Source organism: Achromobacter arsenitoxydans SY8, from assembly GCF_000236785.1.
GTDB lineage: Bacteria > Pseudomonadota > Gammaproteobacteria > Burkholderiales > Burkholderiaceae_B > Achromobacter > Achromobacter arsenitoxydans.
This window is the reverse complement of record NZ_AGUF01000082.1, coordinates 1-57,322: the sequence shown is the minus strand read 5'-3', so window position 1 is coordinate 57,322 and position 57,322 is coordinate 1. Positions and strand designations below refer to the sequence as shown.

50 protein-coding genes, 2 tRNA genes and 1 pseudogene (1 of these 53 cut by a window edge) are annotated in these 57,322 nt (G+C 64.8%); 29 read left to right on the top strand and 24 right to left on the bottom strand.

Annotated elements, in window-relative coordinates:
* The 5 genes and pseudogenes from KYC_RS25370 to KYC_RS30165 form a co-directional block, all read left to right on the top strand.
* Positions 1-1,296, top strand: the end of a protein-coding gene (locus KYC_RS25370; RefSeq protein WP_008167870.1) for a DUF499 domain-containing protein. It extends 1,836 nt beyond the left edge of the window; only the last 1,296 of its 3,132 coding nucleotides appear in the window; the start codon falls outside the window, past its left edge; it ends in the stop codon at positions 1,294-1,296.
* Positions 1,296-1,913 (top strand): DUF3780 domain-containing protein, encoded by a 618-nt coding sequence (locus KYC_RS25365; protein ID WP_008167869.1) that lies wholly within the window; start codon positions 1,296-1,298, stop codon positions 1,911-1,913. Before KYC_RS25370 ends, KYC_RS25365 begins: the two co-directional genes overlap by 1 nt.
* Before the next feature lie 10 nt (positions 1,914-1,923).
* Positions 1,924-4,938, top strand: coding sequence for an anti-phage-associated DUF1156 domain-containing protein (locus tag KYC_RS29090; protein ID WP_043519236.1), 3,015 nt, complete (start codon positions 1,924-1,926; stop codon positions 4,936-4,938).
* A 2-nt stretch (positions 4,939-4,940) separates the two neighbouring features.
* Positions 4,941-7,727 carry a phospholipase D-like domain-containing anti-phage protein gene (locus tag KYC_RS29085; RefSeq protein WP_043519235.1) on the top strand — a complete coding sequence of 929 codons (2,787 nt, stop codon included), beginning with the start codon at positions 4,941-4,943 and terminating at the stop codon, positions 7,725-7,727.
* A 3-nt stretch (positions 7,728-7,730) separates the two neighbouring features.
* Positions 7,731-8,084, top strand: a pseudogene (locus KYC_RS30165) (transposase); the annotation flags it as partial.
* Between the two features lie 248 nt (positions 8,085-8,332).
* Here the strand turns inward: KYC_RS30165 and KYC_RS25345 are convergent.
* Positions 8,333-8,417, bottom strand: a tRNA-Leu gene (locus KYC_RS25345).
* 166 nt (positions 8,418-8,583) lie between these two features.
* On the bottom strand, positions 8,584-9,975 hold the full coding sequence (locus tag KYC_RS25340) for a uracil-xanthine permease family protein (RefSeq protein ID WP_008167855.1): 1,392 nt from the start codon (positions 9,973-9,975) through the stop codon (positions 8,584-8,586).
* Between the two features lie 202 nt (positions 9,976-10,177).
* On the opposite strand from KYC_RS25340, the gene htpG reads away from it, so the two are divergent.
* The 4 genes from htpG to KYC_RS25320 all read left to right on the top strand — a co-directional run bounded on the left by htpG (position 10,178) and on the right by KYC_RS25320 (position 15,232).
* Positions 10,178-12,076 (top strand): molecular chaperone HtpG, encoded by a 1,899-nt coding sequence (gene htpG / locus KYC_RS25335; protein ID WP_008167853.1) that lies wholly within the window; start codon positions 10,178-10,180, stop codon positions 12,074-12,076.
* 251 nt (positions 12,077-12,327) lie between these two features.
* A complete protein-coding gene (locus tag KYC_RS25330; RefSeq protein WP_008167850.1) occupies positions 12,328-12,579 on the top strand; it encodes a helix-turn-helix transcriptional regulator in 252 nt (83 codons plus the stop codon).
* The gene (locus KYC_RS25325) at positions 12,576-13,841 is read left to right on the top strand and encodes a type II toxin-antitoxin system HipA family toxin (RefSeq protein WP_008167849.1); all 1,266 of its coding nucleotides are present in this window, start codon (positions 12,576-12,578) and stop codon (positions 13,839-13,841) included. Before KYC_RS25330 ends, KYC_RS25325 begins: the two co-directional genes overlap by 4 nt.
* A 191-nt stretch (positions 13,842-14,032) precedes the next feature.
* Positions 14,033-15,232 carry an MFS transporter gene (locus tag KYC_RS25320; protein ID WP_008167848.1) on the top strand — a complete coding sequence of 400 codons (1,200 nt, stop codon included), beginning with the start codon at positions 14,033-14,035 and terminating at the stop codon, positions 15,230-15,232.
* Between the two features lie 85 nt (positions 15,233-15,317).
* On the opposite strand, the gene KYC_RS25315 is transcribed toward KYC_RS25320, so the two are convergent.
* Positions 15,318-15,998 carry a GntR family transcriptional regulator gene (locus tag KYC_RS25315; RefSeq protein WP_008167847.1) on the bottom strand — a complete coding sequence of 227 codons (681 nt, stop codon included), beginning with the start codon at positions 15,996-15,998 and terminating at the stop codon, positions 15,318-15,320.
* 315 nt (positions 15,999-16,313) lie between these two features.
* Here KYC_RS25315 and hydA point away from each other — a divergent pair, with 315 nt between their 5' ends.
* The 6 genes from hydA to KYC_RS25285 all read left to right on the top strand — a co-directional run bounded on the left by hydA (position 16,314) and on the right by KYC_RS25285 (position 24,430).
* Positions 16,314-17,762 carry a dihydropyrimidinase gene (gene hydA / locus KYC_RS25310; RefSeq protein WP_043519248.1) on the top strand — a complete coding sequence of 483 codons (1,449 nt, stop codon included), beginning with the start codon at positions 16,314-16,316 and terminating at the stop codon, positions 17,760-17,762.
* Positions 17,763-17,804: 42 nt separating this feature from the next.
* Positions 17,805-19,247: an amidohydrolase family protein gene (locus tag KYC_RS25305; protein ID WP_008167842.1), complete on the top strand. Its 1,443-nt coding sequence runs from the start codon at positions 17,805-17,807 to the stop codon at positions 19,245-19,247.
* Between the two features lie 69 nt (positions 19,248-19,316).
* On the top strand, positions 19,317-20,921 hold the full coding sequence (locus tag KYC_RS25300; RefSeq protein ID WP_008167840.1) for an ABC transporter substrate-binding protein: 1,605 nt from the start codon (positions 19,317-19,319) through the stop codon (positions 20,919-20,921).
* A gap of 6 nt (positions 20,922-20,927) precedes the next feature.
* Positions 20,928-21,869, top strand: coding sequence for an ABC transporter permease (locus KYC_RS25295; RefSeq protein ID WP_008167838.1), 942 nt, complete (start codon positions 20,928-20,930; stop codon positions 21,867-21,869).
* Between the two features lie 10 nt (positions 21,870-21,879).
* Positions 21,880-22,776, top strand: coding sequence for an ABC transporter permease (locus KYC_RS25290; RefSeq protein ID WP_008167837.1), 897 nt, complete (start codon positions 21,880-21,882; stop codon positions 22,774-22,776).
* A 1-nt stretch (position 22,777) separates the two neighbouring features.
* The gene (locus tag KYC_RS25285; RefSeq protein ID WP_043519234.1) at positions 22,778-24,430 is read left to right on the top strand and encodes an ABC transporter ATP-binding protein; all 1,653 of its coding nucleotides are present in this window, start codon (positions 22,778-22,780) and stop codon (positions 24,428-24,430) included.
* 20 nt (positions 24,431-24,450) lie between these two features.
* On the opposite strand, the gene KYC_RS25280 is transcribed toward KYC_RS25285, so the two are convergent.
* The 6 genes from KYC_RS25280 to KYC_RS25255 form a co-directional block, all read right to left on the bottom strand.
* Positions 24,451-24,759: a helix-turn-helix domain-containing transcriptional regulator gene (locus KYC_RS25280; RefSeq protein WP_043519233.1), complete on the bottom strand. Its 309-nt coding sequence runs from the start codon at positions 24,757-24,759 to the stop codon at positions 24,451-24,453.
* A complete protein-coding gene (locus KYC_RS25275) occupies positions 24,756-25,079 on the bottom strand; it encodes a type II toxin-antitoxin system RelE/ParE family toxin (RefSeq protein WP_008167834.1) in 324 nt (107 codons plus the stop codon). The genes KYC_RS25280 and KYC_RS25275 overlap by 4 nt, the downstream gene beginning before the upstream one ends.
* Before the next feature lie 303 nt (positions 25,080-25,382).
* A complete protein-coding gene (locus KYC_RS25270) occupies positions 25,383-26,693 on the bottom strand; it encodes an MFS transporter (RefSeq protein WP_008167833.1) in 1,311 nt (436 codons plus the stop codon).
* Between the two features lie 26 nt (positions 26,694-26,719).
* The gene (gene dgoD / locus KYC_RS25265) at positions 26,720-27,868 is read right to left on the bottom strand and encodes a galactonate dehydratase (RefSeq protein WP_008167832.1); all 1,149 of its coding nucleotides are present in this window, start codon (positions 27,866-27,868) and stop codon (positions 26,720-26,722) included.
* Positions 27,865-28,518 (bottom strand): 2-dehydro-3-deoxy-6-phosphogalactonate aldolase, encoded by a 654-nt coding sequence (locus KYC_RS25260; RefSeq protein ID WP_008167831.1) that lies wholly within the window; start codon positions 28,516-28,518, stop codon positions 27,865-27,867. Before KYC_RS25260 ends, dgoD begins: the two co-directional genes overlap by 4 nt.
* A gap of 9 nt (positions 28,519-28,527) precedes the next feature.
* Positions 28,528-29,535 (bottom strand): 2-dehydro-3-deoxygalactonokinase, encoded by a 1,008-nt coding sequence (locus tag KYC_RS25255; protein WP_008167828.1) that lies wholly within the window; start codon positions 29,533-29,535, stop codon positions 28,528-28,530.
* A gap of 326 nt (positions 29,536-29,861) precedes the next feature.
* Here KYC_RS25255 and KYC_RS25250 point away from each other — a divergent pair, with 326 nt between their 5' ends.
* Complete coding sequence (locus tag KYC_RS25250) at positions 29,862-30,683, top strand: IclR family transcriptional regulator (protein WP_050814944.1); 822 nt, start codon at positions 29,862-29,864, stop codon at positions 30,681-30,683.
* A 27-nt stretch (positions 30,684-30,710) separates the two neighbouring features.
* On the opposite strand, the gene KYC_RS25245 is transcribed toward KYC_RS25250, so the two are convergent.
* The gene (locus KYC_RS25245; protein WP_008167824.1) at positions 30,711-31,661 is read right to left on the bottom strand and encodes a LysR family transcriptional regulator; all 951 of its coding nucleotides are present in this window, start codon (positions 31,659-31,661) and stop codon (positions 30,711-30,713) included.
* 93 nt (positions 31,662-31,754) lie between these two features.
* Between KYC_RS25245 and KYC_RS25240 the strand changes: the two genes are divergently transcribed.
* The 9 genes from KYC_RS25240 (at position 31,755) to KYC_RS25200 (ending at position 41,618) form a co-directional block, all read left to right on the top strand.
* Positions 31,755-33,230, top strand: coding sequence for an aldehyde dehydrogenase (locus KYC_RS25240; protein ID WP_008167822.1), 1,476 nt, complete (start codon positions 31,755-31,757; stop codon positions 33,228-33,230).
* A 6-nt stretch (positions 33,231-33,236) separates the two neighbouring features.
* Positions 33,237-34,259 (top strand): NAD-dependent epimerase/dehydratase family protein, encoded by a 1,023-nt coding sequence (locus tag KYC_RS25235; RefSeq protein ID WP_008167819.1) that lies wholly within the window; start codon positions 33,237-33,239, stop codon positions 34,257-34,259.
* A 131-nt stretch (positions 34,260-34,390) separates the two neighbouring features.
* Complete coding sequence (locus tag KYC_RS25230) at positions 34,391-35,356, top strand: Bug family tripartite tricarboxylate transporter substrate binding protein (protein ID WP_008167815.1); 966 nt, start codon at positions 34,391-34,393, stop codon at positions 35,354-35,356.
* A 46-nt stretch (positions 35,357-35,402) separates the two neighbouring features.
* The gene (locus KYC_RS25225; RefSeq protein ID WP_008167812.1) at positions 35,403-36,494 is read left to right on the top strand and encodes an Ldh family oxidoreductase; all 1,092 of its coding nucleotides are present in this window, start codon (positions 35,403-35,405) and stop codon (positions 36,492-36,494) included.
* A gap of 32 nt (positions 36,495-36,526) precedes the next feature.
* On the top strand, positions 36,527-37,501 hold the full coding sequence (locus tag KYC_RS25220) for a tripartite tricarboxylate transporter substrate binding protein (protein ID WP_008167811.1): 975 nt from the start codon (positions 36,527-36,529) through the stop codon (positions 37,499-37,501).
* Positions 37,502-37,539: 38 nt separating this feature from the next.
* On the top strand, positions 37,540-38,217 hold the full coding sequence (locus tag KYC_RS25215) for an RraA family protein (protein ID WP_008167809.1): 678 nt from the start codon (positions 37,540-37,542) through the stop codon (positions 38,215-38,217).
* Positions 38,214-39,179 (top strand): 2-hydroxyacid dehydrogenase, encoded by a 966-nt coding sequence (locus KYC_RS25210; RefSeq protein ID WP_008167807.1) that lies wholly within the window; start codon positions 38,214-38,216, stop codon positions 39,177-39,179. Before KYC_RS25215 ends, KYC_RS25210 begins: the two co-directional genes overlap by 4 nt.
* A complete protein-coding gene (locus KYC_RS25205; protein ID WP_008167805.1) occupies positions 39,176-40,597 on the top strand; it encodes an FAD-binding oxidoreductase in 1,422 nt (473 codons plus the stop codon). The genes KYC_RS25210 and KYC_RS25205 overlap by 4 nt, the downstream gene beginning before the upstream one ends.
* Before the next feature lie 61 nt (positions 40,598-40,658).
* Positions 40,659-41,618 carry a tripartite tricarboxylate transporter substrate binding protein gene (locus KYC_RS25200; protein WP_008167802.1) on the top strand — a complete coding sequence of 320 codons (960 nt, stop codon included), beginning with the start codon at positions 40,659-40,661 and terminating at the stop codon, positions 41,616-41,618.
* A 9-nt stretch (positions 41,619-41,627) separates the two neighbouring features.
* Here KYC_RS25200 and KYC_RS25195 read toward each other — a convergent pair whose 3' ends face one another.
* The 4 genes from KYC_RS25195 to KYC_RS25180 all read right to left on the bottom strand — a co-directional run bounded on the left by KYC_RS25195 (position 41,628) and on the right by KYC_RS25180 (position 44,066).
* Positions 41,628-42,251, bottom strand: a complete 624-nt coding sequence (locus KYC_RS25195) for a glutathione S-transferase family protein (RefSeq protein ID WP_008167799.1) — start codon at positions 42,249-42,251, stop codon at positions 41,628-41,630.
* 18 nt (positions 42,252-42,269) lie between these two features.
* Positions 42,270-42,848 (bottom strand): 1,6-anhydro-N-acetylmuramyl-L-alanine amidase AmpD, encoded by a 579-nt coding sequence (gene ampD / locus KYC_RS25190; RefSeq protein ID WP_008167797.1) that lies wholly within the window; start codon positions 42,846-42,848, stop codon positions 42,270-42,272.
* A gap of 110 nt (positions 42,849-42,958) precedes the next feature.
* Positions 42,959-43,222, bottom strand: a complete 264-nt coding sequence (locus KYC_RS25185; RefSeq protein WP_008167796.1) for a PP0621 family protein — start codon at positions 43,220-43,222, stop codon at positions 42,959-42,961.
* A gap of 1 nt (position 43,223) precedes the next feature.
* Positions 43,224-44,066 (bottom strand): cytochrome C assembly family protein, encoded by an 843-nt coding sequence (locus KYC_RS25180; RefSeq protein WP_043519231.1) that lies wholly within the window; start codon positions 44,064-44,066, stop codon positions 43,224-43,226.
* A gap of 106 nt (positions 44,067-44,172) precedes the next feature.
* Here KYC_RS25180 and ffh point away from each other — a divergent pair, with 106 nt between their 5' ends.
* Positions 44,173-45,579 (top strand): signal recognition particle protein, encoded by a 1,407-nt coding sequence (gene ffh / locus KYC_RS25175; RefSeq protein WP_008167791.1) that lies wholly within the window; start codon positions 44,173-44,175, stop codon positions 45,577-45,579.
* Between the two features lie 116 nt (positions 45,580-45,695).
* Here ffh and lysM read toward each other — a convergent pair whose 3' ends face one another.
* From lysM to trmB, 5 genes are all read right to left on the bottom strand, one after another.
* Positions 45,696-46,142, bottom strand: a complete 447-nt coding sequence (gene lysM / locus KYC_RS25170; RefSeq protein ID WP_008167789.1) for a peptidoglycan-binding protein LysM — start codon at positions 46,140-46,142, stop codon at positions 45,696-45,698.
* 43 nt (positions 46,143-46,185) lie between these two features.
* The gene (locus tag KYC_RS25165) at positions 46,186-46,503 is read right to left on the bottom strand and encodes a hypothetical protein (protein WP_008167787.1); all 318 of its coding nucleotides are present in this window, start codon (positions 46,501-46,503) and stop codon (positions 46,186-46,188) included.
* A 294-nt stretch (positions 46,504-46,797) separates the two neighbouring features.
* On the bottom strand, positions 46,798-46,998 hold the full coding sequence (gene thiS, locus KYC_RS25160) for a sulfur carrier protein ThiS (protein ID WP_008167785.1): 201 nt from the start codon (positions 46,996-46,998) through the stop codon (positions 46,798-46,800).
* A gap of 11 nt (positions 46,999-47,009) precedes the next feature.
* A complete protein-coding gene (pip, locus tag KYC_RS25155; RefSeq protein ID WP_008167783.1) occupies positions 47,010-47,951 on the bottom strand; it encodes a prolyl aminopeptidase in 942 nt (313 codons plus the stop codon).
* Positions 47,951-48,763 (bottom strand): tRNA (guanosine(46)-N7)-methyltransferase TrmB, encoded by an 813-nt coding sequence (gene trmB, locus KYC_RS25150; RefSeq protein WP_008167782.1) that lies wholly within the window; start codon positions 48,761-48,763, stop codon positions 47,951-47,953. Before trmB ends, pip begins: the two co-directional genes overlap by 1 nt.
* 295 nt (positions 48,764-49,058) lie before the next feature.
* Here trmB and KYC_RS25145 point away from each other — a divergent pair.
* A tRNA-Gly gene (locus KYC_RS25145) sits at positions 49,059-49,132 on the top strand.
* A 122-nt stretch (positions 49,133-49,254) separates the two neighbouring features.
* On the opposite strand, the gene KYC_RS25140 is transcribed toward KYC_RS25145, so the two are convergent.
* The 5 genes from KYC_RS25140 to KYC_RS25125 form a co-directional block, all read right to left on the bottom strand.
* A complete protein-coding gene (locus tag KYC_RS25140; RefSeq protein WP_008167780.1) occupies positions 49,255-50,526 on the bottom strand; it encodes a type II toxin-antitoxin system HipA family toxin in 1,272 nt (423 codons plus the stop codon).
* Positions 50,523-51,074, bottom strand: a complete 552-nt coding sequence (locus tag KYC_RS29080; protein ID WP_008167777.1) for a helix-turn-helix domain-containing protein — start codon at positions 51,072-51,074, stop codon at positions 50,523-50,525. The genes KYC_RS25140 and KYC_RS29080 overlap by 4 nt, the downstream gene beginning before the upstream one ends.
* A gap of 218 nt (positions 51,075-51,292) precedes the next feature.
* Complete coding sequence (locus KYC_RS25135) at positions 51,293-51,478, bottom strand: hypothetical protein (protein WP_008167775.1); 186 nt, start codon at positions 51,476-51,478, stop codon at positions 51,293-51,295.
* A 19-nt stretch (positions 51,479-51,497) separates the two neighbouring features.
* Positions 51,498-53,336 carry an ABC transporter ATP-binding protein gene (locus tag KYC_RS25130; RefSeq protein ID WP_008167773.1) on the bottom strand — a complete coding sequence of 613 codons (1,839 nt, stop codon included), beginning with the start codon at positions 53,334-53,336 and terminating at the stop codon, positions 51,498-51,500.
* A 137-nt stretch (positions 53,337-53,473) separates the two neighbouring features.
* On the bottom strand, positions 53,474-54,382 hold the full coding sequence (locus KYC_RS25125; protein ID WP_008167771.1) for a LysR substrate-binding domain-containing protein: 909 nt from the start codon (positions 54,380-54,382) through the stop codon (positions 53,474-53,476).
* 143 nt (positions 54,383-54,525) lie between these two features.
* On the opposite strand from KYC_RS25125, the gene KYC_RS25120 reads away from it, so the two are divergent.
* On the top strand, positions 54,526-55,512 hold the full coding sequence (locus KYC_RS25120) for a Bug family tripartite tricarboxylate transporter substrate binding protein (protein WP_043519230.1): 987 nt from the start codon (positions 54,526-54,528) through the stop codon (positions 55,510-55,512).
* Between the two features lie 28 nt (positions 55,513-55,540).
* Positions 55,541-56,950: an amidase family protein gene (locus KYC_RS25115; protein ID WP_008167768.1), complete on the top strand. Its 1,410-nt coding sequence runs from the start codon at positions 55,541-55,543 to the stop codon at positions 56,948-56,950.
* Positions 56,951-57,322: the final 372 nt, after the last annotated feature.

Genomic DNA, 57,322 nt, shown 5'->3' with positions numbered 1-57,322 from the left:
GATGATCCTCAATGGCGTGTCTTGGATGGTCTGCGTGATCGGGTTGCCCTGCAATTCAACTCGGCCTTGAAAGAAGCTTTCGATCAGATCGTCTATCCGTCGATCAACAACTCCTTGCGCGCTAGCGGGATCGATTTGGCTTTTGCTGGCAACCAGAACGGTGAAAGCTCAATCCGCAAGACGCTGGAAGGTGCTCAGAAGTTTACGACCAAGACTGATGATGACGCCTTCCGCACCAAGGCCGAAGCACGGCTGTTCGGTTCTTCGGACACCAAGGTTGTGCTGTGGAATGACTTTAAACGCGCCGCTGCAGTGAACACCAACTGGCCTTTGCATCGCCCGTCAGCGTTGGACGAACTCAAGGCAGAATGCCTGCGTCGCGATTTGTGGCGAGAAGAGGGCAATCACGTACGTCGTGGCCCGTTTCCGCCGCCCGAGCCGGATGTGGCTATTCGTGAACTCGCTGTCGACGACGAGAACGATGGGCGCACCTATCTCAAGATCGAGCCATTGCACGCGCCATCTGTGGTGTACGAAACCGGGGATTCAGAGCCTACACATGCGTCCAGTCCTGTGCCGACGCCGTCGCGCTTTGAAGCCACCGGCTTGCATTACAACTTCCGTGCTGTTGATCCGGAAGATTTTGCTCGCGTCAGTGGCGTGCGTGTATGGAAAGCGCGGCTACGGCTGAAGTACCAGTTGCACCAGCGCGATGATCACTACGAGCTCGAACTCAAGGTCTTGCCAAAGGCCAACGGAATTCAGATCCGCTATACCACGGACGGCAGCTCGCCGACCAGTGCAGGCCATGCTATTTACGACGGCCCGATCCGCGTACCGAACAATTGTCGTGTGGTTTGTGCCATGGCAGTCGCTGATGCCTATGACCTTAACTCTGAGCAGATCAGGGTCCAGATCCCGCAGAAGGGTGAGGAAACACGCACGGTTGATCCGCATATTCCGGCGAAACTCAAATTTCAACAGAAGTTCGACGACACCGGTGCCGTGTGGAATTTCATCGAGCAGTTAGGCAAGACTTCGGGCGTGACTGTCAACGACATTAGTCTGACGGCCGAAAGTGCCAACGGCCAGCAGCACGTTGAGTTCATGGGGGCTGCGGATGCCGGCTACGACGCAGGCGCACTGAAGTCGCTGGCCGACCGGCTGGTCGAGACAGCGGGTGAGGGCGCGCTGCGCATGCAGGTTTCAATCTTCAACTTTGCGACAGGTCAGGACTTGCTTGACTGGTTGCGGGCCAACAAGCTGCCGTTCGAGCAACATCGAGTAACGCAGTAATGAGTACCACAAAGAGAATCCCACCACGAAAGGCGCTAGGGCTTGGCTTCCTTCCGGAGGAAGCTCGGCACGGTTTTGTCATCGACATGAGTCGGACTGGCAAGTGCGCCTCGGTGTACATCGCCGAGTTGCGTGGTCAAGACCTTGAGCGATGGGAAACGGTGGGTGGCATAGAGTCCACAAGCCCCGCACTCCGGGTCGTGATCACGCGTGAACGTTGGCTGGAGCTGGCGCCCGCCTTCTGGGAGGAGGCCAATCGCCGGTTGCGAGCCAACGGTTTGCCGGCGCACAGATTCCAGAAAAGTTCTGCAAAGCTAGTGCCGGTCCATGCGTCGCTCGGCAAGGAGTTGTGCATCCTGTGCTGGGCGGTGGAAGACGCGCCATTAGATGATATTCCGAATGCCATCCGCAACTGGGAAGCGCTGGCGCCTGAAGAGCGCTGGTGGCTGTTCACCATGACCGTGGCTACCACCGGCCAGGCTGCTCAGCGTGGCTTGGGTTGGCGCAAGGCGCTGCGCGCAGCGCTGGCCGACAACCCCTTCGTCAAGGGTGAGGGTCTGTCGCCTCGCGCCCGTCGTGAGCTGCTGGGGCATTCCCAACTCACTCTTTCTCTCTGATTTCCGCTACATGACGACGTCCTTCATCGAAACCCAATTCCCAATCGCCCGACTCTCTGCAGAGTCGTATAAGGAGCGAAAGGCTAATAATGGTCAAACGCTTACGCGCCTCGGGAAATGGTGGGGACGTAAACCACTGATTTTGGTGCGGGCCTCCATTCTCGGCATGCTGATGCCGGCCTCGAATGCCCCCAAGAAGGATCGTGAGATTTTTCTAAAGATCCTGACTATGGATGACGACGGTGTATGGGACCGATGTCTAGGTAGCGTTCCCGCCAGCGATTGGCGCGACGCGGCATCGGCCGAAATCAGCGATGAGTACTTCGGAACTCGCGGGTTCGTGCAGGGGCTGTCGGATGAAGAGAAGGACGAGGTGCGCCAGCGCATCTGGGAATCACTATCGCCCGAGCAGCAGCGGGAGCTGGATGCCAAGAAACGGCGGCCGATTCCGGATCGTGCAGAGTTCGACGCGCTGCCCTACGCTGAGCGCATTCAGCATTGCGACAGACCGGAGAATGTTGCGGGCCCCACGGCAGCTGCATGGGAAGAAATAAACCAGTACATGGGTACTACTGCGTCGAGCTTGTCGGAACTTGTCGATCAACTGGGGCAACGCCGTTTCGGTCACCGTCCGCGTGTGGGCGACAGCTTTTGTGGAGGCGGGTCTATCCCTTTCGAGGCGGCGCGCATTGGTTGCGAAGCCTACGCCTCAGATCTTAATCCGGTAGCCGGACTGCTGACTTGGGCCAGTCTGAACTTGTTGGGTGGCGGTCGCGCTGTACACGAAGAGGCAATGCGTGTGCAGAACCGTGTGTTTGCTGAGGCGGATCATCAGATCACTGAGTGGCGCATTGAACATAATGATGATGGCGAGCGCGCTGATGCTTATCTGTACTGTGTTGAGGTCAAGCCAGAAGGCTGTGAATACTACATTCCGCTTGCCCCAACCTGGGGGGTAGCTGAAAAGTCCCTCGTGGTTGTCGATTGGTATAGGCCTCAAGGTTCGGATCGCCTTCAACCGACTACGCGCAATGTCACAGCTAGCGAGTTTGCTGAGTACAAGGCGGGAAAGGGTGCCACGTTGGTCGATGGACGGATAGTGGATCCGTTGGACCGTGAGCGTAGTTGGTCGCTTGAGTCGCTGCGTGGTCCTGATGGACTTCGGCTCTGGACCAATGACGATGTCTTGCCGCGAACGAGCGATGTTTTTCAAGAGCGTATTTATTGCATCCGCTGGGTAAAAAAAGTTCGCAGGAACGGAAAACTCAAGGACGTTAGACGTTACGCCGTGCCGGATGAGGCAGATCTGCGGCGCGAAATGCGAGTGCTGGAGTTGCTTCGTGAACGATTCTTTGACTGGCAGAAGGAAGGATTCATTCCATCTACTCCAATCAAATCAGGTGATGAGACTGATCGGTTGGCACGTGAGCGTGGTTGGACTCATTGGCATCAGCTATTTACTCCCAGGCAATTGCTGACAATCGGTCTGGTTGCCAAGATAGCCTCAGAAATTGCATCCAGCGCAACCGCAACAGTTGCTTGCATGCTGGGTATCGGACGAATGGCCGATTGGAACTCTAGGCTAAGCGCATGGATGTTTCATAAAGGGAATGAAAAAGGGAATCAGGTTTTTTACAATCAGGCCTTGAATACGCATAGTAGCTATGCGGCTAGACCTCTTCATAAGTTGTTCGATACGTTCGCAGTGCTGTCGGGTAAAGAAGGAATAAGTACAGGTTCGGGGACCTCTAGTCTTCTCGCGCGGGATGCTCGTGATTTGACTTGCTCCTGCGATCTATGGGTAACAGATCCTCCCTATGCCGATGCAGTCAATTACCACGAGTTGGCCGATTTCTTTCTTGCATGGTACGAACACAAGATTGCGATGTCGTTTCCAGCTTGGATACCGGATTCGCGAGCTGAGTTGGCTGTCCGAGGTGATGGCGACGACTTCCGGCGCTCAATGGTTGACATCTATCGCAACCTCGCCCGGCACATGCCGGACAACGGGCTGCAGATGGTGATGTTCACCCATCAGAACCCAGCGGTGTGGGCTGACCTCGGCATGATTCTTTGGGCGGCCGGATTGAAAGCAACCGCCGCGTGGACAATTAGCACGGAAACGGAAGCGGCTGGGATCAAGAAGGGCAATTACGTACAGGGTACGGTATGTCTTGTTCTGCGCAAGCGTCCCGGCAACGAAGCAGGCTTCCTGGATGAAATCTTCCCGATGGTGGAAGACGAGGTGCATCGCCAGATCGACTCCATGCGTGCTTTGGACGAAGGTGACGAACCCAATTTCAATGATGCCGACTACCAGTTGGCCGCCTACGCTGCGGCACTCAAGGTGCTCACCCAGTACGGCAATATTGATGGTCGCGACGTCGAACATGAAGTCTTTGCCGTCCGTGCCCGAAATGAGGTTAGTGACTTTCAGAAGGTTATCGAGCGCGCCATCACCATTGCCTGCGATTATCTGATCCCGCGTGGTCTGGATCCAGTCTGGCGCGATCTGGACTTGTCCGAGCGTTACTACTTGCGCGCGTTGGACATCGAGTCCCGTGGCGAGCGCCGCAAGGGTATGTATGAGGAACTGGCGCGAGGGTTCAACCTGACCGACATCCGCCCGCTGCTGCTGTCGGACAAGGCCAATGGCGCGCGTATGCTGACCCCGACCGGGTTTTCCAGCACGACTCTTGCCGTTGCTGGCGAAGATAACTCGGTCATCCTGTCGGCCCGGCGTGGTCGTGCGGTTGCGTCGGGTCCGCATCCCTTTGCGACAACGGCGCTGCGCCACGTGCTGTTCGCAGTGCGTGAGACAGCACGTAACGATGTTGACCCAGAGCCTGGTCGCCAGTACCTGCGTGACACGTTCGGGCAGGGTTATTGGCGCCTACGCGAACGCTTTGTTTACTTGCTCGATTGGCTGGCTGCTCTTGGCAATACCGAAGAAATGGGCGAGTGGGCTGGGGATTCCGAGGCGGCCCGTATCCTGGCCGGACGTCTCCGCAACGATCACGCCTGATCATGTTGCAACGACACTCCAGCCGTCGGACACGCCTTGACCAGTCGGTGCTCAACCGGCGGCTGGAGGGTGCGGTGTCCTATGACCGCATCGCGGGCTATTTCCGCTCCAGCCTGTTCGAAGTAGCAGGTGAGGCACTGTCCAAGGTCACCGGTCCGATCCGAATTATCTGCAATTCGGATATCGATCCGCAAGACATGGCCACGGCAGCTGCTGCGCAGGCAGCGCTGCGTCGAAGCTGGTGCGCTGGCGATCCCGAATCTGCGCCTCCGCCGGCTTTGCCACGTTACCAGTCGCTATACGACGCACTGATCAATAAAAGGATCGAAGTTCGTGTATTACCCGATGCGGCATTTGGCCTGATTCATGGCAAAGCTGGCGTAGTCCGGCACGCTGATGGTTCGGCGACAGCTTTCCTTGGTAGCGTCAATGAAAGTGCTTCTGCCTGGCGAATCAACTATGAACTTCTTTGGGAAGACTCGGCGCCCGAAACGGTGGTGTGGGTGCAGGAAGAGTTCGATGCTCTGTGGAATGATCCGCGCGCGGTTGATCTCTCCGTTTGCCCATTCATTCCCCAGGATTTGCAGCGAATCATCAAACGTCGTGTCATCGAACCGAAGGAGCTGGATTCGCAGGATCCCGACAAGGCTGCCGCCGCAGCGGCGGTAGAAACACCGGTCTACCGTCGGGAACAGGGCTTGTGGCCGCACCAGAAATATTTCGCCAGCCTGGCGTTAGAGCGTCATCGCTTCGGAGGTGCCCGTTTGGTACTGGCTGACCAGGTTGGCCTCGGCAAGACGGTGCAACTCGCCATGGCGGCCATGCTGATGGCGCTGGATGAGCCGGATGGTGGTCCGATCTTGGTGCTTGCTCCAAAGCCGCTGCTGGAACAGTGGCAGGACGAGCTGATGGAGTTGCTGCATCTGCCTTCAGCGCGTTGGAATGGCCGGACCTGGGTGGATGAGAACGATGTCGAGCATCCTGGAGATGGGGCCCGCTCTCTTGGACAATGCCCGCGCCGTATCGGTCTGCTCTCACAAGGGCTGGTAGTGCGCGGAAACAGCGAAGTGATCCGCCAGTTGCTGGCGATCAACTATACCTGTGTGATCGTGGATGAGGCGCACCGAGCTCGACGTCGCAATATTCCTAAGGTAGAGGCCAGCGATGACGAAATCGACGAACGTGCAGAGCCTGGCAAGCTGATGAACTTTCTACACCGGATTGGTCCGAAGACCAAGAGTATGTTGCTGGCAACAGCCACGCCGGTGCAGTTGCATCCCGTGGAGGCCTGGGATTTGTTGCGCATCCTTTCCCAAGGCAATGACGGTGTACTGGGCGGTTGGACCCATAGCAGCCCTTGGTTCAAGCCCAGCCGTTGTTTGAGCGTAGCGACGGGAGAATTGACGGTGCCTACAGAATCTGCCGATGGTTGGTGGTACGCCAGTGACCCGCTACCCTCGCGTCATGAGTCTAGCGAAGCGTCAGCGATTCGCAATCGTCTGAACGCTCCAGATACCAAGTGGCAATTTCGTCCTGAGGATTTGGATAATCTGCCTGTCGTGCAGCGTCGCGTGCAATTTGAAAATGGCTTGCTCCCGAACTACGGCGAGAAGTTCAACCCTTTGCTTCGCTGCATAGTCCGCAGGACACGTGCCTACCTAGAGCAACAGATCAACCCCGCTACTGGCGAATACTACTTGCCTCGCGTTGCGGTGAAGCTGTTTGGCGAGAATGACAACGAAGCCTTGACGCTCAATGGCTATCTCCGCGAGGCATATCAGGAAGCCGAAAGCTTTTGTCAGTTGCTACAGCAGCGCGTGCGTGGCGCTGGTTTCTTCAAGACACTGTTGTTGCGACGACTTGGTAGTTCAATGGAGGCGGGCCGGCGGACTATCGTTAAGCTGCTCGGCGCTGACTACGATAGTGTCGATGAGGAAGAAGACGATATTGAAGATGATGAGCAAGCGGGACCTGGCCGCCCGCCAACGGCATTGAGCGACATGAAGAATTTTACGAGCGATGAAATTGCGTCGCTTGAGCGTTGCTTGCAGTTATTGAAAGAGGGCGGTAATCGCGATCCCAAGCTGGAAGCGCTGATTGGCTACCTGCTCGGCATCCGTCGGGATGCGGATGAGCGCTGGGTCGATCTGGGTTGCGTTCTGTTCTCACAGTACTACGACACGGTGAAATGGGTGGGAGATCAGTTGGCAACTCGACCGGAGTTTGCTGGCATGGACATCGGCCTTTATGCCGGTAGCAACCGTTCGGGCTTCTGGCGTGAAGGACGTTTCCAACGGTGTGACCGTGAAACACTAAAAAAACGCGTTCGCAGCGGTGACCTCAAACTCATTCTCGGAACCGATGCGGCATCGGAAGGCCTGAATCTTCAAAGGCTCGGTACGCTCATCAATATCGACTTGCCCTGGAACCCAACTCGCCTGGAGCAGCGCAAAGGTCGAATCCAGCGTATAGGCCAAGCCAGAAACGAGGTGTGGATCGCGAATCTGCGGTATCGCGATTCCGTAGAAGATCGCGTCCACAACGTCCTGGCCAGTCGGCTGGAGGCCATTCACGAATTGTTTGGCCAGATTCCGGACACTCTGGAAGATGTATGGGTCAAGATTGCCCTGAACGATGAAGCTGCCGCCAACCTGATGATCGACCGGGCTGCGGCTACCCGGAATCCATTCGATGTGAAGTACAGCAGGGTTGATGACGCGAACTGGGAGGCGTCATCTTCTGTGCTGAATCCTATTTCCGTGCGGGAGATTCTTGAGAAGCGTTGGTAGTTTCGTGACCGGGACGATAGCTTCGCGCCGCTGCTCATCCCGAAGCACGAACGACGATTCACGAGCTTTGACGATTCGATCGTCGTCATGTATGCCCGAGGCATGACGGTGCGCAAGATCCAGGGACTTCTGCTAGGGCAATACGCCACCCAAGTCTCGCTCGATTTCTTCAGCTCGGTTACCGATGGTGTCATGGCCGAGATCACTGCCCGGTGGTCCCCGCCCCTGAAACCCATCCACTCGGTCGTGTTCTTTGACGCGTTACGGGTCAAGATCTGCGAGGATACAGACGTGCGCCACAAGGTTATCTACCTAGCGCTGAGCATGTTGCCCGATGGATCATGCGACATTCTAGGCCAAAGCTAGCCAGCGCGCTGTAGCCGCGACAAATGTCGGTAAGTAGCGAAAGTCTGTGCGTGATGAGGTCTTGGCCGTGGGCGGCCAACCTGTCTTACGAATGAGGGCTTTGCAAGGCACTCCGTATGAGGCATACCGTTTCATCACTGTACCGAAACTGTACCTGACCACAATTTTTGGAAAGTCCCCGGGGCGGGGCTTGTACTGCGAAATCTTCTAACGGTTTGAATTAGCAGAAGATTTAGAGATGGTGCCCGGGGCCGGAATCGAACCGGCACGCCTTGCGGCGGGGGATTTTGAGTCCCCTGCGTCTACCAATTTCACCACCCGGGCTAGGGGGTCGCGAGCACGTCCAGATGACGGCTGCGGGAGATGCGAAGACCGCGATTATATGCGGACTTTCCTGTCTTGTCAGGCGACCCGCTGGCGGGCCGCCTGAAGCAGGGGCTGGCCCGGGCCGCGCAACCATGCGCGTCCAGGGCCAAATCCCCTCAGTTCCTCACTTCTTTTCAGGCAGGAACCAGTTCATGACCAGCGCGCAAATGCCGCCGGTCGCCACGCCCGATTCCAGAACGCTCTTCACGGCATGCGGCAGGTGCGACAGGATTTCCGGCACTTGCGACACGCCCAGGCCCAGGGCCAGGGACACGGCGATGATCAGCAGGGCGCGGCGGTCCAGGTGGATGCCGGCCAGGATGTTGATGCCGGACGCGGCGACGGCGCCGAACATGACCATGGCGGCGCCGCCCAGGACGGGTTCGGGCACGGCCTGCAGGACGCCGGCGACGACGGGGAAGAGGCCCAGCAGGATGAGCATGCCGGCGATCCAGACGCCGACGTGGCGGCTGGCGATGCCGGTGAGCTGGATGACGCCGTTGTTTTGTGCGAAGACGGAGCTGGGGAAGGTGTTGAAGACGCCGGCCAGGAGCGAGTTGGCGCCGTTGACCAGCACGCCGCCCTTGATGCGCTGCATCCACAGGGGGCCTTCGACGGGCTGCTTGGACACTTTGCTGGTGGCGGTGACGTCGCCGATGGCTTCCAGGGACGTGACCAGGTAGATGATCAGCATCGGCACGAACAGGGCCCACGAGAAGCCCAGGCCGAAGTGCAGGGGAACCGGAACCTGGAACAGGGCGGCTTCGCGGGCGCCGGTGAAGTCCAGGCGGCCCATGTAGGCGGCGGCGATGTAGCCGACGGCCAGGGCCAGGACCAGGGCGGTGCTGCGGATCCAGACGACCGGCACGCGGTTGAGCAGGATGATGGTGCCCAGGACGAGGCCGGACAGGGTCAGGTTTTCGGCGCTGGCGAAGGTGCCGTTGGCCATGGCGCCGAAACCGCCGCCCATGCTGATGAGGCCGACCTTGATGAGGGTCAGGCCGATGAGCAGCACGACGATGCCGGTGACGAGCGGGGTGATGAGGCGCTTGACGAAGGGCAGGATGCGGCTGATGCCCATTTCGACGAAGGATCCGGCGATGACGACGCCGAAGATGGCGGCCATGACGGCCTCGACCGGGGTGCCTTGCTTGACCATGACCGAGCCGCCGGCGATCAGCGGGCCGACGAAGTTGAAGCTGGTGCCCTGCACGATGAGCAGGCCGGCGCCCAGGGGGCCGAAGCGCTTGCACTGGACGTAGGTGGCGATGCCGGAGATGACCAGCGACATGGACACGATCAGGGTGGTGTCGCGGCTGCTGACGCCCAGGGCCTGGCAGATGAGCAGGCCGGGGGTGACGATGGGGACCAGGATGGCCAGCAGGTGCTGCAGGGCGGCGATGAAGGCGACGGGAGGCGCGGGGCGGTCGTCGGGGCCGTAGACCAGGTCGTGGCTGGGTTCTGCGTCTTGGGGCGCGCCGCTGGGGGCGGGTTGGGCTAGGGAGGCGGGTTGCATGGCGGAGTGCCGGCCAGGGGGGTAGGGTAGAAAAGTGCGGGATTTTACCGAGGACAGGCGGATGTCAGGTTGCTATGCCGCCACCCGGCCTTGAAAAGTTCCCATTGGCCCCCACATCAGTAGGGTTTCCCGGGGACTGCGCGGGCGCATCGCCCCAGTTGCCGGATATTCCGTCCCTAATTTTTTAAAGCCACGTAGAACTATGAGCCAAACCGCCACGACTTCCGCGTCCGAAACCCTGGGCTTCCAGGCCGAGGTGAAGCAGCTGCTGCACCTGATGATCCATTCGCTGTACAGCAACAAGGAAATTTTCCTGCGTGAGCTGGTGTCGAACGCATCGGACGCCTGCGACAAGCTGCGCTTCGAGGCCATCGACCAGCCGGATCTGCTGGAAGGCAATGGTGAACTCGCGATCACGGTCAGCTATGACAAGGCTGCCCGCACGATCACGATCTCGGACAACGGCATCGGCCTGTCGCGCGAAGAAGCGGTGGCGAACCTGGGCACGATCGCCCGCTCGGGCACGCGCGAGTTCTTCTCGCAACTGACGGGCGACAAGCAGAAGGATGCGCAGCTGATCGGCCAATTCGGCGTGGGCTTTTATTCGTCGTTCATCGTGGCGGACAAGGTCACGGTGGTGAGCCGCCGCGCCGGTTCGTCGGATGCGATCCAGTGGGAATCCGACGGCCAGGGCGAGTTCACGATTGCCGCCGCTGAAAAGTCGGGCCGCGGCACGGATGTGACGCTGCACCTGCGCGCCGATGAAGATGAACTGCTGAATGGCTGGAAGCTGCGCGAGATCCTGCGCCGCTACTCCGACCATATCTCGCTGCCGATCCGCATGGCGAAGGAAGAGTGGGATCAAGAGAAGGGCGAGCAGGTCAAGACCGAAGAACTGGAAACGGTGAACCAGGCGAATGCGCTGTGGGCCCGCAGCAAGTCGGACGTGACCGAAGAGCAGTACCGCGAGTTCTACAAGACGGTGTCGCACGACTACGACGACCCGCTGGCCTGGACGCACAACCGCGTGGAAGGCCGCAGCGAATACACGCAGCTCTTGTACGTGCCCAAGCATGCGCCCATGGACATGTGGGACCGCGATGGCCGCCATGGCGTGAAGCTGTACGTGAAGCGCGTGTTCATCATGGACGACGCCGACCAGCTGCTGCCGTCGTACCTGCGCTTTGTGCGCGGCGTGATCGACTCGGCGGACCTGCCGCTGAATGTGTCGCGCGAGATCCTGCAGGAAAGCCGCGACGTGCGCGCCATTCGTGAAGGCTCGGCTAAGCGCATCCTGTCGCTCCTGGAAGACATGGCCGAGAACAAGCCGGAAGACTACGCCACGTTCTGGTCGGAGTTTGGCCAGGTGCTGAAGGAAGGCGCGGGCGAGGATTCGGCCAACCTGGAACGCATCGCCAAGCTGATGCGCTTTGCGTCGACGAATTCCGGCGACCAGGCGCAGACGGTGTCGTTCGCCGACTACGTGTCGCGCATGAAGGAAGGCCAGGACAAGATCTACTACGTGACGGCGGATACGTTCGCCGCGGCCAGCAACAGCCCGCATCTGGAAATTTTCCGCAAGAAGGGCATTGAAGTCCTGCTGCTGTCGGACCGCGTGGACGAGTGGATGCTGTCGTACCTGCGTGAATTCGACGGCAAGTCGCTGGTGTCCGTGGCCAAGGGCGGCCTGGACCTGGCGGAACTGGCCGACGAGGAAGAAAAGAAGCATCAGGCCGAAGTGGCCGAGGACTTCAAGCCGCTGGTCGAGCGCCTGCAGAAGACGCTGGAAGAGCAGGTCAAGGAAGTGCGCGTGACGCTGCGCCTGGTGGATTCGCCGGCGTGCGTGGTGGTGGGCCAGAATGAACTCAGCCCGCACCTGTTGCGCATGCTGAAGGCCGCGGGCCAGGAAGCGCCGAACGTGAAGCCGGTGCTGGAAATCAACCCGGAACACCCGCTGCTGGCCCGTATTCGCGCGGCCGACGACGGTGAATTCGACCAGTGGGCGCGCCTGCTGCTGGATCAGGCGCTGCTGGCCGAAGGGGCGCAAATCGCGGACCCGGCGGCGTTCGTGAAGCGGTTGAATGCCTTGCTGCTGAAGTAAGCGGCGCGGGGTATCGGCTAGGGAAGGGCGTCCGAGAGGACGCCCTTTTTGCGTGGGTGGTGTTCTTAGAGGAAAGCACCGATCGGTAATTTTTAGAGATTGCCGTCGATTGCAGACTCAAAATATTACCGATCGGTAATTTAATCTGGAAAACTACCAGAAATCCCATAAATATTACCGATCGGTAATTAATATGGCTGTGGCAAGGGGAAAAGCGCTAATATTCCCGTACGGTAATTAAGGGGCAAGCCATGAATTCCGACGTAGACGCTTTTCCGGTTGCAATTCACTCCTCGGCCGAGCTGGGCGAACTGGTGAGGGCCGTCCGGCGCTCGCAGGGTTTGCTGCAAGCGGATCTGGCCGGCCTGTCTGGGACGGGCAATCGTTTTGTCGTGGATCTGGAACGGGGCAAGCCCACGCTGCAATTGCAGAAGGTGCTGGACATGTTGGATCTGCTGGGCCTGGAAGTCCAGGTGGCGCCCAAGCCCGCGAGGCTGCCATGACCGCTGTCGACGCGCTCGACCTCTACCAACAAGGCCGGAAGGTCGGCCGTCTGTTCGACGAAAGGCCGCTGCGCTTTGTCTATGACGACGCCTGGCTTGACCGCCCGGATGCGCGCCCGCTTTCTCCGTCGGTGCCGCTTCAGCGCGGCGATCATACGGGCGACGCCGTTCATGCCTACTTTGAAAACCTGTTGCCCGAAGGTCATGTGCGCCAGGTCCTGCAAGTCAGCCGTCATGCGACGACTGTGTTTGGCCTGCTGCGCAGTGTGGGGGGCGATACCGCGAGCGGGCTGACGATGCTGCCGCAAGGGGAGTCGCCCGCGCCCGCGCACTACCGGCCTACGACGTGGCCGGAAGTCGCGGCGCGCCTGGAGCGTGCGGGCGTGCCGGCGCTGGTGGCCGAGAATGCCGAGGGGGCGCGGATTTCGCTGGCGGGCGCGCAGGACAAGCTTCTGCTGACTGTCATGCCGGACGGCACGCCCTGGCTGCCGGAGGGCGCTGCGCCTTCGTCGCACATCCTCAAGCCGGACATCCGCGGCCTGGATGGCGTGTGGGCGTCGGCGCTCAATGAGACCTTGGTGATGCAGCTTGCGGCCCGCTTGGGACTGGGCGTGGCGCAGGCCAGCTACCAGCCGGACACGCGCGCGTGCCTGATCGAGCGCTACGATCGGGTGCCGGACGGTCAGGGCGGATTGCTGCGCCTGCATCAACTGGACCTGTGTCAGTTGGCGGGCAAGCCGTCGGACGTGAAGTACGAATCAGATGGTGGTCCGACGCTGGCTGATTGCCGCAAGCTGTTGGCGGCGATGGGCGTGGGCGGAGCGGACGTAAAGCGGTTCCTGCAGTGGGTGCTTTTCAATCTGCTGGCAGGCAACAACGACAGCCATGCGAAGAATCTGTCGGTGGTCCTGGATGGCGGCGGGCGCTACCGGCTTGCGCCGTTCTACGACCTGATGTGCACGGCGATGTACCCGGGGTTGAGCGCGCGCTTCGCATTTGCCATCGGCGGGGAAGACAAGCCGGGCGCCATGGGCAAGGAACACCTTGAGGCGATGGCCCGCGACCTGGGCTTTGGCGCCCGCTATGTCGCCACGGTGGCGCAATCCTTGATCGCGGAGTTGCCTGGCGTATTGGCGCAGGTCCAGGCCGCATTGATGGCGCAGGCTAGCGCAGGAACCGAGCGGACACTGGTGGAACGGCTGGGGCAGTGGATCACGACGAACGTCCGCAAGCACGCCAGACGCTGGGGCTTGAACGCCTGACGGCTGGCAGTCACGGGGCGGACATCTCCTCGATTAGTGATCCCAAGTCAAAAGTGTTTGCCCGAAAGACGGCTTTTTCTGCAAGGATCTGGCCGTCATACTGCACGCCTGTCTTTCCGATGCGCCGGCCTTTTCGGGCCGGCCGCGCCCCAGGAACGTCCTGCCGGCGCCGTCGAAACCAAGGAACTTGCATGAACCCCCAAGATACCCAGCCGGTCAAGGCCGGCCCGCCTCTGTTGGCGCTTGCCGTCGGCGCTTTTGGCATCGGCGTGACCGAGTTTTCGCCCATGGGCCTGCTGCCCGTCATCGCCGATGGCGTGAATGTGTCCATTCCTAGCGCGGGCATGCTGGTCAGCGCCTACGCCATCGGCGTGATGGTCGGCGCGCCGCTGATGACGCTGGCGTTTTCGCGCTGGTCGCGCCGCAAGGCGCTGATCCTGCTGATGGCGATTTTCACCATCGGCAACGTGCTGTCGGCGCTGTCGCCCAATTACACGACGCTGCTGCTGGCTCGTCTGGTGACCAGCCTGAACCATGGCGCGTTCTTCGGGCTGGGCTCTCTGGTGGCCGCCAGCGTGGTGCCGCGCCACAAGCAGGCCAGCGCGGTGGCGACGATGTTCATGGGCTTGACCATCGCCAATGTGGGCGGAGTGCCGGCCGCGACATGGCTGGGGCAGGCGATCGGCTGGCGGATGTCGTTTGCCGCGACGGCCGTGCTGGGGCTGATTGCGATGCTGTCGCTGTGGCTGGCGCTGCCGGCGGGCGAAGCTGGCCGCCGTCCCAATGTGCGCCATGAATTGGCGGTGCTCAAGAGCCCCGCGGTGCTGCTGGCGCTGTTGACCACGGTGCTGGGCGCCGGCGCGATGTTCACGCTGTACACCTATATTGCGCCGACGCTGGCGGAAATTACCGGCGCGTCGCCGGCTTTCGTGACGGGCATGCTGGTGCTGATCGGCCTGGGCTTCACGCTGGGCAACGGCGTGGGCGGGCGCATGGCCGACCGGTCGCTGGACGGCACGCTGATTTTCTTCCTGGTGCTGGTCATTGCGGATCTGCTGGCGTTTCCGTGGCTGGCCTCGACGCCGGTGGGCGCGGCGATTTCGCTGCTGATCTTCGGCGTGGCGACGTTCGCGGTGGTGCCGCCGCTTCAGATGCGCGTGATGCGCGCCGCCACGGATGCGCCGGGCTTGGCGTCGTCGATGAACGTGGGCGCGTTCAACCTGGGCAATGCCGTGGGCGCGGCGGCCGGGGGCGCGGTGATCTCGGCGGGGCTGGGCTATGCGGCGGTGCCGATCTCTGGCGCGGTCATCGCCACGGCGGGCCTGGCGCTGGTGCTGCTGCAGCGCGCCAGCAATGTCCGCCGCCGCAAGCTGGCGATGCAGGGCTGCTGAAATCCGGCCTGCGGGCCGCGTCATGAGCGCACCGAGAACCCCGGCGGGATGCCTTTCCGCCGGGGTTTTTTCCTGTACAGCAGATTCAGAACTTGAAGACGTCTTCCAGGTCGACCGACTCTTCCACCGATTCCAGCTTCACGCTCTGTTCGATGTGTTCCAGGTGGTGCAGCGTCAGTTCCTCGGCGCGCTGGGCGTCGCGGGCGGCGATGGCCTCGGTGATGAGTTCGTGCTCGTCGTCGCGGCAGCTGGTGGCCGTGGGCAAGTTGTACAGGAAGATAACCAGACAGGTCAGCGTGGACAGTTCGCGCATGGTGCGCGCCAGTTCGCCGTTGCCCGCCAGTTCGCTTAGCAAGATGTGGAATTCGCCGGCCAGCCGGATGATGGCGCGCTTGTCGTCGCGCTTGCGGGCGTCGTGTTCCAGGACGACGTGCTCGCGCAGGCGCGCCAGCTTTTCAGGCGTGAGGTTCTGCGTCAGGCGCCGCACGACGGCGGGCTCGATGAGCCGGCGCGCCTCGAAGACGTCGCGCGCCTTTTCGATGGACGGCTTGGCGACGTAGGCGCCGCGCTGGGGGAACAGTTCGACGATCTGTTCGTGGGCCAGGCGCGCCAGGACCTCGCGGATGCGCGGCCGGCTGACTTCGAAGATTTCGGCCAGACGCTCTTCGACCAGCTTGGTGCCGGGCTTGAGACGGTTGTCCAGGATGGCGCGGTAGATGCGCTCGTAGATGCCGGTGACCGAAGTTTCGCGTTTGTCTGATGCCATGGGCTCGTTCTTGGTTTGCGCGTGGGCCAGGGCGGGATCGCCGCCGTGGGTAATGAGCGGTTCTTTGCCGCTTGTAGACGTCGTGTTGTCTGCAACCTGACGGGTGAACGTGAAGATACCCGATCGGGCGCCGTCGTTGTGAACCTGGGTCAGGCGCAGTCAAAAATAATGTTAACAATTTGGACTTGAAATGTATATTTCAGGGTTATCACTAGAGTAATCATTTTTGTATTCGGCCTAGAATCCGCTCACAACATGTCCATCGGCCCGCGCTTTCGCGAGCCGGAAACGGGCGGATCAGACGGGCTGACGCATATGACGAAGCAGGGTTTTGATCTGGTGCTGCGCGACGCGGTGCTGGCGACCGCCGGCGATACCTGCCGCGCGGATCTGGGGATTTCGGACGGCCGCATCGTGCAGATCGGGCGGGGCCTTGCGCCCGGCCTGTGCGAAATCGACGTGGCCGGACGCGTGGTGACGCCGGGCGGGGTCGACGCGCATTGCCACCTGGACCAGCCGATGGCGCCGCCCGTGAAGTTGGCGGACGACTTTTTCACAGGCACGCGGTCGGCCGCCTGCGGCGGGACGACGACCGTGATCCCATTCGCCGCGCAGCGCAAGGGCGGCACCGTGCAGGCCGCCATCGACGACTACCACCAGCGCGCCGAAGGCCGCGCGTGCGTGGACTATGCCTTCCACCTGATCCTGACCGACCCGACGCCCGCCGTGCTGAACGAGGAACTGCCGCGCCTGATCGAGGCTGGCTACACCTCGTTCAAGCTGTACATGACCTACGACGCGCTCAAGCTGTCCGACGGCCAGATCCTGGACGTGCTGGACGTGGCGCGCACGCATGGAGGGATGGCGATGATCCATGCCGAGAACTCCGATTGCATCGCCTGGCTGACGCGCCGCCTGGAATCGTCGGGCCGCACCGCGCCGCGCTTTCATGCGGTGTCGCGGCCGACGCTGGTGGAACGCGAAGGCGCGCATCGCGCCATCGCGCTGTCAGAGCTGATCGACGTGCCCATCCTGCTGGTGCACATTTCGGGCGGCGAGGCGGTTGCACAGATCCGCGAGGCGCGCGCCAAGGGCCTGAACGTTTACGCCGAAACCTGCCCGCAATACATCCTGCTGACCGCGGCTGACCTGGGCACGGACGACAGCTATTTCGGCGCGCGCTGTGTGTGCAGCCCGCCGCCGCGCGACAAGTCCAGCCAGGAAGACATCTGGCAGGGGCTGGCGGACGGGCTGTTCACGGTGTTCTCGTCAGACCACTCTCCCTTCAACCTGACCGGCGACGACGGCAAGACGCCCGGCGGCGTAGAGGTGGCGTTCCGCCACATCCCCAACGGCATTCCCGGCATCGAAACCCGCATGCCGCTGCTGTATTCGGAGGGGGTGCTGGGCGGGCGCATCAGCCTGAACCGCTTCGTGGAACTGACCGCGACCCAACCAGCGCGCGCCTACGGCCTGTACCCGCAGAAGGGCACGCTGGCCATCGGCAGCGACGCGGACCTGGTGATCTGGGAAGAGCGCGATTTCACGCTTTCCAACGACCACCTGCACCACGCGGTGGACTACACGCCGTATGCAGGCATGTCGTTGCGGGCATGGCCTGCGATGACGCTGCTGCGCGGACAGATCGTCTGGGACGGCGCGCGCTTCGCTGGCGCAGCGGGCCAGGGAAAGTTTTTGCCGCGCGGGCTGCCCAGCCTGGCGCCCATCAGCGCCCGCAAAGGGGCGCAACCCGCCTGGCGCTAGCGCGCCGCACGAATACCGCTATTCATTTCGGAGGATATTGCGTTGAACACTACCCTGATCAAGAACGCCGAGGTTGTGGTTGCCTGGGATGAGGCGCGCCAGCGGCACGTGTACATGAAGAACGCCGATGTGGCGTTCGCGGACGGGCGTATCACGCACGTCGGCCCGGGCGCGCAGGCGGCGGCGCCGGATGCGGAGATCGTCAGCGGCAGCGGCATGATGGTGATGCCGGGCCTGGTGGACATCCACAGCCACCTGGTGCACGAGCCCATCAACAAGGGCTACACGGACGAGACCGGGTCAGCGGGTCTGTACAACTCTAATCTGTACGAGTACATGCCTACGATGGAAGGCGACGACGAGGCCGCGCCCGCCCAACTGACACTGGCGGCCGCGGAACTGCTGATGTCCGGCGTGACGACGGTTGTGGATATGTCGGTGGCGCACGAGCACTGGATCGACATCATGGTGCAGAGCGGCCTGCGCGCCTACATCGCGCCGATGTTCCGCTCGGCGCGCTGGTATACGCGCAATGGCCACGTCGTGGAGTACGACTGGAACGAGAAGGCCGGCGAGGCCGGCATGGAGCGCGCGCTGGCGCTGATCGACAAGGCCGAGGCCCATGAATGTGGCCGGCTGACAGGCATGCTGGTGCCGGCGCAGATCGACACCTGCACGCCCGAGCTGCTGAAGGCCAGCCATCAGGAGGCCAAGCGCCGCGGGATCGGCTGGCAGACGCACGCCGCGCAGTCCCTGCCGGAGTTCCACGAGATCACGCGCCGTCACGGTTTGACGCCCGTGCAGTGGCTGCACAGTCTGGGCGTGCTGGACCCGGGCAGCATCGTCGGCCACGGCATCTTTGTGGACGACCATCCCAACACGCACTGGAGCACGGCCACCGACCTGACCATCCTGTCCGAGACGGGCGCCAGCGTGGCGCACTGTCCCACGGTGTTCATGCGCCGGGGCATGGCGCTGCGCGACTTCGGGCGGTATCGCCGCGCGGGCATCAACCTGGGCATTGGCACGGACACCTATCCGCACAACATGATCGAGGAAATGCGCCACGTGGGCTACCTGGCCCGCCTGATGGCGCAGACGCCGCGCGCCGTCACCACGGGCGAAGTGTTCCACGCCGCGACCGTCGGGGGCGCAAAGGCGCTGGGCCGCGAGGACCTGGGCCGGATCGCGGTGGGCGCGCGCGCCGACCTGGTGATGGTGGACATGACGCATCACCTGATGCGCCCGTCGCGCGACCCGGTGCGCAGCCTGGTGTATGCCGCGGCGGACCGCGCCGTGCACACCGTGTACATCGACGGCCGTCGCGTGGTGCATGAAGGGCAGGTGAATTCGCTGGACTACCGCAAGGCCGCGGAACAGGTGGACGAGGCCCAGCGACGCGCCGAGGCGCTGGTGCCGTCGCGCGACCTGGTGGCCGGCCGCAGCGCCGAACAGATGTCGCCGCTGTCGTTCGACATCGTCTGAGCTGATCGCAGTTCAACCCGAGGGGCCGGCAACAGGCCCCGTTCATCCATAAAAACTCAAGGGAATGAAATGGCTTATCTGAACGCTGAAAAACTGGAAACCCGCTACGGCCTCACCCGCATCGGCGCCGCGCTGGCTTGCGCCGCCGCCCTGGCCTGGGCGCCCGCGCAGGCGGAGACGCTGACCGTGGTGATGGCCAGCAAGCTGACGGTGCTGGACCCCGTGCTGACCGCATCGCATCAGACGCGCAATCACGCCTACATGATTTACGACACGCTGCTGGCGACGGATGCCGACAACAAGATCCAGCCGCAGATGGCGGACAAGTGGGAGATCTCGCCCGATGGCAAGACTTACACGTTCACGCTGCGCGACGGCCTGAAGTGGCACGACGGCACGCCCGTGAAGGCCGAGGATTGCGTGGCGTCCATTCAGCGCTGGGCGCAGTCCGACAAGACCGGCCGCCAGCTCATGCCGCTGGTGGCGTCGATGGACGTCGTCGACGACAAGACCTTCAAGATCGTGCTGAACGCGCCGGCGGACGTGCTGTCGGCGTTGGGCAAGCCCAGCGGCCTGCCCAGCTTCATGATGCCTAAACGCGTTGCGCAGACCCCGGTCGCGCAGGCGATCACCGACTACACCGGCTCGGGCCCCTTCAAGTTCGTACAGAAAGAGTTTCAGCCGGGCGTGAAGACGGTGTATGAGAAAAACACCGACTACGTACCGCGCAAGGAAGCGCCCAGCTGGACGGCGGGCGGCAAGGTGGTCAACGTGGATCGCGTGGAGTGGGTGGCGATGGCCGATCCGATGACGACCGTGAACGCCTTGCTGGGCGGCGAGGTCGATTACATCGAAACCGTGCCGTTCGACCTGGTGCCGATGGTGAAGAGTTCGCCCGACCTGACGCTGCGCATTCTGGACAAGATGGGCTATCAACCCATGTACCGCTTCAACCAGCTCAATGCGCCGTTTGACAACAAGCTGGTGCGTCAGGCCGCCATGTACGCGGTCGGCCAGGACGACATCCTGAAGGCGCAGGTGGGCGATCCGGAATTCTTCAAAACTTGCGGGGCGGTGTTCGGCTGCGGCCTGCCGTACTCCAGCAATACCCGCGCCGACATGATCGTGCCGTCCAACATCGAGAAGGCCAAGGCGCTGCTGAAGGAAGCCAAGTATGACGGCGCGCCGGTGGTGATCCTGCACGCCACCGACATCGCGATGGCCTCCGCCATTCCGGTGGTGATGGCGCAGCAACTGCGACAGGCCGGCTTCAACGTGCAGTTGCAGGCCATGGACTTCATGACCATGCTGTCGCGCCGCGCCAACCGCGACGTGCCGGCCAAGGGCGGCTGGAGCATTTTCGTGACGACGTGGCACGTCAGCGAGATCATGGATCCGCTGCGCAACTACGGCGTGTCGGCCAACGGCGAGAAGGCCTGGTTCGGCTGGCCGACCGTGCCGCAGGTGGAAGCGCTGCGCGACAAGTTCCTGGTGGCGGCGACAGAGCCGGAGCGCAAGCAGATCGCTGAGCAGCTGCAGGACGTGATGCTGGACGAAGGCGTGGCCATCACGCTGGGCCAGATCGAGACCGCCGCGGCCTACAGCAAGAAGCTGTCCGGCGTGCTGGATTCGCCGGCGCCAGTGTTCTGGAACATCAAGAAAGCCAGCAGGTAATCCCGTATGTTCAGCTACATCCTCAGACGCGTCCTGGCCACGGTTCCCGTGGTGTTGACGGTGGCCGTGCTGGTGTTCTGCCTGTTGCGGCTGACGCCGGGCGATCCGGCGCTGATCCTGGCGGGCGATGCAGCCACCGAGACGCAGCTGGCGCAGATCCGCGAGCACATGGGGCTGGACCGGTCGCTGGCCACCCAGTTCATGCTGTGGGGCGGCCAGGTGCTGCAGGGCGATCTGGGCACGTCGCTGCATTCGGGCACGCCGGTCACGGCGATGATCGGCAGCCGCGTGGGGCCGTCGCTGGCCCTGGCGCTGTCGACCATCCTGCTGTCCACGCTGATCGCGGTGCCGCTGGGCGTGTTCTCGGCCTGGCGGCGCGGCACCCGCGCGGACCGGGCGGTGATGGCGTTTTCGGTGCTGGGATTTTCGGTGCCGATTTTCGTCACCGGCTATGCGCTGATCCTGCTGTTCGCCATGAAGCTGGGCTGGCTGCCGGTGCAGGGCTACAAGTCGCCGTCGGCGGGCCTTGTGGCCTTCGGCATGCATCTGCTGCTGCCTACCATTGCGCTCAGCACGGGATTTGTGGCGCTGATTGCGCGCATTGCCCGCAGCAGCGTGCTGGAGGTGATGGGCGAGGACTTCATCCGCACCGCCCGCGCCAAGGGCATTACTGAGCGCGCCGTCATGATGGCGCACGCGCTGCGCAACGCGGCCGTGCCCATCATCACGGTGATCGGCGTCAGTATCGCGCTGCTGATCAGCGGCGTGGTCGTCACGGAGTCGGTGTTCAACCTGCCCGGCCTGGGCCGGCTGGTGGTCGAGTCCGTGCTGGCCCGCGACTATCCGCTGATCCAGGGGCTGATCCTGCTGTTCTCACTGGTCTACATCGGCGTGAACCTGACCATCGACGTCCTGTATTCGGTCTTCGATCCGCGCATCCGTTATTGAAGGAATCCGCATGTCCACTTCCATACACTCGATCGCGGGTGGGGCCGGCGTCGCGCCCGCAATCCGCAAGCGGCCCCGGTCGGCGCTGGTCCGAACGCTGTCTACCTGGCCGGTGATGACCGCGTTGACGCTGCTGGCGATCATCGTGCTGGCCGCGATATCGGCCAATCTGCTGGGGCTGGCCGATCCTATGGCCATCAACCCCATGCAGCGCCTGAAGGGCTTTTCCGCCGAGCACTGGTTCGGCACGGACGCCTACGGCCGCGACGTGCTGTCGCGAGTAGTCCACGGGGCGCGCATTTCGCTGATGATCGGCGCGGGAACCGCCGTCGCGGCGCTGATCCCGGGGCTGGTGCTGGGCGTGATTGCCGGGTACTTCCGCGCAGCGGACATGGTAATCATGCGGATCATGGACGGCATCATGTCCGTGCCCAGCATCCTGCTGGCCATTGCGCTGGTCGCCGTCACCGGCGCCAGCATGCTGACGGTGCTGATCGCCATTGCGGTGCCGGAGTTTCCGCGGGTGGTGCGGCTGGTGCGCGGCCTGATTCTGAGCCTGCGCGACGAGCCCTATGTGGAGGCTGCGATTTCGCTGGGTACGCCCACGCGCGTCCTGATGATGCGCCATCTGGTGCCCAACACGATGGCGCCGCTGATCGTGCAGGGCACCTTTATCTTCGCGTCCGCCATGCTGTCGGAAGCTGTCATGAGCTTTCTGGGCGTGGGCATGCCGCCTGAATTTCCGTCCTGGGGCAACGTCATCGCCGAAGGCCGCATGTACTTCCAGGTCAGGCCCGAGCTGATCCTGCTGCCGGGCCTGTTCCTGGCGCTGACGGTGCTCAGCGTGAACATGCTGGGCGACGCGATGCGCGACGCCCTCGATCCCAAGATGGCGCGGAGGGTCTGACATGAACGATTCCACAATGCCCGTACTGCAAGTGCAGAACCTGTCCGTGGCGCTGGTGGGCGCGCCGGACGATGAGCCGCGCCACGTGGTCGAAGGCATCAGCTTCGACATCCGCGCGGGCGAAACCCTGTGCGTGGTCGGCGAGTCCGGATCGGGCAAGTCCGTCACGTCGTTTTCCGTGATGGGACTGCTGGCGCCCGACGCACTGCGGCCCAGCGCCGGACGCATCCTGCTCGACGGCGAAGACGTGCTGGCCTGCACCCCGGAGCGCCTGCGCGAACTGCGCGCTACCCGCATGTCCATGGTGTTCCAGGAACCCATGACGGCGCTCAATCCCGTGCGCACCGTGGGATGGCAGATTGACGAGGTGCTGCGCGCCCACAGCGGCATGGACGCCGTCGCGCGCAAGCGCAAGATCCTGGACATGCTGGAATCGGTTCGCCTGCCCGACGTGGAACGCATCTACCAGTCGTATCCGCACCAGCTGTCCGGCGGGCAGCGCCAGCGCATCGTCATCTGCATGGCGCTGATCCTGAATCCCAAGCTGCTCATTGCCGACGAACCGACCACCGCGCTGGACGTAACGACGCAGAAGCAGATCCTGGCACTGATCCAGGAGCTGCAGCGCTCGCACAGCACGGCGGTGCTGTTCATCACGCACGATTTTGGCGTGGTGGCGGAGATAGCCGACCGCATCGCCGTCATGAACCGCGGAAGGCTGGTGGAAGTGGGAACGCGCGACGAGATTCTGGCGCGCCCGAAAGAGGCCTATACCCGCATGCTGGTGTCGTCGGTGCCCGGCCTGGCGCCGGCGGCGCGGCAGGCGCCCGAGGGCGAACCCGTGCTGGTGGTGAACGGGCTGCAAAAGACCTACGCTGAACGCGGCTTTTTCAAGGCAAAGCGCACGGTCCACGCCGTGCGCGACGTCAGCTTCACGCTGCGCAAGAAGGAGATCGTCGGTATTGTGGGTGAGTCCGGCTCGGGCAAGTCCACCCTGGCCCGCTGTATCGCGCGTCTGATCGACCCCAGCGCCGGCAGTGTGCGCCTGGATGGCACGGAGATCGCCACCGCCACCAAGCGGGAGTTTCATCCGGTGCGCAAGCGCATCCAGGTGGTGTTCCAGGACCCGTACCGATCGCTGAATGCGCGCATCCGGGTTGGCGATTCGATCATCGAAGGCATGCGCAATTTCGGCGTGCCGGAAGACGAGGCCCGTTCTCGAGCCATCGAGCTACTCGACATTGTCGGCCTGAGCGCGGACACCATGGACCGCTACCCGCACCAGTTCTCGGGTGGCCAGCGTCAGCGCATCTGCATCGCGCGGGCCCTGGCCTTGCGGCCCGACATCCTGATTGCCGACGAGGCCGTGTCGGCGCTGGACGTGTCGGTGCAGGCGCAGGTGCTGGAGCTGATCGAAGACATCCGCGCCCGCACTGATACGGCGGTGCTGTTCATCACCCACGACCTGCGCGTGGCGGCGCAGATCTGCAATTCCATCGTGGTGATGAAGTCGGGTCAGATCGTCGAGGCGGGAGAGGCCGCCGAGGTGCTGACCCGGCCACGGGATGGCTACACGCGGCAGTTGCTGGAGGCGGCGCCTGGCAGGCATTGGGATTTCAAGCGGTTCCGGCCGGCGGAGGCCGTGTTGCAGTAGCGGGCGATAGCACTGCAGGACTAACCTGCATGCGAGCGGTCCAGCGGCTGCACGGCCAGCCGCAATCCCATCGCCTTCAGGATTGCCGTCAGGCTGCTGAGGGCAGGGTTGCCGCTGGGCGACAGCGTGCGATAGATCTGCGTCGGATTCAGGCGTGCCTGGATGGCTACCGATTGCACGCCGCCGAACGCCATCGTGAGCTGGCGCAGCGCGATCAGCAATTCGGGCTGATCGCCGTCTTCCAGCACGCTGTTGATCAGCTCCGCGGCCAGCGCCGGGTCGTTGCGGTACAGCTCCGCCATCGCTTCGTCGTGAGGTCTGCTTTTCATGGTCTCTGTTCCCAGTCTTGGCGGTAGCGCACGGCCCTTTCAATGTCCAAGTCCTGCGTATGCTTGTCACCGCCGCATAGCAGCAGCACGACTCGCCGCCCTGACATGCAGTAATACACACGGAAGCCGGAGCCTATATTGATCCGCAGCTCCGATATGCCATCGCGGCAATATCGGTGGTCGCCGAAGTTGCCCAGTTCAATTCGCGAAATACGCCGAATGATTGCGACTTTGATCCGGTTGTCGCGCAGGCCTCTCAGCCAATCAAGATAGGGATTCGTGCAGCCATCGGGGGCGAGGTAGTGCTCGATTTCGTACATGCATATTCGTTTATTGACGAAATTCTGTCAAGCCGCTGACCGCCTGGAAGCCGGCGGTCATCCTAGGTCGTTTCGTCCCCGACGCTGGTGCGGCGCGTGGAGAGATATTCCAGGCAATGGAGGGGCGGAAGCAACCGCCAGAGTGACCTTCTTGGCACGGTTCGAGACGGCCGGATGAATGCGGAAGACGTCTGCACAAGCGTCTCTTCAGGCTTCGTTGCTATGCCACTATCGACGCTGTCCAGAAAACCCAAGGGCGTCCATCCGGACGCCCTTGCCTTCACCTGCGGGAACCGCGGATCGTCAAGCCTCGATCCGCTCCACCTTCCCGACCAGCAGGATGTACGACAGCGCGCCCAGCAGGGCCAGCGACGACACGTACACGATGGCCGGCGCGAAGTTGTCCTTGGACACCAGGTAGCCAATCACGATGGGCGTGCAGATCGACGACAGGTTGCCGACGAAGTTGAACACGCCGCCGGTCAGGCCCAGCAGGCGCACCGGCGCCAGCGTCGACACCAGCGACCACGTGATCGACGCCAGCCCGTTGCCAAAGAACGCCACGGCAAGGAAGAAGATGACCCAAGGCGTGGAGTCCGTGAAGTTCGCGCCGATCATGGACGTGGAGATCAAGAGGCCCAGGATGATGGGCAGCTTGCGCGCCATGCCGACGGTCGCGCCGCGGCGGATCAGGAAGTCGGACAGCACGCCCGAGCACAGCACGCCGATGAAGGCGGCCAGGAAGGGCACGGACGCCAGGAAGCCGGACTTGATGAAGTCCATGCCGCGGTACTTGACCAGATAGGTGGGGAACCAGGTCAGGAAGAACCACAGCGTGGAGGTCAGGCAGAACTGGCCGAGGTATACGCCCCACAGCTTGCGCTTGCTCATGACCAGGCCCAGGTCGTTCCAGTTGAAGGGGGCCTTTTTTTCGCGCACGCGCGTGTCCAGGTCGACCACGCCGCCGCCTTGCTGGATGAGCTCGATTTCCGCCGCGTTGGCGCCCTTGAACTGGCGCGGCTCGCGGTAGATCATGAACCACAGCACGCCCCAGACGATGCCCAGCAGACCGGTGCTGACGAACACCATGTGCCAGCCGTAGTGGTGCTGCAGCCACACCAACACGGGCGTCAGGAACGCCAGGCCGACAAACTGGCCGGACGTGTAGAAGCCGATGGCGGTGGCGCGTTCGCGTTCCGGGAACCAGGTGGTGACGACGCGGTTGTTGATGGGGTAGGCCGGGGCTTCCAGCGCGCCCACGGCCAGGCGCAGGACGAACAGGAGGACGAAGCTGCCGGCAAAACCCATGAAGAACGTGGCCGCGGACCACAGGATCAGCGCGGCGGCGTACAGCACGCGGGGGGACACGCGGTCCACCAGCCAGCCGCCGGGGATCTGCATGGCCGCGTAGGTCCAGCCGAAGGCCGATAGGATCAGACCTTCATGCCAGGGGTCCAGGCCGAATTCGTCCCTGAGCGAGGGCGCGGCGATGGACAGGTTGCTGCGGTCCAGGTAGTTGATGACGACGGTGATGAACAGCATCACCATGATGATGTAGCGGCTGCGGGTGGGGCGCTGAGCGCCCTGCAGGCCGGCGTGTGCGGCGGTGGTCAAGGGGGTCTCCTCTCTCTTTTATCTGCTTACCATTCGGCGAAGCTGCCGTCGGCGTGGCGCCAGATAGGGTTGCGCCAGCGGTGGCCGACCGCGGCGCGTTCCTTGACGTACTCTTCGTTGACCTCGATGCCCAGGCCGGGACCTTGCGGAATCGCGACCATGCCGTCTTCGTAGGCGAAGACCTCGCGGTTGCTGACGTAGTCCAGCAGGTCGTTGGCGGCGTTGTAGTGGATGCCCAGGCTCTGTTCCTGGATGAAGGCGTTGTAGCAGCCGGCGTCGATCTGCAGGCAGGTGGCCAGCGCGATGGGGCCCAGCGGGCAGTGCAGCGCCAGCGCCACGTCATAGGCTTCGGCCATGGCGGCGATCTTGCGGGTTTCGGTGATGCCGCCGGCGTGCGACGGATCGGGCTGGATGATGTCCACGTAACCTTCGGACAGCACGCGCTTGAAGTCCCAGCGCGAGAACAGGCGCTCGCCCAGCGCGATGGGCGTGGACGTCAGCGGGGCCAGTTCCTTCAGCGCTTCGTAGTGTTCGCTCAGCACGGGCTCTTCAATGAACATGAGCTTGAACGGATCCAGCTCTTTCATCAGCACCTTGGCCATGGGCTTGTGGACGCGGCCGTGGAAGTCCACGCCGATGCCCACGTTCGGGCCGACGGCGTCGCGCACGGCGGCCACGTTCTCCAGGCACTTTTCGACCTTGTCGAACGAGTCGATGTATTGCAGTTCTTCGGTGCCGTTCATTTTGACGGCGGTGAAGCCGCGCTCGACGGCGTTCTTGGCGGCCGCGGCGGTGTCGGCGGGACGGTCGCCGCCGATCCACGAGTACACGCGGATGCGGTCGCGCACGTTGCCGCCCAGCAGTTGCGACACGGGCACGCCCAGGTGCTTGCCCTTGATGTCCCACAGGGCCTGGTCGATGCCGGCCAGGGCGCTCATGTGGATGGCGCCGCCGCGGTAGAAGCCGCCGCGGTACAGGACCGTCCAATGGTCTTCGATGTTGCGGGGGTCTTTGCCGATCAGGTAGTCGGACAGTTCTTCGACGGCGGCGGCGACCGAGTGCGCGCGGCCTTCGACGACGGGTTCGCCCCAGCCGACGATGCCTTCGTCCGTTTCAATCTTCAGGAAGCACCACCGGGGCGGCACGATGTAGGTGGTGAGCTTGGTGATCTTCATGCTTGTGTCTCCTGGGCGGAATAAGCGCTTTGCCAGGCGGCGACGAAAGCGCGCGCGTTCTGGCCGACGTCGGCGGCCGAGAGGCCGGGTTTGTACAAGGCGGAGCCCAGGCCGAAGCCGCTGGCGCCCGCCCGGGCGTAAGTGGAAAGGTTGTCGGGCGTGATGCCGCCCACGGGAACCAGCGCGATCGGCGGGCGCATTACGGCGCGCCAGGCCTTGAGCACGACCGGGCCCAGCTGTTCGGCCGGGAACATCTTCAGCACGTCGGCGCCGGCGGCCAGCGCGGCGAAGGCTTCGGTGGGCGTGGCCACACCGGGGCAGGACGCCATGCCGAGCTTCTTGGCCGCGCGGATCACGGCCGCGTCGCTGTGCGGCATGACGATGAGTTCGCCGCCCGCCTGCTGGACGCGGGCGCAGTCGTCGGGATTCAGGACGGTGCCGGCGCCGATGAGGCAATCGGTGGGCAGCGCGGCGCGCATGGCGCGGATGCTGTCCAGCGGATCGGGCGAGTTCAGCGGCACTTCGATCAGGCGAAAGCCGGCGTCGTACAGCGCCTGGCCGACGGCTTCGGCTTCAGCGGGGGTTATGCCGCGCAGGATGGCGATCAGGCCGCAGTGGGCCATGGCGGTTTGCAGACCGGGATGGTTCATTGAATGTTCCTAGGCGGAGATCGGGGTGGAGGCGGAGACGAGCCCGCCGCTGACGGCCAGGTGCCACAGGCCGCGCTCGGTGGCGTTCTGCGCCTGTTCGGGCGCGCCCAGGCCGTAATGCCGCATGGCCAGCATGTAGCGCTGGCACAGCGCGGGTTCGCCGCACAGCACGATGCGGGGTTGTTCGCCCTGCTGGCGCAGCATGTCGGCCAGCGCCGAGATTTCGTGGCCGATCAGCAGGCCCGACAGATAGTCGGCCTGCGATTCGGGCGCGAGTTCGCCGGTCAGGCCCAGCGCGCGCGTACTGAAGATGGTGGACAGCACGCCCGCGCGTCCGGCGGGGGCGCCGGCCACTTTGACGCCGCGCTCGAAGGCGGCCATGTCGGCGCTGGCGGCGTCGGCCATGGTGCGGCCCAGGATGGTGTGGCCGCGCAGCGCGGCGTAGACCTCGCCGGTCATGAAGGTGTCGAAGTGGGTGACGCGGCCGCGGCGGGCGTTCACCCACTTGGAATGCGTGCCGGGCAGGCCGATCAGCACACTGTCGGCGTTGCCGCCGGCCTGGTCGTACATCACGCCGAAGACCTGGGTCTCTTCGCCGCGCATCACATTGGGCAGGCCGTGGCGCTGGATCAGGCCGGGCACGATGTGGACCGGCGTGGCGCCCTGGCGGTCCACGACAGTCAGCAGCGTGCCGATGCGGTCCAGGTCCACGGGCACGTCCAGGTAGGCGGCTTCTTTCCAGCCCTGGGCGCTGCCGACCATGCCGCAGGCGATCACGGGCAGGCCGGGTTCGGCGCGCAGCCAGTCGCCGCAGGCCTGATCAAAGGCCAGCTCGAAGCCGGACAGCGCGGTGGTGGCGGCGCCGTCCTGCAGCGGCTGGGGCAGGCGCATGATGCCCCAGGGCAGATGGCGCGTGTCGAGCGTGCGGCCGGTGGCGTCCAGGCGATACGCGCGCAGCGAAGAAGTGCCCCAGTCCAGCGCGATAAGAGCCGCACGGGCGGGCGATCCGGTAGTCATCAGAGTCTGTCTCGTCTCTGGCCGCGTATCCGGTTGCGCCGCGACACGCCAGGAGGGGCGCGGCGCGGGCGGATGCCGCGGTCGTTGTTGTCTGAAGCCCGCGAGCCGCGTGAAGGCACGCGGGCGGGCGATGCGAAAAATTCTAGATCAGCGCTTGAAAAATCTCAAAATATAGAATTAAATCCCACATACAGGGAATCCAATCGGGCCAGCAAGTCGGCGGACATACGCCGCAGCGGCCTGGAAATTCCCGCTTTTCCGGGCATTCCGGCCCTCGGGGCCGGGTATGCTTGGGCCTGAATCCTGCCGCCTACCGCTTCATCTTCATGACCGCCACCTTCCTGACTCCCGATCAACCGCCCACCCTGGATCCCGATTCCGCCGCGCCCGCCGGCACGCAGACGCTGATGCGCGGCTTGGCCGTGGTGCAGGCCGTGGCCGACGGCGCGCGCGACCTGAAGGAGATCTGCGCGCGCATCGGCGTGGCGCGCAGCACCACGCACCGGCTGGCAAGTTGCCTGGTGCAGGAACGCTATCTGCGCGCCTTGCCCGGTGTGGGCTATGTGCTGGGCCCCAAGCTGATCGAACTGGGTTTCCAGGCGCGCGAGGCCTTCCCCATGGCGACGCTGGCGCGCCCCTATCTGGACAGCCTGGCGGAACTGACGGGAGACACCATCCACCTGGCCGTGCGCGACAACAACGAAGTGCTCTACCTGGAAAAAATTCCGGGCAAGAAGGGACTGGAGATGCGCTCGCGCGTGGGCCACCGCATGCCGCTGGCCGCCACGGGCGTGGGCAAGGCGCTGCTGCTGGATGCCGAAGAGCCGCAATGGAAGTCGCTGCATCGCGTCGGCGCGCCGGTGTCGTCGCGCGCGCTGGGCGGCCAGCAGGGCTGGGAGGCTTTCCGCGACCGCATGCGCGACTATGCCGCGCAGGGCTATGCGTTCGACCTGGAAGACAACGAGCCTTCGATCCGCTGCGTGGCCGCGCCGGTGCGAGATGCGTCCAGCGGCATCGTCGCCGCCATCAGCGTGTCCAGCACCGTGCCCTACATGTCGCTGGACCGCATGCGCGAGATGGTTCCCGTCGTGCAGGGCGCGGCGGCCGGAATTTCCGCCGAACTGGGCTGGAAGGTCGAGCGCGGCTGATCGGCCGCGCCCGATGCCCGCGCGCGGTCAGTCCGCGGGCGTCATTGGGGGCAAGGGCAGCAGCCGCGGCTGAATCTCTGCCATGGCGATTTCCAATTGCGCGACCAGGGCCTGCGCGGCCGGCGACAGCGAGCGGTCGCGCCGGTGCAATAGGCCGATGTAGCGGCGCGCCGATGCGTCGCCCAGCGGCGTGCAGCGCAGCCCGGACAGGTTCAGTTCCGGCAGCGCCAGCCGGGGCAGCACGCTGACGCCCAAACCCTGCCGCACCATGCCCGCGGCCGTTCCCATGTTGGTCACGTCGTAGCGCAGCGCGGTGGCGGGCGCGTCGGCTTCGTCGCGTACCGCGCGGTCGAACTGCTGGCGTGCATTCGAGCCCTGCGACAGCAGGATCAGGTCGTAGCGCAGCACATCGCGCCAATGCAGCATGCCGGGTTCATCGCCCAGCGGGTGGCCGGCGGGATAGACCGCGCAGAAGCAGTCTTCGCCCAGCGGCGTGAACGTCAGGTCGGAGGCCGGTTCGGCCTGCGCGGCCACCGCGAATTCGATCTGGTTGGTGCGCAGCAGGGCCACCAGTTCGTCGTTGTGCGCCTCCACGACCCGCACTTTCAGGGCCGGGTGCGCCTGGCGCAGCGTGCCGGTCGCGACGGGCAGCAGGCTCAGCGCGGTGGAGGGCAGGGCGCCCAGGGCCACGTTGCCGCGACGCACCGCTGCCAGATCGGCCAGGCTGCGATAGGCCTCTTCCAGGTCGGCGATAGGGCGCTGTACGCGGGCGTAGAAGTCCTGGCCCGCCGACGTTAGGCTGATGCTGCGGGTGGTGCGCTCGAACAGGCGCAGGCCCAGCACTTCTTCCAGGTCTTGGATCAGCGCCGTGAATGACGGCTGCGTCACGCCCAGCTGATTGGCCGCGTGCGTGAATGAGCCGGTGTCCACGGCCAGCAGGAAGGCCTTGAGCGGGCGATATTTGATATTGATAGCCATGGGCTAAGAATATTGGATAAATATCTATTTGTGTCTAATAATTGACCGGCCGATCATGACGTCTACCGCAGCCCCTCCGGATTCAAAGACGTTATGGACGCATCAAGCCACAAGCCATTCCGGCTGGGCGCCAACTGGCGCCTGAGCCAAGACGGCGACGCCGTCATCACCTCCATCAACCCGGCCGACGGCAGTATTGCCGGCGTTGTCACGCGCGCCCTGCCGCAGGACGTGGACACGGCCGTCGCCATCGCCTGGGACGCCTTTCAGCACAAGCCCTGGCGCAAGCTGCGCCCGGACCAGCGCGCCGCCACGCTGTACGAGATCGGCCGCCGCCTGGCCGCCGAACGCGAGCCGCTGGCCCGCCTGCAGATGCAAGACAGCGGCAAGCCGTGGAAGGAATGCCTGAACATGGTCGACAGCGCGGCCGGGCATTTTCGCTATTACGCCGCGGTGTGCGAGACCTGGCAGAACGAGATGACCTCGCCGCGCGGCGAGTATTTTTCCATGGCCCTGGCCGAGCCCTTCGGCGTCGTCGCCGCCATCACGCCGTGGAACTCGCCCATCATGAACGAGGCGCAGAAGGCCGCGCCCGCGCTGGCGGCGGGCAATGCGGTGCTGATCAAGCCTTCCGAGGAAACGCCGCAACTGGCGCTGGAACTGGCCCGCATCTGCACCGAGGCCGGCCTGCCTGAAGGCCTGTTGATCGTGTTGCCCGGCCACGGCGAAGACGTGGGCGCGGCGCTGGTCAAGCATCCCGGCGTGCGCATGGTGTCGTTCACAGGCGGCACGGAAACCGGCCGCGCCATCGGCGGCATCGCCGGCCAGCGCCTGATTCCGGTGGGGCTGGAACTGGGCGGAAAATCGCCGCACATCGTGTTCGAGGATGCCGATCTGGACCGCGCCGTGGCCGGCGTGGTGTCGGGCATCTTCGGTTCGGCGGGCCAGAGCTGCGTTGCGGGTTCGCGCCTGTTCGTGCAGAAATCCATCTACAAACGCTTCATGGATGCGCTGGTGGAGCGCACGCAGCAAGTGCGCGTCGGCCTGCCCGACGATCCGGCCACGCAGATGGGCCCGCTGGTGTCGCGCGCGCATCGCGACAAGGTTGCGGGCTACGTCGACATCGGCCGCGCCGAGGGCGGCCGCGTGCTGGTGGGGGGCGCGGCGCCCACGCAGGCCGAACTGGCCAATGGCTGGTTCTACATGCCCACCGTGATCGACGGCCTGGGCAACGGTGCGCGGGTCTGCCAGGAAGAGATTTTCGGCCCGGTGCTGGTGGCGCTGCCGTTCGCGGACGAGGACGACGTCGTCCAGCAGGCCAACGACACGGCCTTCGGCCTGGCCGCGGGCATGTGGACGGGCGACTACGCCCGCGCCTGGCGCGTGGCGCGCGAAATCGAAGCCGGCTCCATCTGGATCAATACCTACAAGCAATCGCATATCGCCACGCCCTTCGGCGGCTTCAAGGCCAGCGGCATCGGGCGCGAGAAAGGCCTGCACGGCCTGCGCCTCTACAGCCAGGTCAAGAGCCTGTACTGGGGCATGCACGACAAACCCATGGGACTTTGAATAAATATGACGACTGAAAAGAAAGGCGCGGCGCTGTCCTTGGCCGACTCCCGCATCCTGATCGCCGGCGCGGCCAGCCTGGTGGGCTCCCACACCGCCGACGCCCTGCTGGCGGCCGGCGCGAAGGAGGTGATCCTGCTGGACAACTTTGCGTTCGGCACGCCCGAGGCCATTGCCCACCTGCAGGACAACCCGCGCGTGAAGGTCGTGCGCGGCGACCTGATGCGGCTGCCCGATCTGCTGGCGGCCACCGAAGGCGTGGACGGCGTGCTGCACCTGGCCGCCTACATGACGCTGGGCTTTGCGCAGACGCCGTGGCAGGCGGTGGACGTGAACATCCGCGGCGCGCAAAACATGCTGGAGGCCTGCCGCGCCAACAAGGTGAAGAAGATCGTCTTCGCCTCGTCGAACGCGGTCTATGGCTACGGCACGGGAATCTCCGGCGCGCTGGTCGAGAACGGCCCCTTCCATTCGGTGGGCGCGCCGCCGGCCGCCATCCTGTATGGCGCGTCCAAGATCATGGGCGAACAGCTTTGCCGCCAGTACTACCAGAAGGCCGGGCTGGACTACGTGGTCCTGCGCTATTCCACGGTGTATGGCGAGCGGCAGCATTACCGCGCGGCCAATTCGCTCTACATCATGGAAACCTACGACCGCGTGCGCAAAGGCGAACGCCCCGTGCTGCCCGGCGACGGCACCGACACCAAGCACTTTGTGCACGTGTCCGACGTGGCCCGCGCCAACGTGGCGGCCTTCCAGAGCGCGGCTACCGACGTAGCGGTGAATGTGTCAGGCCCCGCGCCCATCACCACGGGCGAGCTCGTTCGCCTGGTGCTGGACTACTGCAAGAGCGACCTGCAGCCCGAGATCAAGCCGGATCCGCCCGGCACGGTGCGGCTCACGTCGGGCGGCGCGTTCCACATCCCGCATGATCTTGCCGGCCAGCATATTGGCTGGCAGCCCAAGGTGAGCATGGCCGAAGGCGTGACCCGGCTGCTGGCCTGGCGGGAGGCGCAAGAAGCCGGTTAAACCGCAAGTTCTGCCCGCGTGCGGGCAGAAGCCGCCGCACGGCGCCGTAGAGCGCCGGGGCAAGGCAGTGAAAGGCATCAGGGGCCGCACAGCAGAAAGCGGGCCCGATGCGCACACGAGGAGACAAGACCATGAAGATTGCATCCCTGTTGCTGGCTGCGGGTCTGGCGCTGTGCGCGGCCGCGCCGGCCGCTGCCGCAGCCGACTATCCGGCCCGGCCCATCCGCCTGGTGGTTCCCTTTCCGGCGGGCAGCACCACTGACGCCATGGCCCGCTTTTTGGGCGAACGCGTCGCCAAGACCTTGGGCCAGAGCGTGATCGTCGAGAACAAGGCGGGCGCGCAGGGCAGCATTGCCGCGTCCGAGGTCAGCCGGGCCGCGCCCGACGGGTACACGCTGCTGGTGGGCACCAACTCTACCCAGTCGGCCAATGTGCACCTGTTCCACAAACTGTCCTATGACCCCGGCCGCGATTTCGCGGCCATTACGCAATTCACCATGAATCCCCTGGTGCTGGTCGTCCGGCCGGACCTGCCCGTCCAGGACGTGCAGCAGTTGATCGCGTACGCCAAGGCCAATCCCGGCAAGCTCAATTACGGCACCGGCAATAGCGGCAGTCTGGCGGCCGCGCAGATGCTTAAGAGCATGGCCGGTATCCAGGCCATGGACGTGCCTTACGCAGGCACGCCGCAGGCCATCACCGACCTGTTGGCCGGCCGGCTGGACTTCATGATCACGGACATCTCCGTGACCCGCCCCTACATCGAGGCCGGCAAGCTGCGCGCCCTGGCCGTCACGCCGCGCGAGCGCGTCGCGTCCCTGCCCGATACGCCCACGCTGGCGCAGTCCGGCCTGCCCGACTACGAGTTCGTGGCCTGGGGCGGATTGTTCGCGCCGGCGGCGACGCCCGCGCCGGTCATCGACCGCCTGAACCAGGTTTTCGTGCAGGCCCTGCAGAGCGATGAAGCGTCGGCCTTCTTTGCCAAACAGGGCCAGGAAGCCGCGCCGCGCACACCGCAGGCCTTCGACGATTACGTCGCGGCCCAGACCGTGCTGTGGGGCGAGCTGCTGGCGGCGGCCGGGCAGAAGAAGCAATGACGGCGCGCCGGCAGGGCGCGGGCATCAATAGAAGGCGGGAGGCGAAATGAGCGCTATCAATGTGGACGCGGGGCGGGTCAGGCGCCAGATCCTGGGCATCCTGGATGCCTGGGGCATGGCGCCGGACCTGGCGCAGACCGCCGCGGACATCATGGTCGAAACGGACCTTCTGGGCGTGGACTCGCACGGCGTGTCGATGCTGATGATGTACGAGGAGATGCGCGGCTCGGGCATGCTGTCGCTGCAGGCCCGCCCGGCCGTCGTGCGCGACCGGGGCTGCACGGCGCTGCTGGACGGGGGCGCAAGCCTGGGCCATCCCGTGTCGGCCATGGCCATGACGCTGGCGGCCGACAAGGCCCTGGCGCACGGGGTCGGCGTGGTGGGTGTGCGCAATTCGCATCACTTCGGCGCGGCAGGCCTGTATGCGCGCATGGCCAGCGCGCGCGGCCTGGTCGGCCTGGTCACCACCGCCACCCGCGGCATGACGCTGGTGCCGCCGCGCGCGTCAACGCCCGTTCTGGGCACCAATCCGCTGGCGTTTGCCGCGCCTGCGGGACGCAATCCGCCATTCGTGCTGGATATGTCGACGACTACCGTCGCAGCCAACAAGGTCAAGGTCTATCACCTGAACGACAAGCCCATGCCGCCGGGTTGGGTGGTGGATCCGGCCGGCCAGCCGGTGCTCGATCCGCAGGCGGGCATGGATTATGTCTTCAAGCGGCCGGAAGGCGGGCTGACGCCCCTGGGCGGTTCGCTGGACCTGGGCAGCCACAAGGGCTACGGCCTGGCGATGATGGTGCACATCCTGGGCGGCACCCTGACCGGCGGATCGTTCTCGCCGATCCGCAACCGCACCCAAAGGCCGGGCGACCCCGACAACATCGGCCATTTCTTCATGGCCATCGACCCGGACGCATTTCGCGACGAGGGCGAATTCGAAAGCGACCTGGACGCGGTCATCGACACGATGCACGCGACGGCGGCGGCCGATCCCGCCAAGCCGGTGCTGGTGGCCGGCGACCCCGAGACCGCCACGCGCGACCAGCGGCTGCGCGACGGCATCCCGATACCGGCCCGGCTGGACGCGCACATCCGCGAGATCTGCGCGCGCTGCGGGGCCGAATACGTACTTCAGTAGTCACGACAACAACATCCACAGGAGACAGGACAATGAAGAAGCGCAACTGCATTGCCGGCGTATTCATCGCCATGGGACTCGCGCTGGGCGGAGGCGCGGCGCTTGCCGCGGGTTACCCCGACAAGCCCGTGACGCTGGTCGTGCCCTACCCGCCGGGAGGGGCCACGGACGTCATCGCGCGCCTGATCGCGGAAAAGCTGCCGGCCGCATGGGGCCAGCAGGTCATCATCAACAACCGCCCCGGCGCGGGCACCACCGTGGCCGCCGAGGCGGTGGCGCGGGCGCCTGGCGACGGCTACACGCTCTACATGACGACGGCGGCGCACACCATCAGCGCCAGCCTGTACAAGAAGCTGAACTACGACCCCCTGAAGGATTTCGCGCCGCTGACGCTCACCTCCACCATTCCGCTGGTGCTGGTGACGGCGCCTTCGTTGCCGGTCAAGAACCTGGACGAACTGATCGCCTACGCCAAGGCGGCGCCCCAGGGGCTGAGCATGGCCTCCACAGGCAATGGCACGCCGCAGCACCTGACGGGAGAGCTCTTCAAGGCCAAGGCGGGGATCAAGCTGGTCCACGTGCCGTACCGCGGCGATGCGCCGATGCTGACCGACCTGATCGGCGGCCAGGTGCAGATGGCCTTCGTCACGCTGTCGGCGGCGCTGCCGCACATCCAGTCGGGCAAGCTCAACGCGATCGCGCTGGCGCATCCGCGCCGGGTCGACGCCATCGCGCAGGTGCCCACGATGGCCGAAGCGGGCATGAAGAACTTTGACGCGGCCACGTGGTTTGGCCTGTTCGCGCCGTCCAGCATGCCTGCCGAGCTGCGCCAGAAGATCTATCAGGACGTCGCCAAGGTCGTTGCCACGCCAGAAATGACCAAGAAGCTGCAAGACATGGGCGGGGACGTGAACAACAGCTCGCCGCAGCAGTTCCAGGCATTCATCAACGACGAAGCGCAGCGCTGGGCAGAGGGCGTCAAGCTCTCGGGCGCGCAGATCGACTGACCGGCCGCATGGGCCTTTCCGACGGGAGTACACACACGATGAGCAAGAACGATCAAGACCTGCTGGCGCGCTGCGCCGCCATCGGAACCAGCACTTGGGCTGACGCCATGGACACGCTGGGCATCGCGGGCGTGGTGCAGGGCATCGCGCGCCGTGGCGGACAGGGGCGCATCGCCGGCTTTGCCGCCACCGCGCGCCACGTCTGGGGCGGACTGGGCGATTTCGACCGCGCCGACTTTGCCGTGGGCCGGCTGGTCGCCGCCACCGGGCCAGGACGCGTGCTGATGGTGGACGCAGGCGGGACCTGCATTTCCACCTTTGGCGGCATCGCTTCCATGGCGGCTTCCAAGCGGCAGGCCACGGCGGTGGTGATCGACGGCGCCTGCCGCGATGTCGATGAAATCCAGGCGACGGGGCTTTGGCTCGCCAGCCGCCACGTCACGCCCCTGACCGGGAAGACGCGGCTGCGGCTGCAGGCCATGGGGGAACCGGTGACGATAGGCGGCGTGCAGGTGGCCGAAGGCGATCTGGTGGTCGGCGACGATACCGGCCTGGTCGTCGTGCCGCGCGCGCGGCTTCAGGAAGTGCTGGCGGCCGCGCAGGAAGCCCTGGAAGTGGACGAGCGCGTGGAGCGCGGCATCCGCGACGGCCTGTCCTTCGCCGAAGCCGCGGCGGCCGCGAACTACATCCCCGCCAGCGGCGGAGGCCGTGCGTGACTGCCGCCTACGATGTGGTGCAGGTGGCGTCGCTGGGTCCGCAGTTCGATGAGCGGCTGGCGGCCAGCTGCCGGGTTCTGCAGGCGTGGCGCGAGCCACGGGGCCTGGCGGCGTTCAGCGAGGAATTGCGTGGCCTGCGTGTGGCCGTGACCTCAGTCCGCCACGGATTCACGCGATCCATGTTCGATGCGCTGCCCGGTCTGCAGGCCGTGTGCAGTTGGGGCGTGGGCCACGACACGCTGGACCTGCGCGCAGCCGCCGCGCGCGGCATCCGCGTCAGCGTTACGCCCGACGTGCTGGACGATTGCGTCGCCGATCTGGCTTGGGCGCTGCTGTTGTCGGCGGCGCGGCGCACCGCTGTGGGCGACCGCTACGTCAAGACGGGCCAATGGCGCGCCCTGGGGCAATTCCCGGTTGCCACCAGGGTGTCGGGCAAGCGGCTGGGCGTCCTGGGGCTGGGGCGCATCGGAGAAGCCATTGCCCGGCGCGGCGCGGGCTTCGATATGGAGGTGCGCTATCACAACCGCAGTCCCAGGCCTCAGTCGCCCTATGGGTATGAGGCTTCGCTGACGGACCTGGCCGCGTGGGCCGATTTCCTGGTCGTCGCCTGCGTGGGCGGCGCCGCCACGCGGCACCTGGTCGATGCGCAGGTCATCCGCGCGCTGGGGCCGCAAGGCATCCTGGTCAATATCGCGCGCGGCAGTGTGGTGGACCAGGCTGCCGCGTTGGCGGCGTTGCGGTCCGGCGAGCTGGGCGGCGCGGGACTGGACGTGCTTGAGCAGGAACCCACCGACGCCGCCGAGTTCGCGGAACTGGATCAGGTGTCCCTGATGCCCCACGTGGGCAGCGCCACGCGGGAGACGCGCGCCGCCATGGCGGAACTGGTCTACGACAACGTGACGGAGTTCCTGCGGACCGGCAGGCTGCTTACGCCGGTGCCCGACCGGGAGATGCAGGCATGACGCGGGCCGCGCTGCTGGCGGATCTGATCGCCTGCCTGGGCGAGTCGAATGTGTTGACGGGCGAAGACGCAGCGCCGTACCTGACCGACTGGCGCCGGACCGTCACCGGCCGGGCCTTGGCCGTGCTGCGGCCGGGCGATAGCGGCGAGGTCGCGCGGGTGGTGCGCCTGTGCGCGGCCGCCGGCGTGCCGGTGGTGCCGCAGGGCGGAAACACCGGCCAGGTCGCCGCCGCCACGCCCGACGCCAGCGCGTCGGCCGTCGTGCTATCGCTGGCGCGCATGAATCGCGTGCGCGCCGTGGATCTGGACAACGACACCATTACCGTCGAGGCCGGCTGTGTGCTGCAGGCGGTGCAGGAGGCCGCGCGCCAGGCCGGCCGGCTGTTCCCGCTGTCCCTGGGAGCGCAGGGCAGCTGCACCATCGGCGGCAATCTGGCCACCAACGCCGGCGGCACGCAGGTGCTGCGCTACGGCAATGCGCGCGAGCTGGCGCTGGGGCTGGAAGTGGTCACGCCGCAGGGCGAGATCTGGGATGGGCTGCGCGGCCTGCGCAAGGACAACACCGGCTACGACCTGCGCGACCTGTACATCGGCAGCGAAGGCACGCTGGGCGTCATCACCGCCGCGGTGCTCAAGCTCTTTCCTCTGCCGCGCGCGCAGCGCACGGCGCTGATCGCGGTTCCCGGCCTGCCGCAGGCGCTGCAGTTGCTGCAGCGCGCCCGCGCCGGCTTTGGCGCGGGGCTGACCGCCTTCGAAGTCATGTCGGCGGCCTGCATGCGCGATGTGGTCCAGGCGTTTCCGCTGCAGCGCATGCCGTTCGCGGATCTGCCAGGCGATGCCTGGTGCGCGTTGCTGGAAGTGTCCGACAGCGAGGACGAGCAGCATGCGCAGGAACGCCTGGAAGCGGTTCTTGCGGCCGCGCTGGAGGAGGGCGAGGCGCTGGATGCGGCGGTCTCGGTGTCCGGCGCGCAAAGCGCCGCGTTCTGGCATCTGCGCGAAAGCATCACGCTGGCGCTGGCCCAGGCCAGGGCGTGCGTCAAGCACGACATCTCGCTGCCCGCGTCTCGCATCCCGGATTTCGTGCAGTCCACCGACGCCGCGCTGGCCGCGGCCTTTCCCGGCGTGGCCATGCGCGTGTTCGGCCATCTAGGCGACGGCAATCTTCACTACAACCTGCTGCCGCCGGAAGGGGCCTCGCAAACGGACATCCAGCGGCTGGTCCATGACCGCGTACACCAGGCCGGCGGCTCCATCAGCGCCGAACAGGGCATCGGCCAGCGCCGCGTGCAGGACCTGCAACGCTACAAGAGCGTCGTGGAACTGGATTTGATGCGGCGGATCAAGCGCGCCCTGGACCCGCAAGGGCTGATGAATCCCGGCAAGGTGCTGTCCGCCGATTCGGACGGCGTACTGCCCTAGCGCGCCGCGCTTTTTCTTTGACGGCCATTCGGCCGATTACATATCGCTTGGAGACAACAACATGTTTTTATCGTGCAAGACCTTCGCGCGCGCCGCGCTGTCCGTCGCGGGCCTGTGCGCCGCATTGCCCGCCTGGGCCTGGCCCGATCGCCCCATCGAACTGGTGGTCGGCTTTGCGCCCGGCGGCGGCACCGACCTGACGGCGCGCTCGCTGGCGGTCTTCCTGGAAAAGGAGCTGGGCACGACCGTGGTGGTGCAGAACAAGCCGGGCGCGTCCAGCGCCATCGCGCTGTCCTACGTGGCGCGCGCCAAGCCCGACGGCTACACGCTGGCGATGACGAACATGCCGGGCCTGGTGTCCCTGCCGATCGAGCGCAAGGCGGGCTTTACCGGCGGCGACTTTACCTATCTGGCCAACCTGGTGCGCGATCCCAGCGCGTTCAGCGTGTCCAGCGACAGCCCCTACAAGACGCTTGAGGCGCTGGTCGCCGCAGCCAAGGAAAGGCCCGATGCGGTTAGCTACGGATCGACGGGCGTGGGCACGGACGACCATCTGGCGCTGGTGCTGTTCCAGGCGCAGACCGGCACGAAGCTGAACCATGTGCCCTATAACGGCGCCGGTCCGCTGCGCAGCTCGGTGCTGGGCGGGCACACCGTCATTGGCGGCCTGAACCTGGGCGAAGTCATGCCCTACAACGGCAAGAACATGCGGGTGCTGGCGCAGGCGAGCGAAAAGCGTTCGCCGCTGGGGCCGGACGTGCCGACGTTCAAGGAACTGGGGGTGAACCTGGTGTTCGCGTCGGAACGCGGCATCGTCGCGCCCAAGGACCTGCCCGCCGACGTGTCCGACAAGCTGCGCCGCGCGCTGGGCAAGGTGGCCGCCAACCCGGAATTCCAGGCCCAGATGAAGCAGCAATTCACCGAGATGGACTACGTGGACGGGCCGCAGTGGCAGGAGCGTCTGAAGGGCGACGACGCGCGCCTGCGCCAGATCTGGGCGCAGACGCCGTGGGTCGAATAGGCCGCGGGCTTATTCCAGCGGCAGCGTCAGCACGCCCTGCGGCGCGGGACGCATCATGACGCGGCGGTACCAGGCCGACAGCGCCGGCGTGTCGGGACGCTCGATCGGCAGGGCCAGCCAGCGATGCGCGGAGCTGACCAGGGCGATGTCGCCCATGGTCAGGTGGCGGCCAGCGATGAACTCGCGGCCTTTCAGGGCCTGGTCCAGGATCAGGGCGCGCGCGTTCGAACGCTTGATGGAGTTTTCGATCGCGGCCTTGTCGCGCTTGTCTTCGGGCGTACGGATCAGGCCCAGGAAGGCGGGGACCATGGCGGGCTGCCATTCGGTCGCCTGCCAGTCCATCCAGCGGTCGGCGTCGGCGCGCAGGCAGACGTCTTCGGGCCACAGCGTGCCCACGCCGTAGCGCGCGGCCAGGTAGCGCACGATGGCGTTGGATTCCCACAGCACAAAGCCGCCGTCGTCGATGACGGGGACCAGGCGGTTGGGGTTGAGCTTGGCGGCGTAGTCCTCGGTGTCGACCACGCCGAACGGACCGCCCGCCTGGACAAAGGTGTGCGGCAGGGCCAGCTCGCGCACGGCCAGCATCACTTTCTGAACGTTGACGGAAGTCAGGCGTCCCCAGATCTTCAACATAGCCAATCCTTGTAAGTGTCAGACCGGCGGCAATTGCCGCCGTGCAAAACCGCTGTTGCGCGAAAAGCGCGTCCAGTCAAAGGCAGGCCCGGGGTCGGTCTTGCGGCCCGGGGCGATGTGTTCGTGTCCCCAGGCGGCAACCAGGGGATAGCGCGTTCGCAGCACGGGCGCCAGCCTGCGCAGCGCCGCGTATTGCTCGTCAGTGTAGGGCAGCGTGTCCGTGCCTTCCAGTTCGATGCCGATGGAAAAGTCGTTGCAGCGTTCACGGCCCGCAAACCGCGACACGCCGGCATGCCAGGCGCGGCGGTCGGTGGAAACGAACTGCACGATGCGGCCGTCGCGGCGTATGAAGAAGTGCGCCGATACCCGCAGGCCCCGCAGGCGTTCCAGCCACGGGTGCGAGCCGTAATCCAGCGTGTTCAGGAACAGTCCGGCAACCTCGGGGCCGCCGAACTGTCCCGGCGGCAGGCTGATGTTGTGCAGCACCAGTAGGGACACCTGCGCGCCGGCGGGGCGGGCGTCGCAATTGGGCGAGGGCAGCAGGGAAACGCCCGGAGCCGGCGCCAGCCAGCCATGTCGATCCAGAAGCAAAGGCATAGGGAGGAAGCATGTGAGGATTCCGACATGCATTATGCCGTGCGTCCAGGCAATGCCCTAGCCGGCGCGCAGGCGGACGCGCCGGCCGGCGGAAAGCGGCCTTGCCGGACTCAGCGCCTGGCCGGACCCAGGCGCGCGTGGTCGGCGCTGCACCAGGTCTGGCCGTTCTGCAGCAGGGCCTCGGAACGGGGCAGGTGGATGCCGCAGTGGGCGCAGCGCACCATGGATTCCAGCGGCTTGGGCTGCGCGGGGGCCTGCTTTTTGTCTTTGCCGGATGGCGCGCCGGACTGGCGCTGGGCGGCCATGCGGCCGGCGATGCGGGCGACGAACAGCACCAGGATGATCAGAACGATCCAGAACAGCAACTTGCCCACGTCAGCCTCGATGCAGAATCATTTCCAGCACGAACCGGCTGCCGGTGTAGGCCAGAATCAGAAAACCAAAACCCGTCAGGGTCCAGCGCAGCGCGACGCGGCCGCGCCAGCCCCAGATGTGCCGTCCCGCCAGCAGCACGCCGAAAGTCAGCCACGACAGCAGGGTGAAGACGGTCTTGTGGTCGAACGGCAAAACCTTGCCCGTGAGCTTCATGGACGCAACCGAGCCCGAGCCCACGGCCAGCGTCAGCACGACGAAGCCGATCCAGATGATGCGGAACAGCAGCTGTTCCTGCACCAGCAGGGGCGGCTGGGAGTCCAGGACGCGGCCGATGATGCTGCGTTGGGCGGGGGCGTCCAGGGGGCGATGCAGGTGGCGGTCCAGCAGGGCCATCATCATGGCGTGCAGGGCCGCGATGGTGATCAGGCCGTAGGCGGCCAGGGCGATCAGCAGGTGAGCGCGCAGCCAGGGATCTTCGGCATGGGGCACGAATTGCCCCTGTGGAAAGAGGGCGGCCAGGCCGCTTGCCAGGGCCGCGGCGGGCAGAAGCAGCAATTGCAGGCCGTCGATGCGCACCAGCAGGCTTTCCAGCCAGAAAACCACCATGCCCAGCCAGATGGCCGCGGACAGGGCCAGCGCCCATCCGATGAACAGATGCTGGGCGCCCAGCATCGACTGTTGCAGCCCGATTCCATGGAGAACCAGGGCTCCCAGCAGGCACAGACGGGCAATTTTGCCGGTCTGTTCCACTTCCCCGGCGCCGGCCAGGCGGGTCCAGAGCGACCCCCCGAGCACTGCGTACGCCAAGGCAGCCGCTGTGTGAAATACAATGCCTAGTGACATAGAAACCGTTGTCTGGATGGGGCCTTGGGGTGCACGTCACCCGAAAGCGCAGAATCCGCGCCTGCGGCCACCGTTCAATCAACTAGTTTAAGCGGAAACGCCTCTCATGCTCGATAACCTAACTCAACGCCTGTCGCGCGTCGTCAAGACGCTGCGCGGGGAAGCCCGCCTGACCGAGGCCAATACCCAGGAGATGCTGCGCGAAGTGCGCATGGCGCTGCTGGAAGCCGACGTGGCGCTGCCCGTCGTGCGCGAGTTCGTCGCGCGCGTGAAAGATAAGGCGCTGGGCGAAGAGGTCGCCTCCAGCCTCAGCCCGGGCCAGGCCCTGGTGGGCGTCGTCCACAAGGAACTGACCGCCCTGATGGGCGGCGACCTGGGCGCCGATTCCAACGAACTGTCGCTGGCCGTGCAGCCGCCCGCCGTCATTCTCATGGCGGGCCTGCAGGGCGCCGGCAAGACCACCACCACCGGCAAGCTGGCGCGCTGGCTGTCTGAAGGCCAGCACACGCAGCACGGCCGCAAGACCGGCAAGAAGAAAGTGCTGGTGGTGTCCGCCGACGTCTACCGTCCGGCCGCTATCGACCAGCTGAAGACCGTCGCCGCGCAGGTCGGCGTGGACTTCCTGCCGTCCGATCCCAGCCAGAAACCTGAAGACATCGCGCGCGGCGCGGTGGACCACGCCCGCCGCCACCACTACGACGTGCTCATCCTGGACACGGCCGGCCGCCTGGGCATCGACGAGGCCATGATGCGCGAAATCCGCGCGCTCCATGACCTGGTCAAGCCGGTGGAAACGCTGTTCGTGGTGGACGCCATGCAGGGCCAGGACGCGGTCAACACCGCGCGCGCCTTTGCCGACGCGCTGCCCCTGACCGGCGTGGTGCTGACCAAGCTGGACGGCGACGCCCGCGGCGGCGCCGCCCTGTCGGTGCGCCACGTCACGGGCAAGCCGCTCAAGTTCGTCGGCGTCTCGGAAAAGCTGGACGGCCTGGAGCCGTTCTACCCCGACCGCATGGCGCAGCGCGTGCTGGGCATGGGCGACATCGTGTCGCTGGTGGAGCAGGCGCAGAAGAATATCGACATCGCCGAAGCCCAGAAGCTGGCCTCGAAGATCAAGTCGGGCAACAAGTTCGACCTGAACGACTTCCGCGATCAGCTTGGCCAAGTGAAGAAGCTGGGCGACATGGGTTCGCTGCTTGAAAAGCTGCCCGCCCAGTTCCAGCAGGCCGCGGGCCAGTTGCAGGGCGGCCAGGCCGAAAAGCAGCTGCGCCGCACCGAAGGCATCCTGAATTCCATGACCGCCGCCGAACGCGCCAAGCCCGAACTCATCAAGGCCTCGCGCAAGCGCCGCATCGCGGCCGGCTCCGGCGTGCCGGTGCAGGAGGTCAACCGCCTGCTGGCCCAGTTCGAGCAGATGCAGGGCATGATGAAGCAGATGAAGAAGGGCGGCATGGCGAAGATGATGCGCGCCATGGGCGGGATGAAGGGGCTGGGCAGGTTCGGGATGAAGTAAAAAAATGGCCAGACATTGCGTCTGGCCAAGCAATCGCGGCCGGCAGGGGGCGCCGTGCCGCGACACAAACCGGAAAACGCATGGGTGTTCTCCGGGTTGTCGGTAATCGGCGCCGCTTACGACAGCGGCGGAATGCGCAGCACCTGGCCCGGGTAGATCTTGTCGGGGCTGGTCAGCATGGGCTTGTTGGCCTCGAAGATCAGCGAGTTCTTGGCGCCCTGGCCCTTGCCGTATTGCGCCTCGGCGATCTTCCACAGGTTGTCGCCCTTCTGCACCGTGTACATCTTGGCTTCGGGCGTGGCCTGCTTGACCTTCAACTGGTTGTCCACCGCGGCCACGCCCACGGTGTTGCCCAGCGCCAGCGAGATCTTCTCGGCGTCTTCCGTGCTCAACGCCTCGCCCGCGACGGTGACCTTGTCGCCGTCCACCGAGATTTGCAGGCCATCCGCGTTCAGGCCGTGCTTATCGAGCTCTTTCTTCAGTTCGTCAGCCGTCGCGGCCTTGGCCTCGCTGGCGCCGAAGAGCTTTTCTCCAACGTCCTTGATGAAATTGAGCAGACCCATAGTGTTTCCTTTAACGATGTTGCAGTGAGAAAACCAAGCCTTGTCAGGGCGCGCGGCCCACAAGCATTTTTTTCACGATGCCGACAATCAGCGTGAGCACGGCGCCGCCTACGCCGCCGCCAACCACGCTGCCTGCGATCGCGGAAAGATCGAGACCCGCATTGCCCGCGGCGACCGCGCCAGCGCCGGCGGTGATCATCGGGGCCAGCCAGGATCCGCCGGCCAGGCCGCCGATGGCGCCCGCGATGGTGTTGCCCGCGGTGCCCAGGTTGAACTGCTGGAGCATTTTGCCCAGTCCATTGCCCCCGGCTGCGCCGGCGACAAGCTGGATGATCAGGTTGATGATGACCGCAGTGTTCATGATGCCTCCTCTGCCCGGATGGGCGATGTGCAACGCTAGAACAGCAACAGGACAACGGTGGTACGCCAGCAGGAACGATTATGACTCGCACATTCGCCGGGCGACGAGGGGTTAACGTGTAACAGGTTGCTAGCCTCTTGCCAGACTACGCAACAATGCTGGCTACTTCGAAGGGCGTTGGTATCCGTGGGTTTACGCCCACTCGTACGCGGGGCTGCATGCAAAAAGGCCGCTGATGTCAGCGGCCTTTTTTTGCGTTGCCACGGCGCGCCAATGCGCCGCAAATGCGAGGCGTCAGCCGCCACCCACGGCGACCACGATTTCGACCTGGTCGCCATCCGATAGCGCGGTTTGCGCATGCAGGCTCTTGGGCACGATTTCGCCGTTGCGTTCGACGGCCACGCGCTTGCCGGCGTAGCCCAGGGTTTCAAGCAATTCGTTCACCGTGGTGTCCAGCGGGAATTCGCGGGCGTCTCCGTTCAGGGTGATATGCATGACAGGTCTCCTCACTGTTTTGCGTAGGCGTCGGTGGCGGCGATCAGGCGCGCCAGCGTGCCGGGTTCGTCAAACGCGTGGCCGGCGTCGGGCACCAGGTGGAAATGCGCTTCGGGCCAGGCGCGATGCAGGTCCCACGCGGTGCGCGCGGGCGTGCAGACATCGTAGCGGCCTTGCACGATGGTGCCGGGGATGCCGCGCAATTTGTGCGCGTCTCGGATCAATTGGCCTTCTTCCATGAAGCCGGCGTTGAAGAAGTAGTGGTTTTCAATGCGCGCAAAGGCCAGCGCGGCGCGGTCGGCGGCGTGGCTTTGCTGGTGGCGCGGGCTGGGCAGCAGCGTGATGGTGCTGTCTTCCCATTTGCTCCAGGCCTTGGCGGCGCGCAATTGCTCGGCGGGATCGTTGCCCGTCAGGCGCTTGTGATAGGCAGTGACCAGGTCGCCGCGTTCGTCTTCGGGGATCGGCGCCAGGTACTCTTCCCAGCGGTCGGGGAACAGCCACGATGCGCCTTCCTGGTAGAACCACTGGATTTCGGCGCGACGCAGGCCGAAGATGCCGCGCAGCACCAGTTCGCTGGTGTGCGTGGGATGCGTTTCCGAATAGGCCAGCGCCAGGGTCGAACCCCAGGATCCGCCGAACACCAGCCATTGTTCGGCGCCCATGACTTCGGTGCGCAGGCGCTCGATGTCGGCGACCAGGTGCCAAGTGGTGTTGTTGTCCAGGCTGGCATGCGGCAGCGAACGGCCGCAGCCGCGCTGGTCGAACAGCAGCACGTTGTAGCGTTGCGGATCGAACAGTTGGCGATGCAGGGGCGAGCAGCCGCTGCCGGGCCCGCCATGCAGGAATACGGCGGGCTTCCCGTTGGGGTTGCCGCACATTTCCCAATAGAGCTGGTGGCCGTCTCCGGTGTCCAGCATGCCATGGCGGTAAGGTTCGATCGGCGGATAGAGCATCAGGCGACTCGCTTGAAGATCAGGTCCCAGACGCCGTGGCCCAGGCGCAGGCCGCGTGTCTCGAATTTGGTCAGGGGGCGGTAATCGGGGCGGGGGGCGTAGCCATCCACCGTGTTTTTCAGCTGCGGTTCGCCGCCCAGCACTTCCAGCATCTGCACCGCGTAGTCTTCCCAGTCGGTGGCGCAGTGGATGTACCCGCCCGGCGCGATGCGGCTGGCCAGGAGCGAAATAAAGGCGGGCTGGATCAGGCGGCGCTTGTGGTGGCGCTTCTTGGGCCACGGATCCGGAAAATAGATGTGCACGCCGGCCAGCGAGTCGGGAGCGATCATGTCGCGCACCACTTCCACGGCGTCGTGCTGGATGATGCGCAGGTTCGGGATGCTGGAATCTTCGATGCGGCGCAGCAGCGAACCCACGCCCGCGTTAAAGACTTCCACGCCCAGGAAGTTGTCGCCGGGGCGGGCCAGCGCGATCTTCTCGGTGGTCTCGCCCATGCCGAAGCCGATTTCCAGCACCGTCGGGGCCTGCCGGCCGAAGGCGGTGGCCGGATCCAGGCGGCGCGGGGCGTAGGGGATGGACCACTGGCCCATCAGGCGTTCCAGCGCGGCCAACTGGCCCTGGGTGATGTGGCCGCGGCGATGCACGAAACTGCGGATGTGGGTGGCGCCGGGGCTGTTGGGCGCGTGGGCGGTGCTGGCCAGCGCGGCCTGGGTTTCCGGGGAAACGGGGGCGGGCGCGGCGTCGGAGGCGGGCGTTGCGGAGGGCGTCACGGGCGGATTCGCGGGCGTGTCCGCGGGATTATTCGTATTCATAGCCCGAATTGTAGTGGCAGGCTCGTCGGCGCGGAGTCGGCCATAGGGACTAAAATAGGGACAGATTTATCCCGCCAGGCCCCGGCCATCGTTTCAGCCCGGCCCGATTTGCGCCATAGGCCCTTTTCATGAACCTGGCCCGCTGTGGCAAAGTGGTCAAGGCCGCGAACATCACATTGAATTCATCCCGCCCGGTTTGCGGCGGAAGGGGGCGGCTTGCGTTGCCGCTCCGCCCGAAAAAAGCCGCGCTATAATCGCGGCTCTGCCCGGCCCATGGCCGCGGCACGACACCCGAGCGGGTGTAGTTCAATGGTAGAACGGCAGCTTCCCAAGCTTCATACGAGGGTTCGATTCCCTTCACCCGCTCCACACGCACATTGTCCGTAGGCGTGTGCTCAACGAAAGTCAGGCAAGCAACGGCCGATCTCGTTCGGCAGCTATTCCGAAGTCTCGCTGCGATCTAAAGGGTTCAGCACCGGGGCTGTGATAGATCAACCGTTTGCAGCTCGAAAGGCCTCTCCCATCCGCTCTTGCTCGCGCGCCGGTAGGCCCAGTTCTCTGGCCACGGTTCGCCACTGGCTAACGATTGCCTGGAACTCTTCGATGATTTCATCGGCCTCGTGTAGATCCAATCGAAAGTACGCTGCGACTTCGCGGGCCAACTCCAGATCTAACGCATTGTCCACTTCGGTGATGTTGAGCTTTAGGCCGTCGGCAAAGGGCACCGGGTTCATGTCGTAGGCTTCAGAGAGGCGCCACCCAGCCCCAGGCACCAGGATGAATCCGTGATTGCGTAGGTGATCATCCGTGTTGGAGACGAGAATGTTGAAGACGATTCGTGACCATAGCTCGCGGAGGTCTGCGTTGGTCCGGGAGCCATACCTGATAAGGACCTCAGCCAGCTCCAGGTAGCTGACTCCAGTCGACGCATCATCACCATCGACATGACCAGTCATGGTCATTGCGGAGGCAAAGTGCAACCGTCGCCCTTCATCGGTGCGATCAAACCGCCGCACCATGAAGCAGTGGTATTCACTCGCAAATTTCCGCGCTTCAGCGGCCGCTACATTCAGCCCGCAACCGACCGCCAGGGCATTGACGACCATCTCCCATCCACCGACGTCATAGTCATCGCGAGCGCTCGGAAATTTGGCGATGTACAAGTGTCCCTGTTCATCAGCCACGCTTGCCTTGGGCCTGGCGCCACCCAGGGAGCCGCCGGGAGCGATCAGCATTCTCAGCCAATCCTGGCCTTGTTGAGCTTCGTCGTTCGGATCTTCCTCGAGCGCCCGGCTCGCTTGTTCCAGTGCTCGAATCTCGGCAAAAGGAGGGGCCGCTAGTCCAACCGTGTTATCGAGAAATTCGCCTTCATCTTCTCGCTTGTAGCGCAAGGCGCCAACGCGGTAGAGATCGTGCACGCCAAGCAGGTAGTCCGTTTCATACAGTCGAGTGCCGGCGGCCCGCATACCTGTGCGAATATCCCGTGCGAGGCGACGGTCCATAAGCAGACGGCCCCACCGATCAGGGCTGGAGTCAGCGAACACGCCGAATCTGTCCTGGGGCGCGGTGGGATACTGGGGCCCGTCGAACAGGAAGATCTTTGGGTCAAGAACCAGATGTCCAATGACGGGGTCTGCAAGCGCTGCAGGGTCGTACTGAAATTCAAACGTCTCGTGCGCACGAGTCCTGCGGGAGTTCAGAACACCGACTCGCTGAGGTCGCGGCAGGCCATCCCAATCTGCATACACTCCGATCATCGTCATGTTTTGTCGTCCTCCTTTCGCTTCTTGGAAGAGGGCTTCAAGAGAGAAGCAAGATTCTTTGAGGTCGCTCGAGAGTCTCCAACAGCGGGTCGGTGGGAGTCGACATAGGTACCGCCGCTTGGCTCATTAACGACGCTGTTTGATCTTTTTCCACTTTCTTTGCGAGTGGGCGGTTTGTCGTTTGTCTTTCCCGCGCGAGACTCACCACCTCTCTCGCTCCGGCCAGCCTTGGGAGGAATGGATGGCGGTGTGGCTCTTGCCGGCACAAGGCGTGCGTCCTGAAGTCGGCGGCCAAGCTCATCGTCGGCGCCGAGCATGGCGAGGTCTTTTTCAATGCCGAGGACTTGCATGACGGATAGGTAGGCGCCTATGGTCACTCCCGGCCCCCCTGACTCCAGTGAGCGCAGTGTCATCGGCGACATCCCGGCGCGCTCCGCCACTTGCTTGGCGGTGATCCTGCGGCGCAGACGCGCAAGTTTGAGCCGCTCGCCAAATTCTGCGAGCAGCTTTTGGGTCGCCGGCATGAGGGGGGCGGTTTTCTTCGCCATGGCGATAATATTCCTGCATTTTTATGCCGATATCGCCAAAATATTAGCATCTTGGTGGCTAGTGTTCCACTGGCTCAGACTTCGGCATTGATGTCGGATTTGCTGAAAGCGCCAATATTTCGTCAGAATATTGATGAAAGTGTAAAAATATTGGCACTTTTGTCGAGGGGTGAGTGTCGTCAGTGTTAGTTCGTCCTGACAACTCCATTGGCCTCGCATCAGGTGAGCGCCAACACAAACCCTAGCACCGCCACGGTCATCAATCCGCCAGCAACCGCCGCCGATGGCCGATAGTCCGGCCCCGACCCCTTGTCTTTGAACTGGAACGGCCGTGCAACGCTGACGTATAAGCTGGCCGCCAAAGCGGCGGCGGCTGCGAAGCCCCACACGTAGGCAAGCATCATGGCTCCCGGGCAAGGGCGTTCACTGCATCAGCTCCTCGGCCAGGAACCCCCCGCTCTGATGCCGCCACAGCCGCGCGTACACGCCGCCCAGCTCCAGCAGTTCCGCATGGCTGCCCTGTTCGATGATGCGGCCCTCATCCATGACGATGAGGCGGTCCATGGCGGCGATGGTGGACAGCCGGTGCGCGATCGCAATGACCGTCTTGCCTTCCATCACTTCGTCCAGGCTTTCCTGGATGGCTGCTTCCACTTCAGAGTCGAGGGCGCTGGTGGCTTCGTCCAGCAGCAGGATGGGGGCGTTCTTGAGCATGACGCGGGCGATGGCGATCCGTTGGCGCTGGCCGCCGGAGAGCTTGACGCCGCGTTCGCCGACCAGGGTGTCGTAGCCCCGGTTGCCATGGTTGTCGCTCAATTGCTGGATGAACTCGTCGGCCTGGGCGCGGGCCGCGGCCGCCTGGATCTCGGCGCGATCCGCATCGGGGCGGCCGTAGGCAATGTTGTCGCAAATGGACCGGTGCAGCAGCGAGGTGTCCTGGGTGACCATGCCGATGGCGCCGCGCAAGCTGTCCTGGGTGACCCGGGAGATGTCCTGGCCGTCGATGCGGATGGCGCCGCGGTCGACGTCGTAGAAGCGCAGCAGCAGGTTGATGAGCGTGGATTTGCCGGCCCCGGAGCGGCCGACCAGGCCGATTTTCTCGCCGGGGCGCACGGTGAGGCTCAGGCCATCGAGCACCTGGCGTTCGTTGTTGTAGTTGAAGAAGACGTTGTCGAATTCAACTTTGCCGCGGGTGACGTGCAGCGGCGCCGCATCGGGCGCATCCTGCACTTTGGGCGGGTGGGTCAGGGTGCCGATGCCGTCCTGAACGGTGCCGATGTTTTCGAAGAGCGACGTCATCTGCCACATGATCCAGTGCGACATGCCGTTGACCCGCAGCGCCATGGCGGACACGGCCGCGACGGCGCCGGTGCCGATTTCGTTGCCGTGCCACAGCCACAGGGCGTAGCCGCCCGCGGAGAAGATCAGCGCGGTGGCGAGCACCTGGTTGAAGATCTCGAACTGGCTGACCAGGCGCATCTGGCGATAGCCGGTTTCCTTGAAGTCCTCCATGGCGGCGCGCGCAAAGCGCGCTTCACGGTTGGTATGCGAGAACAGCTTGACGGTGGTGATGTTGGTGTAGGCGTCGGTGACCCGGCCCGTCATGGATGAGCGCGCGTGCGCCTGCTCTTTGCCGACCTTGCCCAGGCGCGGCACGAAGTACATCATGATCAGGCCGTAGAGCGCCATCCAGGCAATAAAGGGCAGCATCAGGCGCAGGTCGAATCCGCCCGCCAGCGCGACGATGGCGAAGAAGTAGACGGCGATGCCCAGCACGATTTCGCAGAAGGTGAGCAGCACTTCGCGCACCGCCAGGGCGGTCTGCATGACCTTGGTGGTGACCCGGCCGGCGAACTCGTCGGAGAAGAACGACAGGCTCTGCCGCAGCATCATGCGGTGGAAGTCCCAGCGCAGGCGCAGCGGCAGGTTGATGGCCAGGATCTGGTGCTGCACCATGGTGCGCAGGCCGACCAGGACAATGCTGGCCAGCAGCACCAGGCCGATGCCCCACAGCACCTGGCGCTCGTGCGCCGATGCGGGCTGGCCCGCGTGCCAGACCCCGAGCAGGTCGACGATCTGACCCAGGAAGGCGAACAGCCAGGCTTCGTAGATGGAGACCGCGGCGCTCAGCACCGCCAGCGCGGCAATGTATCGGCGCGATCCGCGTGTGCAGAACCAGAGGAACGCGAAGAACCCCTTGGGCGGAAGGGGGGCGTTTTCGGGCGGGAACGGGTTGAGTTGGTTTTCAAATCTGCGGAACAAGGCAGAGACTCCAGGGTCGGGGGTATTGCTTGCGGGCGGGCGGCGGCGCGATGGGCGAGCGGCGGCTCGGCCGGCAGGGGGATTCTGCGACATTTAACCGCATTCAAGGATGGCGAGGTATGCCCATAAAACTCGCGCTATCCGCCCAGCGTCGCCCCGGCCACGCGCCGCCTGAAAAGGTCCGCCATGGTCGCCGCCGCAAGCGACAGCGGCGTGCCTTGCAGCGTCATGATGCCGACGCTGGCCACCGGCATGGGCGCGTCCACCCGGATCCGCCGGGCCTCGTCGCCATAGGGCTTGACGTTAAGCATGCCTGCGGGGCAGATGATGAGGGCGTCGCTGCGCGTCATCAGGCTCCACATGACGCCGAAAGTGTCGCAGTCGATGACGCGTTCGGGCGTCGGCAGGCCGTGGTCGTGCAGGCCTTGCAGAAAGGCCTCGGTATGGCTGCCGCCCGACACGTTGAGCAGCCATTCGCAGCCGCGGATGTCTTCCCAACGCCGTGCGCGCGCCAGCGGATGGCCGCGCCGGCAGGCGATCATGAATTCGAGCGGGCGCAGTTCCTCGAATTCGAACTCGTGGCCGGCGCCGCCGTCCATCATGCGCGACGCCACCGCGAAATCCAGCGCGCCATTGCGCAGCGCGGGCTGAACCGACGCCAGCAGGCCTTCCGAGACCTTGACCCTGGCCGCCGGCATGCTGGCCCGGAAATCGGCCAGGACGTCGGGCAGCACGCTAAGCATCACCATCGGCGTGACGCCGACCGCCACGCGCGCCTGGGCGCCGCTGAGCAACTGGCGGATGTCCTGACGCGCAAGCGAGAGTTGGGCCTGGGCCAGGCGCGCGCGCACCGTAAGATGTTCGCCGCATTCGGTAATGGCGATGCCCCGCGAGCTGCGCGTAAGCAGCGGCGCGTCGAGTTCGGATTCCAGTTCTTTGATGGCCTTGGTGACCGCCGCCTGGCTCAGGTGCAGGCTGCGCGCCGCGGCACGGATGCTGCGCAGTTCGGCGACTTTCAGCCATGCCCGAAGTTGATGGTCCTTCACGTGCGCGTCCCCTGACAACTAAGGGTTGTCACCTTAACAAAAATATAGCCTTCCACGCAGCGCGGGCGATCCCTAATCTAGCCAGCGACAAGGAACCGGGCGCGATCCGTAGCCCGGTCCGCGATGCCCTCAAGGAGAAAACCATGTTTGTCTTCCCCCGCCGTATCCGCCGTGTCTTATCGCTAATGCTGGCCCTGTCCGCTGCGACGGGCGCCGGCGCTGCCCGCGCCGAATGGCCGGAACGCCCCATCAAGCTCATCGTCCCGTATGTCGCGGGGTCCGGGCCCGACGTGGTGCTGCGTCCCATTGCCGACGCCCTGGGGCGGGAACTGGGTCAGCCGGTCATCGTGGACAACCGGGGCGGCGCCGGCGGCATCGTTGGCACGCAGGCGCTGGCCTCGTCGCCGCCCGACGGCTACACGATCGGCTTTGGCAACCTGGTGACGTTGGCGATCAACAAGAGCATGTACGCAAAGCTGCCCTATGACCCGCAGCGCAGCCTTGCGCCCGTCAGCCTGGCGATCAGCAATGCGCTGGTTCTCATCGCGCGCAACGACCTGCCGGCAAGCAATGTGCAGGAGCTGATCGCGTATGCCAAGACGCATCCGGGCAAGGTCAGCGTGGGGTCGCTGGGCGTGGGGTCCAGCGCCCACCTGGCCGGGGAAATGCTTAAGAGCGAAACCGGCACGACCATGCTGCATGTACCCTACAAGAGCGGCCAGCAGGCCGTGGTGGACATCGCGGGCGGGCAGCTCGACGTGATGATCGACAACGTTGCGGGCGTGCTGCCCTTCATCCGCTCGGGCCAAGTCAAGGTGCTGGGCGCCACCAGCCTGAAGCGTGTTCCGGTGCTGCCGGACGTGCCGACGCTGGACGAGTCGGGACTGAAGGGCTTCGAAGTGGTGTCGTGGGGCGGGATCGTGGTTCCCGCCGGCGCGCCCAAGCCGGTGATCGACAAGCTCAACACCGCCATCGCCAAGGCGCTTAAGGACCCGGCGGTGCTCAAGCTGAACGAAACCCTGTCGGTGGACGCGACGCCGTCCACGCCTGAGCAGTTTGCGAGTCTCATCGCGACCGAGATCCCGCGCTGGGGCGCGATGGTGAAGCAATCGGGAGCGTCGGCCGATTGATCGCATTGCCTGACGATAAGGAGACATCATGACGAACGAACTCTGGCGCTGGAGCGCGCAGGATCTTGCAAAGGCCATCCGCAACCGCGAGGTGTCGAGCCGGGAGGCCGTGCAGAGCTGCCTGGACCGGGCGCAGCAGGTCAATCCCGTTTTCAATCCGCTGACTGAGATCTATGCCGATCAGGCGCTGCGCGCCGCCGACGCGGCCGACGCTGCAGTCGCGGCAAAGCAGGAACTGGGCGCGCTGCACGGCGTGCCCGTCACGATCAAGGCCAACGCCGACCTGGCGGGCACGGCGACGACAAACGGGGTGACGGCGTATCGGGACCTGGTGGCCAGCGAGAACAATCCCGCCGTTGACAACTGGATCAAGGCGGGCGCCGTGGTCATCGGCCGCAGCAATGTGCCCGCCTTCTCATGGCGCTGGTTCACCGACAACGATCTGCACGGCCGCACCCTCAACCCGTTCGATGCCGCGCGCACGCCCGGCGGGTCCAGCGGCGGCGCGGCGGTCGCGGCCGCGCTTGGCATCGGCCCGCTGGCGCACGGCAGCGACCAGGGCGGATCTATCCGCTACCCGGCCTATGCCTGCGGCGTCGCGGGACTGCGGCCGTCGCAAGGGCGGGTGCCGGGCTACAACGCCAGCCAGTTGTCGGAACGTCCGGTGGCTTCGCAATTGGCCGCGACCCAGGGGCCATTGGGCAGGACGGTCGCCGATTTGCGGCTGGGACTGGCGGCGATGTCGGCCGGCGACTCGCGCGATCCGTGGTGGGCGCCCGCGCCGCTGGATCAGCGTCGTCCGGGCGAAAGCCGCAGGGTGGCGTTGTTTCGCGGCGCGGCGGGGTTCAAAGCCGATCCGGCCGTGGACGACGCGCTGCAGCGGTCCGCCGCGTGGCTGGAGGACGCGGGATACATCGTGGAAGAAGCGGAGCCGCCGCGCTTTGGCGAGGCCGCCGAGCTCTGGCTCAGCGTGTTGATGAACGAAGCGTCCGGCTCCATGGGCCGCGAGATCGAGCGCGCGGGCGACGCGGCCATCCAGCGCGCCTACCGGAGCATGCTGGCGCACGCGCCGCGCCTGGACAAGGACGGTTTCGTCAACGCGATGGCAATGCGCACGAGCATCCTGCGCGAATGGGGCCTGTTCTTCGATCGCTATCCGGTGCTGCTGATGCCGGTGTCGTTCGACTTGCCGTTTCGGGTGGATCAAGACCAACTGGGCGAGGACGCCATGGCGGACATGCTGCGTGCACAGAGCCCGTTGGTCTCGACCGCGATCCTGGGCTTGCCGGGCCTGTCGGTGCCGGTGGGCATGGCGGACGGCGTGCCCGTGGGCGTGCAACTGGCGGCAGCGCGTTTCAGGGAAGACCTGTGCCTGGCAGCGGGCGAGGCGGTCGAGGCGCGGGCGGCGTGGTCGGTGCTGGATCGGCTGACCGTTTGACGCCCGGCGGCCTTGCGGCGCGGGCGCAGGCGGGTCATCAGCGCCTTGCCGCTGGCGCCGCCGCACTCCTTGGCCTGGTCTTCGGGCTTGTCCTCGCGTGGCCGATGTCCCGGATGCGCATTCATCTCCACGGCCATCGTCCGCTCAATCCCCGCATTTTTCGCTTACGGAAGCTCCCAATTTAGTACTGGTCCAATTTTCAGCGTTTTGAACCATGGGCAGGATTGCGAACGGCATCCATGCACGCCCGCTCCGATCAGAGACTCGATGGACGGGTAGCTGAACAGGGAGTGAACGTTCTTATGTATAGCTGGAAAGAAACCTTCGAGCTGTGCGCGGAAAACCGCAGGTGGATCGAAAACGAATTGAAGT

Coding starts and splice junctions, on each gene's coding strand:
- KYC_RS25245 (WP_008167824.1), bottom strand. CDS start 31,661: ATGGCTATCAATATCAAATATCGCCCGCTCAAGGCCTTCCTGCTGGCC.
- KYC_RS25330 (WP_008167850.1), top strand. CDS start 12,328: ATGAATTCCGACGTAGACGCTTTTCCGGTTGCAATTCACTCCTCGGCC.
- htpG (WP_008167853.1), top strand. CDS start 10,178: ATGAGCCAAACCGCCACGACTTCCGCGTCCGAAACCCTGGGCTTCCAG.
- KYC_RS25300 (WP_008167840.1), top strand. CDS start 19,317: ATGGCTTATCTGAACGCTGAAAAACTGGAAACCCGCTACGGCCTCACC.
- KYC_RS25225 (WP_008167812.1), top strand. CDS start 35,403: ATGAGCGCTATCAATGTGGACGCGGGGCGGGTCAGGCGCCAGATCCTG.
- KYC_RS25285 (WP_043519234.1), top strand. CDS start 22,778: ATGAACGATTCCACAATGCCCGTACTGCAAGTGCAGAACCTGTCCGTG.
- KYC_RS25260 (WP_008167831.1), bottom strand. CDS start 28,518: ATGAACCATCCCGGTCTGCAAACCGCCATGGCCCACTGCGGCCTGATC.
- KYC_RS25255 (WP_008167828.1), bottom strand. CDS start 29,535: ATGACTACCGGATCGCCCGCCCGTGCGGCTCTTATCGCGCTGGACTGG.
- KYC_RS25115 (WP_008167768.1), top strand. CDS start 55,541: ATGACGAACGAACTCTGGCGCTGGAGCGCGCAGGATCTTGCAAAGGCC.
- KYC_RS25295 (WP_008167838.1), top strand. CDS start 20,928: ATGTTCAGCTACATCCTCAGACGCGTCCTGGCCACGGTTCCCGTGGTG.
- KYC_RS25365 (WP_008167869.1), top strand. CDS start 1,296: ATGAGTACCACAAAGAGAATCCCACCACGAAAGGCGCTAGGGCTTGGC.
- lysM (WP_008167789.1), bottom strand. CDS start 46,142: ATGGGTCTGCTCAATTTCATCAAGGACGTTGGAGAAAAGCTCTTCGGC.
- KYC_RS25325 (WP_008167849.1), top strand. CDS start 12,576: ATGACCGCTGTCGACGCGCTCGACCTCTACCAACAAGGCCGGAAGGTC.
- trmB (WP_008167782.1), bottom strand. CDS start 48,763: ATGAATACGAATAATCCCGCGGACACGCCCGCGAATCCGCCCGTGACG.
- KYC_RS25195 (WP_008167799.1), bottom strand. CDS start 42,251: ATGTTGAAGATCTGGGGACGCCTGACTTCCGTCAACGTTCAGAAAGTG.
- ampD (WP_008167797.1), bottom strand. CDS start 42,848: ATGCCTTTGCTTCTGGATCGACATGGCTGGCTGGCGCCGGCTCCGGGC.
- KYC_RS29090 (WP_043519236.1), top strand. CDS start 1,924: ATGACGACGTCCTTCATCGAAACCCAATTCCCAATCGCCCGACTCTCT.
- KYC_RS25315 (WP_008167847.1), bottom strand. CDS start 15,998: ATGGCATCAGACAAACGCGAAACTTCGGTCACCGGCATCTACGAGCGC.
- KYC_RS25200 (WP_008167802.1), top strand. CDS start 40,659: ATGTTTTTATCGTGCAAGACCTTCGCGCGCGCCGCGCTGTCCGTCGCG.
- KYC_RS25135 (WP_008167775.1), bottom strand. CDS start 51,478: ATGATGCTTGCCTACGTGTGGGGCTTCGCAGCCGCCGCCGCTTTGGCG.
- hydA (WP_043519248.1), top strand. CDS start 16,314: ATGACGAAGCAGGGTTTTGATCTGGTGCTGCGCGACGCGGTGCTGGCG.
- KYC_RS25165 (WP_008167787.1), bottom strand. CDS start 46,503: ATGAACACTGCGGTCATCATCAACCTGATCATCCAGCTTGTCGCCGGC.
- ffh (WP_008167791.1), top strand. CDS start 44,173: ATGCTCGATAACCTAACTCAACGCCTGTCGCGCGTCGTCAAGACGCTG.
- KYC_RS25140 (WP_008167780.1), bottom strand. CDS start 50,526: ATGACGATGATCGGAGTGTATGCAGATTGGGATGGCCTGCCGCGACCT.
- KYC_RS25120 (WP_043519230.1), top strand. CDS start 54,526: ATGTTTGTCTTCCCCCGCCGTATCCGCCGTGTCTTATCGCTAATGCTG.
- KYC_RS25290 (WP_008167837.1), top strand. CDS start 21,880: ATGTCCACTTCCATACACTCGATCGCGGGTGGGGCCGGCGTCGCGCCC.
- thiS (WP_008167785.1), bottom strand. CDS start 46,998: ATGCATATCACCCTGAACGGAGACGCCCGCGAATTCCCGCTGGACACC.
- KYC_RS25180 (WP_043519231.1), bottom strand. CDS start 44,066: ATGTCACTAGGCATTGTATTTCACACAGCGGCTGCCTTGGCGTACGCA.
- KYC_RS25235 (WP_008167819.1), top strand. CDS start 33,237: ATGACGACTGAAAAGAAAGGCGCGGCGCTGTCCTTGGCCGACTCCCGC.
- KYC_RS29080 (WP_008167777.1), bottom strand. CDS start 51,074: ATGGCGAAGAAAACCGCCCCCCTCATGCCGGCGACCCAAAAGCTGCTC.
- pip (WP_008167783.1), bottom strand. CDS start 47,951: ATGCTCTATCCGCCGATCGAACCTTACCGCCATGGCATGCTGGACACC.
- KYC_RS25205 (WP_008167805.1), top strand. CDS start 39,176: ATGACGCGGGCCGCGCTGCTGGCGGATCTGATCGCCTGCCTGGGCGAG.
- KYC_RS25275 (WP_008167834.1), bottom strand. CDS start 25,079: ATGTACGAAATCGAGCACTACCTCGCCCCCGATGGCTGCACGAATCCC.
- KYC_RS25220 (WP_008167811.1), top strand. CDS start 36,527: ATGAAGAAGCGCAACTGCATTGCCGGCGTATTCATCGCCATGGGACTC.
- KYC_RS25240 (WP_008167822.1), top strand. CDS start 31,755: ATGGACGCATCAAGCCACAAGCCATTCCGGCTGGGCGCCAACTGGCGC.
- KYC_RS25230 (WP_008167815.1), top strand. CDS start 34,391: ATGAAGATTGCATCCCTGTTGCTGGCTGCGGGTCTGGCGCTGTGCGCG.
- KYC_RS25320 (WP_008167848.1), top strand. CDS start 14,033: ATGAACCCCCAAGATACCCAGCCGGTCAAGGCCGGCCCGCCTCTGTTG.
- KYC_RS25280 (WP_043519233.1), bottom strand. CDS start 24,759: ATGAAAAGCAGACCTCACGACGAAGCGATGGCGGAGCTGTACCGCAAC.
- KYC_RS25250 (WP_050814944.1), top strand. CDS start 29,862: ATGACCGCCACCTTCCTGACTCCCGATCAACCGCCCACCCTGGATCCC.
- KYC_RS29085 (WP_043519235.1), top strand. CDS start 4,941: ATGTTGCAACGACACTCCAGCCGTCGGACACGCCTTGACCAGTCGGTG.
- KYC_RS25215 (WP_008167809.1), top strand. CDS start 37,540: ATGAGCAAGAACGATCAAGACCTGCTGGCGCGCTGCGCCGCCATCGGA.
- dgoD (WP_008167832.1), bottom strand. CDS start 27,868: ATGAAGATCACCAAGCTCACCACCTACATCGTGCCGCCCCGGTGGTGC.
- KYC_RS25340 (WP_008167855.1), bottom strand. CDS start 9,975: ATGCAACCCGCCTCCCTAGCCCAACCCGCCCCCAGCGGCGCGCCCCAA.